The 57,671-nt window shown below is 36.5% G+C and carries 55 protein-coding genes (2 of these 55 cut by a window edge); 1 reads left to right on the plus strand and 54 read right to left on the minus strand.

Features of this window, described 5'->3' with window-relative positions:
* The 17 genes from ROSEINA2194_RS11135 to ROSEINA2194_RS22080 all read right to left on the minus strand — a co-directional run.
* Nucleotides 1-197, minus strand: partial view of a glycosyltransferase 87 family protein gene (locus tag ROSEINA2194_RS11135; protein ID WP_172727103.1) — the 5' end (the start) only. It extends 832 nt beyond the left edge of the window; 197 of the gene's 1,029 nt are visible here — the first part of the coding sequence; it begins with the start codon at nucleotides 195-197; its stop codon lies off the left edge, out of view.
* Between the two features lie 26 nt (nucleotides 198-223).
* Nucleotides 224-1,162, minus strand: a complete 939-nt coding sequence (locus ROSEINA2194_RS11140) for a glycosyltransferase family 2 protein (RefSeq protein ID WP_007886861.1) — start codon at nucleotides 1,160-1,162, stop codon at nucleotides 224-226.
* A gap of 4 nt (nucleotides 1,163-1,166) precedes the next feature.
* On the minus strand, nucleotides 1,167-2,084 hold the full coding sequence (locus tag ROSEINA2194_RS11145) for an NAD-dependent epimerase/dehydratase family protein (protein WP_007886862.1): 918 nt from the start codon (nucleotides 2,082-2,084) through the stop codon (nucleotides 1,167-1,169).
* Between the two features lie 21 nt (nucleotides 2,085-2,105).
* Nucleotides 2,106-3,926, minus strand: a complete 1,821-nt coding sequence (locus tag ROSEINA2194_RS11150; RefSeq protein WP_007886863.1) for a thiamine pyrophosphate-binding protein — start codon at nucleotides 3,924-3,926, stop codon at nucleotides 2,106-2,108.
* Nucleotides 3,927-3,929: 3 nt separating this feature from the next.
* On the minus strand, nucleotides 3,930-4,592 hold the full coding sequence (locus ROSEINA2194_RS11155) for an HAD hydrolase-like protein (RefSeq protein WP_007886864.1): 663 nt from the start codon (nucleotides 4,590-4,592) through the stop codon (nucleotides 3,930-3,932).
* A 36-nt stretch (nucleotides 4,593-4,628) separates the two neighbouring features.
* Nucleotides 4,629-4,826: a hypothetical protein gene (locus ROSEINA2194_RS22065; protein WP_007886869.1), complete on the minus strand. Its 198-nt coding sequence runs from the start codon at nucleotides 4,824-4,826 to the stop codon at nucleotides 4,629-4,631.
* A gap of 86 nt (nucleotides 4,827-4,912) precedes the next feature.
* Nucleotides 4,913-6,208: an aldolase catalytic domain-containing protein gene (locus ROSEINA2194_RS11160; protein WP_007886871.1), complete on the minus strand. Its 1,296-nt coding sequence runs from the start codon at nucleotides 6,206-6,208 to the stop codon at nucleotides 4,913-4,915.
* A gap of 27 nt (nucleotides 6,209-6,235) precedes the next feature.
* Nucleotides 6,236-7,585 (minus strand): lipopolysaccharide biosynthesis protein RfbH, encoded by a 1,350-nt coding sequence (gene rfbH, locus ROSEINA2194_RS11165; protein WP_007886877.1) that lies wholly within the window; start codon nucleotides 7,583-7,585, stop codon nucleotides 6,236-6,238.
* Between the two features lie 23 nt (nucleotides 7,586-7,608).
* On the minus strand, nucleotides 7,609-8,688 hold the full coding sequence (gene rfbG, locus ROSEINA2194_RS11170; RefSeq protein ID WP_217284419.1) for a CDP-glucose 4,6-dehydratase: 1,080 nt from the start codon (nucleotides 8,686-8,688) through the stop codon (nucleotides 7,609-7,611).
* A gap of 2 nt (nucleotides 8,689-8,690) precedes the next feature.
* Complete coding sequence (gene rfbF / locus ROSEINA2194_RS11175; RefSeq protein WP_007886896.1) at nucleotides 8,691-9,473, minus strand: glucose-1-phosphate cytidylyltransferase; 783 nt, start codon at nucleotides 9,471-9,473, stop codon at nucleotides 8,691-8,693.
* A 23-nt stretch (nucleotides 9,474-9,496) separates the two neighbouring features.
* Entirely contained in the window at nucleotides 9,497-11,023 is a 1,527-nt protein-coding gene (locus tag ROSEINA2194_RS11180) for a flippase (protein WP_044927726.1), read from the minus strand.
* Between the two features lie 25 nt (nucleotides 11,024-11,048).
* On the minus strand, nucleotides 11,049-12,035 hold the full coding sequence (locus ROSEINA2194_RS11185; protein ID WP_007886900.1) for a glycosyltransferase family 2 protein: 987 nt from the start codon (nucleotides 12,033-12,035) through the stop codon (nucleotides 11,049-11,051).
* Nucleotides 12,008-12,649 carry a CatB-related O-acetyltransferase gene (locus ROSEINA2194_RS22535; protein ID WP_007886902.1) on the minus strand — a complete coding sequence of 214 codons (642 nt, stop codon included), beginning with the start codon at nucleotides 12,647-12,649 and terminating at the stop codon, nucleotides 12,008-12,010. Before ROSEINA2194_RS22535 ends, ROSEINA2194_RS11185 begins: the two co-directional genes overlap by 28 nt.
* Before the next feature lie 25 nt (nucleotides 12,650-12,674).
* Complete coding sequence (locus ROSEINA2194_RS23005) at nucleotides 12,675-13,208, minus strand: glycosyltransferase family protein (protein WP_330370444.1); 534 nt, start codon at nucleotides 13,206-13,208, stop codon at nucleotides 12,675-12,677.
* Between the two features lie 16 nt (nucleotides 13,209-13,224).
* Complete coding sequence (locus ROSEINA2194_RS23010; RefSeq protein ID WP_007886906.1) at nucleotides 13,225-13,830, minus strand: DUF1972 domain-containing protein; 606 nt, start codon at nucleotides 13,828-13,830, stop codon at nucleotides 13,225-13,227.
* Between the two features lie 3 nt (nucleotides 13,831-13,833).
* Nucleotides 13,834-14,397 carry a sugar transferase gene (locus ROSEINA2194_RS22075; protein ID WP_007886908.1) on the minus strand — a complete coding sequence of 188 codons (564 nt, stop codon included), beginning with the start codon at nucleotides 14,395-14,397 and terminating at the stop codon, nucleotides 13,834-13,836.
* Complete coding sequence (locus tag ROSEINA2194_RS22080) at nucleotides 14,351-15,142, minus strand: hypothetical protein (RefSeq protein WP_252832609.1); 792 nt, start codon at nucleotides 15,140-15,142, stop codon at nucleotides 14,351-14,353. The genes ROSEINA2194_RS22075 and ROSEINA2194_RS22080 overlap by 47 nt, the downstream gene beginning before the upstream one ends.
* 346 nt (nucleotides 15,143-15,488) lie before the next feature.
* On the opposite strand from ROSEINA2194_RS22080, the gene ROSEINA2194_RS22085 reads away from it, so the two are divergent.
* The gene (locus tag ROSEINA2194_RS22085) at nucleotides 15,489-16,835 is read left to right on the plus strand and encodes a DUF3329 domain-containing protein (RefSeq protein WP_007886911.1); all 1,347 of its coding nucleotides are present in this window, start codon (nucleotides 15,489-15,491) and stop codon (nucleotides 16,833-16,835) included.
* Between the two features lie 70 nt (nucleotides 16,836-16,905).
* Here the strand turns inward: ROSEINA2194_RS22085 and ROSEINA2194_RS21160 are convergent, their stop codons facing one another.
* The 37 genes from ROSEINA2194_RS21160 to rfbB all read right to left on the minus strand — a co-directional run.
* Nucleotides 16,906-17,466, minus strand: a complete 561-nt coding sequence (locus ROSEINA2194_RS21160; RefSeq protein WP_172727105.1) for a hypothetical protein — start codon at nucleotides 17,464-17,466, stop codon at nucleotides 16,906-16,908.
* Nucleotides 17,366-17,770: an AAA family ATPase gene (locus ROSEINA2194_RS11215; RefSeq protein ID WP_007886914.1), complete on the minus strand. Its 405-nt coding sequence runs from the start codon at nucleotides 17,768-17,770 to the stop codon at nucleotides 17,366-17,368. Before ROSEINA2194_RS11215 ends, ROSEINA2194_RS21160 begins: the two co-directional genes overlap by 101 nt.
* A gap of 4 nt (nucleotides 17,771-17,774) precedes the next feature.
* The gene (locus ROSEINA2194_RS11220) at nucleotides 17,775-18,749 is read right to left on the minus strand and encodes a hypothetical protein (RefSeq protein WP_044927733.1); all 975 of its coding nucleotides are present in this window, start codon (nucleotides 18,747-18,749) and stop codon (nucleotides 17,775-17,777) included.
* Between the two features lie 59 nt (nucleotides 18,750-18,808).
* Nucleotides 18,809-20,440 (minus strand): glucosyltransferase domain-containing protein, encoded by a 1,632-nt coding sequence (locus tag ROSEINA2194_RS11225; protein ID WP_007886919.1) that lies wholly within the window; start codon nucleotides 20,438-20,440, stop codon nucleotides 18,809-18,811.
* A complete protein-coding gene (locus ROSEINA2194_RS11230; protein ID WP_007886921.1) occupies nucleotides 20,441-21,349 on the minus strand; it encodes an NAD-dependent epimerase/dehydratase family protein in 909 nt (302 codons plus the stop codon).
* Between the two features lie 7 nt (nucleotides 21,350-21,356).
* Nucleotides 21,357-22,808, minus strand: a complete 1,452-nt coding sequence (locus tag ROSEINA2194_RS11235) for a glucosyltransferase domain-containing protein (RefSeq protein ID WP_172727106.1) — start codon at nucleotides 22,806-22,808, stop codon at nucleotides 21,357-21,359.
* Between the two features lie 86 nt (nucleotides 22,809-22,894).
* Nucleotides 22,895-23,332 carry a GtrA family protein gene (locus ROSEINA2194_RS11240; RefSeq protein WP_044927734.1) on the minus strand — a complete coding sequence of 146 codons (438 nt, stop codon included), beginning with the start codon at nucleotides 23,330-23,332 and terminating at the stop codon, nucleotides 22,895-22,897.
* Nucleotides 23,319-24,272 carry a glycosyltransferase family 2 protein gene (locus ROSEINA2194_RS11245; protein ID WP_007886928.1) on the minus strand — a complete coding sequence of 318 codons (954 nt, stop codon included), beginning with the start codon at nucleotides 24,270-24,272 and terminating at the stop codon, nucleotides 23,319-23,321. Before ROSEINA2194_RS11245 ends, ROSEINA2194_RS11240 begins: the two co-directional genes overlap by 14 nt.
* Nucleotides 24,273-24,339: 67 nt before the next feature.
* The gene (locus tag ROSEINA2194_RS11250) at nucleotides 24,340-25,596 is read right to left on the minus strand and encodes a hypothetical protein (RefSeq protein WP_007886929.1); all 1,257 of its coding nucleotides are present in this window, start codon (nucleotides 25,594-25,596) and stop codon (nucleotides 24,340-24,342) included.
* Nucleotides 25,589-26,587, minus strand: coding sequence for a DUF6077 domain-containing protein (locus ROSEINA2194_RS11255; RefSeq protein WP_007886930.1), 999 nt, complete (start codon nucleotides 26,585-26,587; stop codon nucleotides 25,589-25,591). The genes ROSEINA2194_RS11250 and ROSEINA2194_RS11255 overlap by 8 nt, the downstream gene beginning before the upstream one ends.
* Nucleotides 26,588-26,605: 18 nt before the next feature.
* Complete coding sequence (locus ROSEINA2194_RS11260) at nucleotides 26,606-28,108, minus strand: PIG-L family deacetylase (RefSeq protein ID WP_007886931.1); 1,503 nt, start codon at nucleotides 28,106-28,108, stop codon at nucleotides 26,606-26,608.
* 29 nt (nucleotides 28,109-28,137) lie between these two features.
* Entirely contained in the window at nucleotides 28,138-29,076 is a 939-nt protein-coding gene (locus ROSEINA2194_RS11265; RefSeq protein WP_007886933.1) for a WlaTC/HtrL family glycosyltransferase, read from the minus strand.
* 29 nt (nucleotides 29,077-29,105) lie between these two features.
* On the minus strand, nucleotides 29,106-30,542 hold the full coding sequence (locus ROSEINA2194_RS11270) for a hypothetical protein (RefSeq protein WP_007886934.1): 1,437 nt from the start codon (nucleotides 30,540-30,542) through the stop codon (nucleotides 29,106-29,108).
* 88 nt (nucleotides 30,543-30,630) lie between these two features.
* Nucleotides 30,631-31,542: a glycosyltransferase family 2 protein gene (locus ROSEINA2194_RS11275; protein ID WP_007886935.1), complete on the minus strand. Its 912-nt coding sequence runs from the start codon at nucleotides 31,540-31,542 to the stop codon at nucleotides 30,631-30,633.
* Nucleotides 31,539-32,660 (minus strand): polysaccharide pyruvyl transferase family protein, encoded by a 1,122-nt coding sequence (locus ROSEINA2194_RS11280; protein ID WP_007886937.1) that lies wholly within the window; start codon nucleotides 32,658-32,660, stop codon nucleotides 31,539-31,541. The genes ROSEINA2194_RS11275 and ROSEINA2194_RS11280 overlap by 4 nt, the downstream gene beginning before the upstream one ends.
* Nucleotides 32,660-34,195 (minus strand): MATE family efflux transporter, encoded by a 1,536-nt coding sequence (locus tag ROSEINA2194_RS11285; RefSeq protein ID WP_007886939.1) that lies wholly within the window; start codon nucleotides 34,193-34,195, stop codon nucleotides 32,660-32,662. Before ROSEINA2194_RS11285 ends, ROSEINA2194_RS11280 begins: the two co-directional genes overlap by 1 nt.
* Nucleotides 34,173-35,372: a glycosyltransferase family 4 protein gene (locus ROSEINA2194_RS11290; RefSeq protein ID WP_007886941.1), complete on the minus strand. Its 1,200-nt coding sequence runs from the start codon at nucleotides 35,370-35,372 to the stop codon at nucleotides 34,173-34,175. Before ROSEINA2194_RS11290 ends, ROSEINA2194_RS11285 begins: the two co-directional genes overlap by 23 nt.
* Nucleotides 35,373-36,338, minus strand: coding sequence for a glycosyltransferase family 2 protein (locus ROSEINA2194_RS11295; RefSeq protein ID WP_007886943.1), 966 nt, complete (start codon nucleotides 36,336-36,338; stop codon nucleotides 35,373-35,375).
* Nucleotides 36,335-37,729: a DUF6032 family protein gene (locus tag ROSEINA2194_RS11300; RefSeq protein WP_007886946.1), complete on the minus strand. Its 1,395-nt coding sequence runs from the start codon at nucleotides 37,727-37,729 to the stop codon at nucleotides 36,335-36,337. Before ROSEINA2194_RS11300 ends, ROSEINA2194_RS11295 begins: the two co-directional genes overlap by 4 nt.
* Before the next feature lie 132 nt (nucleotides 37,730-37,861).
* Entirely contained in the window at nucleotides 37,862-38,698 is an 837-nt protein-coding gene (locus ROSEINA2194_RS11305) for a glycosyltransferase family 2 protein (RefSeq protein WP_007886952.1), read from the minus strand.
* Entirely contained in the window at nucleotides 38,695-39,822 is a 1,128-nt protein-coding gene (locus ROSEINA2194_RS11310) for a glycosyltransferase family 1 protein (protein WP_007886954.1), read from the minus strand. Before ROSEINA2194_RS11310 ends, ROSEINA2194_RS11305 begins: the two co-directional genes overlap by 4 nt.
* 75 nt (nucleotides 39,823-39,897) lie before the next feature.
* Nucleotides 39,898-40,716: a glycosyltransferase gene (locus ROSEINA2194_RS11315; RefSeq protein WP_007886956.1), complete on the minus strand. Its 819-nt coding sequence runs from the start codon at nucleotides 40,714-40,716 to the stop codon at nucleotides 39,898-39,900.
* Nucleotides 40,709-41,596: an NAD-dependent epimerase/dehydratase family protein gene (locus ROSEINA2194_RS11320; RefSeq protein WP_007886960.1), complete on the minus strand. Its 888-nt coding sequence runs from the start codon at nucleotides 41,594-41,596 to the stop codon at nucleotides 40,709-40,711. Before ROSEINA2194_RS11320 ends, ROSEINA2194_RS11315 begins: the two co-directional genes overlap by 8 nt.
* A gap of 48 nt (nucleotides 41,597-41,644) precedes the next feature.
* Nucleotides 41,645-42,271, minus strand: coding sequence for a sugar transferase (locus ROSEINA2194_RS11325; protein WP_330370438.1), 627 nt, complete (start codon nucleotides 42,269-42,271; stop codon nucleotides 41,645-41,647).
* A gap of 28 nt (nucleotides 42,272-42,299) precedes the next feature.
* A complete protein-coding gene (locus ROSEINA2194_RS11330; RefSeq protein ID WP_007886965.1) occupies nucleotides 42,300-43,625 on the minus strand; it encodes a DUF2142 domain-containing protein in 1,326 nt (441 codons plus the stop codon).
* The gene (locus ROSEINA2194_RS11335) at nucleotides 43,607-44,035 is read right to left on the minus strand and encodes a hypothetical protein (RefSeq protein WP_172727107.1); all 429 of its coding nucleotides are present in this window, start codon (nucleotides 44,033-44,035) and stop codon (nucleotides 43,607-43,609) included. The genes ROSEINA2194_RS11330 and ROSEINA2194_RS11335 overlap by 19 nt, the downstream gene beginning before the upstream one ends.
* Nucleotides 44,036-44,293: 258 nt before the next feature.
* Complete coding sequence (locus ROSEINA2194_RS11340; RefSeq protein WP_007886969.1) at nucleotides 44,294-46,156, minus strand: polysaccharide biosynthesis protein; 1,863 nt, start codon at nucleotides 46,154-46,156, stop codon at nucleotides 44,294-44,296.
* A 24-nt stretch (nucleotides 46,157-46,180) separates the two neighbouring features.
* The gene (locus tag ROSEINA2194_RS11345; RefSeq protein ID WP_172727108.1) at nucleotides 46,181-46,687 is read right to left on the minus strand and encodes a hypothetical protein; all 507 of its coding nucleotides are present in this window, start codon (nucleotides 46,685-46,687) and stop codon (nucleotides 46,181-46,183) included.
* A 169-nt stretch (nucleotides 46,688-46,856) separates the two neighbouring features.
* Complete coding sequence (locus ROSEINA2194_RS11350; protein WP_007886977.1) at nucleotides 46,857-47,882, minus strand: DUF6077 domain-containing protein; 1,026 nt, start codon at nucleotides 47,880-47,882, stop codon at nucleotides 46,857-46,859.
* Nucleotides 47,879-49,159: a hypothetical protein gene (locus ROSEINA2194_RS11355; protein ID WP_007886979.1), complete on the minus strand. Its 1,281-nt coding sequence runs from the start codon at nucleotides 49,157-49,159 to the stop codon at nucleotides 47,879-47,881. The genes ROSEINA2194_RS11350 and ROSEINA2194_RS11355 overlap by 4 nt, the downstream gene beginning before the upstream one ends.
* A 14-nt stretch (nucleotides 49,160-49,173) precedes the next feature.
* Nucleotides 49,174-50,082, minus strand: a complete 909-nt coding sequence (locus tag ROSEINA2194_RS11360) for a class I SAM-dependent methyltransferase (RefSeq protein WP_007886980.1) — start codon at nucleotides 50,080-50,082, stop codon at nucleotides 49,174-49,176.
* Nucleotides 50,083-50,120: 38 nt separating this feature from the next.
* Nucleotides 50,121-53,213, minus strand: a complete 3,093-nt coding sequence (locus ROSEINA2194_RS19775; RefSeq protein ID WP_007886981.1) for a glycosyltransferase family 2 protein — start codon at nucleotides 53,211-53,213, stop codon at nucleotides 50,121-50,123.
* The gene (locus tag ROSEINA2194_RS11370) at nucleotides 53,203-54,468 is read right to left on the minus strand and encodes an ABC transporter ATP-binding protein (RefSeq protein WP_007886982.1); all 1,266 of its coding nucleotides are present in this window, start codon (nucleotides 54,466-54,468) and stop codon (nucleotides 53,203-53,205) included. Before ROSEINA2194_RS11370 ends, ROSEINA2194_RS19775 begins: the two co-directional genes overlap by 11 nt.
* Nucleotides 54,469-54,480: 12 nt before the next feature.
* The gene (locus ROSEINA2194_RS11375; protein ID WP_007886983.1) at nucleotides 54,481-55,311 is read right to left on the minus strand and encodes an ABC transporter permease; all 831 of its coding nucleotides are present in this window, start codon (nucleotides 55,309-55,311) and stop codon (nucleotides 54,481-54,483) included.
* A gap of 40 nt (nucleotides 55,312-55,351) precedes the next feature.
* Nucleotides 55,352-55,924, minus strand: a complete 573-nt coding sequence (gene rfbC / locus ROSEINA2194_RS11380) for a dTDP-4-dehydrorhamnose 3,5-epimerase (protein WP_007886990.1) — start codon at nucleotides 55,922-55,924, stop codon at nucleotides 55,352-55,354.
* 52 nt (nucleotides 55,925-55,976) lie between these two features.
* Nucleotides 55,977-56,855, minus strand: coding sequence for a glucose-1-phosphate thymidylyltransferase RfbA (gene rfbA / locus ROSEINA2194_RS11385; RefSeq protein ID WP_007886992.1), 879 nt, complete (start codon nucleotides 56,853-56,855; stop codon nucleotides 55,977-55,979).
* A gap of 98 nt (nucleotides 56,856-56,953) precedes the next feature.
* Nucleotides 56,954-57,671, minus strand: the 3' portion of a protein-coding gene (gene rfbB, locus ROSEINA2194_RS11390) for a dTDP-glucose 4,6-dehydratase (RefSeq protein WP_007886996.1). Its footprint extends 368 nt past the window's final position; only the last 718 of its 1,086 coding nucleotides appear in the window; its start codon lies beyond the right edge, outside the window — the gene reads right to left on this strand; it ends in the stop codon at nucleotides 56,954-56,956.

The following is a 57,671-nucleotide window of genomic DNA, read 5'->3' on the forward strand; positions in this document are numbered from 1 at the left end:
TCGTATGGGGCTCGTCCTCTTGTATACTCTATGCTATGAAAAAAATCCATACCTGTATCAAGTGTATCATAAAAAAAAATTTCAGCAAAAATATCCCCATGTGATAACTGCATACAAATAGTCGTAATTATAAATCCTATAAATAAAATCACACCAAATACTTTACTGTTTGCTTTTATTTTCATATATTTATTCACATTTCTCCTACATCTAATCTAAATACTCATTTTTTGAAATTAATTCGTTCCTCTTCGATAACTAATGGTCGATTCATAACTCTTTGATTAATACTTAAAACATATTCTCCAATAAAACCAAGGAAAAATAGTTGTACAGAACCCAAGAAAAACATTCCAATTAAGACAGGTGCCATTCCAGCAGCAAACGTATCCCATAGAACAAGTTTCATTATAAGATAAATCAAACCAATTACTGCACTGATTGCTCCACATCCCATTCCAAGAAATGTTGCCATTCTCAAGCCAATCTTTGTATAAGAAGTAAAGCTAAGCATTGCTGCATCATATAACCGCAAGAAATTATTATGTGTCTTTCCTGCTCTTCTTTCCGGCTGTTCATAAGGAATCTCTTTCCTCTTATATCCAAGTTCTGCCACAATCCCACGCAGGAATGGAGTTGGATCTTTTAAATCTCTCAATACCTGTATAAAATCTTTATCATAAAGACCTGAACCTGTAAAATGTTCGATTTGTTCAACATCCGAAAACTTTTTAATCATTTTGTAATATACGCTACGCAAATGATACATAATAGGATTTTCTTTACTGCTTGTCTTTATTCCAATAACAATTTTATATCCTTGCTCCCAGGCTTCAAGATACTGTGGTATCAATTCTACAGGATCCTGAAAATCGCATACCATACTAATTGTGCAATCACCTGTTGTCTGCAACATTCCATAATAAGGTGAGTTGAATTGTCCAAAATTCTTTGCATTAAAAATAGCTTTTATATGTTCGTTATTTTTGCAGATTTCTCTCAAAATAGGTCTTGTCTGATCCGAGGAATCATTATCGATAAATAATAATTCATAATCATACTGTGTTAACTGCTTCTCAAATAAATCAACAATTGCCTCGCTCATCGGCCTTACATTTTCCTGTTCATTATAGCAAGGAATTAATATACTAACTTTTTTCATAATATTATCTACCTTTATACCATTCTATTGTCTCTTTAATTCCTTCTTCAAAAGAATATTGCGGTATAAAACCTGTATCATTTGTCAAATCAGAAATATCTGCACACAAATGCATCACCTGTTTGGGAGCATATGCAATTTCACCAAAACCTAACGGCAGCTCTGTTGAAATTGAATCTCTAAGAACCTTAACATACTCTGCCAAACATCTTGTTTTTCCACTTCCTATGCAATAAACTTTTCCAGATACTCCTTTTTCTCCTAAAAGATACATCGCATAACCTGCATCCTTAGAATATAAATAATCCCATTGTTGCTCGCCTTTTGTAAGTGCAGGTTTTTCACCTCTTAGTAATTTCCCAATAGAAGACATAATCATTGTGTTCTCACCATCATATGGTCCATATATGCTCAATATTCTTGTCCATATATGTTCTATTTGCTTCTGCTCACACAATATTCGACTCATTTGCCCTGCACACAATTTTGCTATACCATATCCATTTTCCGGGAATACTGGTGTTGATGCACTCAATACTCCTTCAACTCTTCCATATTCAGCCTGTGAACCAGCACCTACAAATTTCTTACATCCGATTCTTGACGCAAGTTCTACCGCATCCAATGTATATTGTATATTCTGGAGTTGTCCTTGCATGTTATTTCTTGAATTTCCAAAGGTTCCATCCCATCCAAGATGATAAAAAACATCATAATTCTTACCATCCAAATAATTTGGAACTTTATCTAGTTCATTCAAATTCAATTTCAATTTTGTAACCAATGGATGCGTTGGAATATTATCAGTTCTTTTCGAATCTGGTCTTACAATTGCCAAGACCTCTATTCCATTACTTATTAAATGCTCTATTAAAGCTGTTCCTATTGAACCTGTAGGTCCGGTTATCACAGCACTTTTCATATGTACTTCTCCCTTAAAAGATTATTCTTCTTTTATCATTGTAGCTTCTGATTTAATCTTCTCAAATTCCTCTCTGTCTAAAAAAGGAGCCATATCATCAAGTGATGGTGATGTAATTCTTCCATCCGGAAGCACCTTTGATGATGACTTTGGAGCAAAATTCTGACTTGGATCTACTATCGCTTCACAAATACATGCTCCTTCGCAATTAAGTGCCTCTTCTAACACCTGACTGCAGTTTTCTTCATTATCTAAAACGTAATACTTCATTCCAAATGCCTGTGCTAAAACTTTAAAATCTGGGAATCCTACTCCACTCTTTTCATCTATACCTATAAACGGTGGCTGGAACAAGTTTGTCTGAGTCTGTCTGATTGAATGATATCCATTATTATTTAAAAGTATTATTTTAATATCTAAGTTATTTTGTACAATGGTCGCAAGCTCTTGCACATTCATCATGATGCTTCCATCACCATCAATGCAAATTGTTCTTCTGGAATTATCGGAAACCGCAACACCTAATGCAGCCGGAAGGCCATAACCCATTGCAGCACAGCCTGAATTGGTAAACATTCTCTGTCCCTGTTTAATCTTTCCTGCCTGGAAAGTTATAACACATGCACTGCCATTTCCGCAAATAATCCGATCATTATTATTTAAATGATCAAACAGCTTATCCATAAAGATATATGGATTAATTACACCGCCATCGTTTCTATGGTATTCTTTACAAGCTGCCGGATACTCTTTCATAAGATTCTGACACCATACCAACCATTTCTTATGCTTTGTTTCTGCATTATAATCAGAATCCAGCATCTTAGATATTAAATCCTTTACATCCGCATTTACTGGCATATCCGGACGAATTGTTGGTTTTACAAGTTCTCTTGGGTCGATATCTACAATAATTTTATATGCATTCTTTGCAAAATCATAATGATTATATCCAATCATTCTAATATTCAGTCTGCAACCTAAACTCAAAAGCAAATCACAATTTTGAATTGCAAAATTTCCTGGTCTGGTGCCAACTGTTCCCGGCATTCCTGCAAAGTATGGACTATCTGCTGCCAATACATCATTTGCATTCCAAGCAGTTACCACTGGAATCTGTAATTTGTCTAATAATTTAAGTAACAGTTCTTCTGCTCCACCCAAACGAATTCCTGTACCAACTAAAATTAATGGTGCTTTTGCTTTTTTGATTTTTTCCAAAATAGTATCTACAACTTCAAGTTTAACTTCAGGCACTTGCCATGGTTTTTCCTCTGCAGGGTTAAAGTGAATTAACTCTTCAGTTTCAATCATTGCCCCCTGAACATCAAGTGGTACGTCAATCCATACTGGACCACCTCTTCCATTTAATGCGAGATAAAGTGCCTTCTCCATATGATAAGCAACCTCTTTTGGGTTAGTCAGCATTACTGCATACTTTGTCATATTTGATACAGAATTAATTATGTCAAACTCCTGATCTCCAAGTTGTCTAAGTCCCAATTCCTGGCATGACCATGTTGTTGTTTCTCTTTTTACCTGACCCGAGATTACAAACATTGGGATTGAATCTAACCATCCTCCCATTACGCCCGTAATTGCATTTGTTCCACCTGGTCCGCTAGTAACACATACAGCTGCAAGCTTTCCAGTCATTCTTGTATAGCCTTCCGCTGCTATTGAGCACGCCTGTTCATGATGGTTAAACACACAATGCATTCCCTCCTGATGACCAATTGCATCATCCAAATGCATTGCTCCTCCTCCAGTTACCATGAAACAATCTGTAATTCCATTATCTACCAAAAACTGTGATATGAATTTAGCTACTTTAATCTTCATATTTTACTTATCTCCTACTAAAAGTGAAACTAACTCCTGTGTGCTATCTGCACTTCCAACATTTTTATACTTACAAATATCTTCTTTTTTGCTGAAACCAAAGCCATAAGTTACACCTATAAATTGTGTTCCTATTTCTTGTGCTCCTATTGCATCATTGTCACTATCCCCGATCATAATTGCATTGGAAAAATCTTTCACGCCACAATCTTTCAACGCAAGTTCTATGATATCTCTCTTTTTTAGCTTATTTTCGTGATCTGCTCCATAAATAATATCTGTATATTTATCAAAACCAAAGTGATGCATAATCTTTGTAGCATAATCCTGTCGTTTATATGTTGCAATTGCAACTTTTTTACCTTCTTTTATTAATGCCTCAAAAACACTATATATTCCTTCATATGGCACTGCCTTTAAAAGATCAACATCTTTGTATTGATTTCTAAATGTAGTAGCCAACTCTTGTAATATATCTCCTTTGAGTCCATATACCTTAGAAAAGGAATTCTGAATCGGAGGACCTATAAAAGTTTTTAGTACTTCTTCATCTACCTCTGGAAGATTATGTTCTTTTATTGTATATTTCACTGATGCCAACACACCTTCTGATGTGTCAAGTAATGTGCCATCTACATCAAATACAACCACATCAAAATGCTGCACTGTTTACATCCTCCACTTGATCATATAATGAAAAGGTCAAAAATTAATGTTCATCGTTCTACGATATTCATAAATTGACTCTCTCATATGCTGATTTAAATTCGAAGCTTCCTTTTTAACAAAATAGTATTCCATCTCCGGATTTAAATAATTATCTTCTTTTTCTGAATACCCGTCAAAACCAGCACATGTCACACTGACAATACCAATTTCATCTAACAATTTTATCATCATTAAAAATGAGCTATCTTTAATTTTTTGATTATTTTCAAGAAGCGGTGCCCGATTAATATGATATTCGAACTTTCCATTTCTACATTCTACATTCGTTGTCGCAATAATGGTAACATTTTTGTTTTTTCTTTTTCCATAACGGTTACTAGCTGCCGATATCTCTTAACATTAGTCACAAATACACTATCTACATCAATCGATTCCGGTATATAGTTTATTGAAATCACATATGGATTTTCTTCTTTTATATACTTCTCAATTTTTTCTGACTGTAAACCAATATTTTTTCCAGGTCCAACAAGCAGTATAGAACGATTTTTCAATATTTCCTTTAGTTTTTGTTTATCAGCTTCATCACAACAGTTTGTTGACATATAAGACGTATATAATTCATCTGCACTTTTTTTATCATATAATAACTTTTTCGGAACAGGTTCAATTTCTGATAAAATGTCATTCAGTTTAGAAATGGACAGATTTTCCTTTTTCTCATAATATGACAGATAACTCGGATGACATTTATTCAATGCACACAAATAAAAGAACATCTTGTATCCCCAAGGAGACTGTTCAAAAAAATCCATTATGCTTTCTTCAACAGACTCGAGCATTGCATTAATCTGATAATTTTTATTAAAATCCTCATTTAATGACATTGCTAGAAGCTCGATTGGTGCATTTCCGGCACTTTTTCCCATACCAAATAATGTTCCATCTACAACAATGTCATGCTTTTTATTTGGTTTGCTAACAAATGCAAGTGCATTAGCATACGCTAGCTGAAAATTATTATGTGCATGAAATCCTATTTGCACTTCTGGGTATACATATTCATCGAGTATTTCATAATACTCTAACAAAGTATTTGGTTTCAATAATCCATATGTGTCCACCATTGAGACAGCATATGGCTTAACATCATTTACAAGTTCAATTAATTCTAACATTGACTCTTTTGTGTATGTTGTTACTGAAACAAGCTGTGCAAATACCTTATATCCCAATTTTTTAATCTGCCGGCAATATTCCATTGCTTCTTTCATAAGATGCTCTTTAAAAATAACTCTAATACCATCTAAAAAGCTATCACAACAAGGTTGTATATTCGATATATCACATGTTCCATAATCTATCATACCTACAACCATTACATTTTTGTGTTCAACGTCTTTCCATATTTTCTCAGCACACGCTGTATTAGGCATGATGCTCCTGTCAATATCAAAAGGTCTTCTGTCATCCAAAAATCCAATCTCAATAATATCAACATTTGCATCCACTAATCTTTCAAATATTCCAACTAAATTATCATGACCAAATTTCCAGTCATTTACATATCCGCCATCACGTAATGTACAATCCAAAAGTCTGATGTTGCTCATTTTTGTTTCCTTCCAATCGTTAGCCTTTTACTGATTAACTGCTTCCTTTATTACCTTAGCCATATAATCAATTTTTTCATCTGTCATTCCTGGATATACTCCAACCCAGAATGTATGAGACATAATAAAGTCTGTATTTTTTAACTCACCAATAACTCGATATGCATCTGTTCCACGAATTTGGTCAAAGCATGGATGTTTTATTAAGTTACCACTAAAAAGAAGTCTTGTCTGAACATTATGCTCTTCAATATACTTTGTAACCTTATTTCTATCCAGTCCGCTATCTTCTCTGACACTTATAAGGAAACCAAACCATGATGGTTCAGAATTTTCTGCTGGTTCGGGTAAAATAATCTTATCAGATACTTCTTCAAGATTTTTTCTTAATCTATCCCAATTATATCTACGTCTTTCAATAAAGGAAGGGAATTTCTTTAACTGTTCGCATCCAACAGCGGCCTGCATATCTGTAACCTTGAGGTTGTATCCAAAATGACTATATACATATTTATGATCATATCCTACCGGAAGTTCTCCGTACTGACCATCAAATCTGTGTTTACAGAAATTATCCTGTCCTGAAGGACAAATGCAGTCTCTTCCCCAGTCTCTGAAAGAAAGAATCAATCTGTGAAGTTCTGGATTATTTGTATATACACAACCGCCTTCTCCCATTGTCATATGATGTGGTGGATAGAATGAACTGGTTCCTATATCACCCCATGTACCTGAGAATCTTGTCTCACCATCAATTGTATACTTTGTTCCGAGAGCATCACAGTTATCTTCTACCAGCCATAAGTTATGTTTGTTACAGAACTCTCTGACATGCTTCAGATCAAATGGATTACCAAGTGTATGAGCAATCATTACTGCTTTTGTCTTTGGGCTGAGTGCTGCTTCAAGCTGTGCAACATCGATATTATACTGTGGGACAGTCACATCAACAAACACCGGTACTGCACCATACTGGATAGCTGGTGTCACTGTTGTAGGGAATCCACAAGCCACCGTAATCACTTCATCTCCCTTTTTAATCTGTCTGTCACCGAGTTCTGGTGCAGTAAGAGCCATAAATGCGATAAGGTTTGCTGATGAACCTGAATTAACTAAATGTGCATACTTGGCACCGATCCAATTAGCAAATTCTTTTTCAAACTGATCCGAAAATCTTCCTGTTGTGAGCCAGAAATCAAGTGTAGCATCTGTAAGAGCCATCATCTCTTTTTCATCATACACACGGGAAGCATATGAAATTCTGTCTCCAGGTGTAAACTCTTTATCTTGCTCAGTTTTCTTAAAATCTTTATAATATTCTGCAACAAGTGCTTTAATTTGTTCTCTTGCTTCTGATTCATTATTCCAATTAGACATTTCAATCTCCTAATCTTTATTATTTAGTATTCTTCAAAAAATTCTTTTATCTGTTCATCCATGCATTTAGGAATATCTTCACCTTTAAAATATACCTTAGACCATTCCACAGTCTTTTCAACAGCCTCTTCTACTCCCCATCTCGGTTTCCATCCAAACACCTTCTTAATTTTAGAGCAGTCAAGTTTGAGAAAATTTGCTTCATGCGGTGCGTTAATCTCTGACTTATTTATCCATTTCACGCAATTCTCTCCTTGTTCATCCTGATTCCACTTTTCACAGAACAGATCAACAAGCTGTCCGGTAGTAATACAATCTCTGTCATCTGGTCCGACATTATAAAATCCAGCCAGGGCCTTATCCTCGTACTGTGCTTTCATAATCATCAGATATATTTTCAACGGTTCAAGGACATGCTGATATGGTCTTGTCGAATGCGGATTTCTCACAATAATATCTTCTCTTTTTTCTGCTGCCCTTACACAATCAGGAATAATTCTATCATTGGCGAAATCTCCTCCACCAATAACATTACCTGCTCTTGCTGTGGATACCGCTACTTCCATATCTCCATAAAAAGAATTGATATAACTATGTGTTACCAACTCCGAACATGATTTACTATTAGAATAAGGATCATAACCATCCAATGGTTCATTCTCTCGATATCCCCATTCCCACTCATTATTCTTATATACCTTATCGGTAGTAACATTTAAAAATGATTTTACGCAAGGATTTAATCTGACTGCCTCACAAATGTTAACTGTTCCCATCACATTTGTCTCGTATGTATACACAGGATCCTTATAAGAATCTCGTACTATAGGCTGTGCCGCAAGATGAATGACGATTTCTGGCTGTGTTTCTTTAAACACCTCAAATAAATGTTCTCTGTCTCTTATATCTCCAATTACAGACTTCATCCGATTTTCAACATCTGCTAATCCGAATAAATTGGGATTAGTTGGTGCTTCCAATGAATATCCTGTCACACTAGCTCCGGCTTGTACCAATATTCTACTCAACCAAGCTCCTTTGAATCCCGTGTGTCCTGTTACGAGAACTTTTTTATCTTTATAAAACTCTAATAGTTCACTCATAATTAATCTTCCCATTTCTTCCATGGTGCTTTTCCGTTCTTTAATAACTTTTCAAGCAAATCCATTTCTCTCTTGTTATCCATACACTGCCAAAAACCTTTATGCATATATGACATCAATTCACCCTGTTCTGATAATTTAACCAGTGGTTCTTTTTCAAATACTGTATCATCACCATCAATATAATCGAATATTTCCGGATTCAACACCATATAACCTGCATTAATAGGTGCACCATCGCACATATTCTTTTCTCTAAATGCTCTAACTGTATTATCGGGATCTATATCCAGGACTCCCTTTTCCTGTTCCTGAAGAACAGCTGTTAAAGTAGCAATCTTTCCATGCTCCTTATGGAATTCCAAAAGTTTGCTGATATCTACATCACATACACCATCACCATATGTCATCATAAACGGTTCATTCCCAACATATTTCTGTATGCGTTTTATTCTTCCGCCTGTCATAGTATTAAGTCCTGTATCAACCACAGTAACTTTCCATTTGTCTAAATGCTGATCATGTACGATTACATTTCTGTCCCCATTCGTATAATCAAACGTAATATCACTGTTGTGAAGGAAATAGTCTGCAAACCATTCTTTTATAACGTGCTGCTTATATCCTGCACACACTATAAACTCATTAAATCCGTAATGTGAATATTCCTTCATAATATGCCACAAGATAGGCTTTCCGCCAATTTCAATCATAGGCTTTGGCTTGTATTGTGATTCTTCACTTATACGTGTTCCTAATCCTCCTGCTAATAATACTACTTTCATTTGTAATCTCCTTATTTTTCGTACTAGTAAACATATAGATTAACTATATCATGGCTCAAATCATAACGCAATCCCCCCCCCAAAAAAAATCCATGTATTGCTATTTTTTTATGTCTGCATTTTCCCAATAACATCTCCGACATGTTTTTTGTAAATTCATTCCGAGTTAAAATCAATACAATAAAATATCCTAACATACTGAGTAAAATTGTCAGAACTGTTTTTGTCCAAAGATGCTCTGTCACAATTGCAACGCATTTTCCGATCAAAATGATCAATACCGCTCCAATTACTGGTCCTATCAAATCTTTCCTGCATGCTATCAGCTTTATTTTCTTATCCACCCTGCTGATTGCAATACAGAGTGATATTAATTCTGAAACAGCAGTCGTAGCTGCTGCAGCAGTAATACCATACTTTGGAATAAATAAAAGATTCAGTATAATATTTGCCATCGCCGAAATCACACATGCGATAAGGCATGTTTTTTCCTCCATTGCCGGAAGCAGCAACACATTTCCAATCAGTCCTCCAATAAGTGAAATTGCTAATGCAATGGAAAGTATATGTAGGGAACCTGTCGCTCCCAGATATTCTTTTCCTGCAATAATCTCTATCATCTCCGGACACAATATATTGATTCCGACCACACATGGCAGTCCAAGAATCACAACAAAATTGAATGTATACCGAAACAATTTATTAATTTCATTGTAATTTCCTTCATTAAAATTCTTTGTCATCTGCGGCATAACCACCCATGCAATGGATGCGATCGTAGAATTTACAAGACTATATATTTTTACGGATGTGCTATATAGTCCAACCTCATAGTTACCTTTTATGATTCCCAGTATCGTGATGTCTGAATTACAATAAATAGTCTGTGCAAGAACCATTACAAATAGTAAAAGAACTGGTGGCAGATGTCTCTTCCAGTCAATGTTCAATGTCAGTTTCGTTTTACAAAATTTTCTTCTGTATACCATATTGGTAATACTGGCTCCACTTGAAGCAATTACTGTAATGACAGCATAACGCATATAATCTTCCGGTTTCCGTACAAAAAGGAGCATTGCCGTAATGGAAACTAACTGAAAAAGGAATGTACGGACTGTAATATACTTAAAATCCTCCATAGCTGTATTCAGCCAGTCCGCACCCAATGTTGTAAACAATACGGTTGTGCTTAGAATAATGATCATTTCCCGATAATTTTCCAATGGTTTTGCAGCTAACAGTGCCAGTGCCAGACCTATATATGCAATAAATGTAGTAACCATATTAAGGGAAATAATCTGACCCACCATATTCTCTAGTTTATTATTGTCATCTTTTATTTTCGAACACTCTCTCACTGCATAAGTTGTAATTCCCAATGATGCAGCCAAAGAAACATAACTGATAATCGAATTACCAAAATTCACTTTTCCTACATTCTCTGCATGTAACACTCTGCTGATATAAGGGAAAGTTATTAATGGAAAGACGACTTGCGAAAACGCTTTCAGCAAACTGTATATCGAATTTTTTCTTACTTTATTATCCATGAATAAACTCCCTGTATTATGTTTATTAATGCAAAACATTCTTTATTTTTCTAAGCTGCACCCATACTATATGCAGTAATCTGAGTATTCCCACCGGACAATTTACAAGTATCCAAAATGTTCTTTTTAAATCGTGATATTTTTCTAAACACGGCCATATATATGCTTTTCTCCAGTTTGCCTGATTTTTGCATGTACAACGGAATTGGATCACAAATTGTCTTACTGTATTTTTAGTGGTTTTATAATAAATATCTGATAATATTTTTTCAGAAAAGCCCCCATTCTTTCCACCCTGCAATATCAATTTGTGATAATTATAAAACCATACTTCATACAGATCATATCCAACCGTTTCATTACCGGAGGCTGCAAGATAATTATAGGTATCAATAATATATATCCCCTGCTCCCGCATGGTTGCCAGTGCAATATAGCTCTGTATAAAATATGTTCCAATATATTGTTCTTTATTTTCTACTTTTCTTACCAATTCCGTTCTAAATACAAGAGAGGACATAAACGTAATAAAAATTCCTGTTTCTTCAAGGAATTGTTCTCTGGAAGAATAAATCTTTAACCCTGTTTCCTTCCAGCGCGGTTCATTATACAAAAAAGGCGACTCACTTACTAACCCAGAAGTATTCAAATGCAAAAATACCGGTTTTTTTTCCAATGTATCCAAAAGATGTTCCACCGCCATCGGAAGCAAAAAATCATCATCTCCCAATAAAAGAACATACTCACCCACAGCCTTATCAAAACAATTTAGGAAATTTTTATCTGGTCCTACATTCTCTGTATTTCTGTAATAGCGGATATTCTCTGCCTTCTTCACAAGTTCAGTCATGTACTCGCCAGTTCCATCCGTAGAAGCATTGTCTGAAACAATAATCTCTATTTGTTCTATTTTTTTCTGTTCCATCAATCGTTTCAAACATATTTTTAATTTTTCCAGACGATTATAAGTAGGTATTGCTATTGTTAATGCATAATTTTTCTGCTCTGCCATCTGTCTAATTCCTTTAACAAATCATGTACACTTTCTGTGTCCATCACTTTTCTATACCATATATCTTCATGCCGCTCTATAAATTTCCGGTCGACTTTAGCATAATCAATTTTTACCAGTTCCTTTATCACGTCATCTCTAAACCGATATTTTATAACCTTGGCGGGTACACCTCCAACAACTGCGTATGGCGGAACATCTTCCGTCACAACTGCACCGGCCGCTATCACTGCTCCCTGTCCAATCTCTACTCCCGAAAGAATAAGGGCTGAATCACCGATCCAGACATCATCATTTACAATAATATTTCCCTTCGCCTGAGTCTCCCATTCTTTTTTTAGCACTTTCGCCTGAAATGGATATGTAGAAATACAATCCAGCCTATGCTCTCCCCCCAAAACAAAACGGACGTTTTGAGCAACAGAACAAAATTGACCAATTATCAGCTTCGTATTCTCACATCCAAATGTTTCAACACATATTGGTCCATATGTATATCTTCCAACGCGTATTTGTTCTATATCACATAAATTAGTCAAGTATGTCATATTATGTTGATTTCTTTTTTTCCACTTTATTTTAAGTTTAAGTAACGCTATTACTCTTTTTATCAAAAATTTTTTCCTTTCATTTATCCACTCACTTTAGAAACAATTTTTCATATTGTCCGGAAATATACTCCCAACTATACCTGTCACGCACTCTTTTTCTTGCTCTTTCTGTATATTTATTTATCTCAGACTGATCTAAATGATCCGCTTTTTCTATCAAGCCGGCAAGATTCCCCTCTTCTTTTGACCAATACATTGCGCCGTCCTCTGCTACCTCCCGGTTAAATCCTACATTCAATAGCAAATTAAGTTGTGTGCTCGCCAGAGCTTCCAGAAGACTTGGATTAGTTCCTCCCACTTCATGACCATGAAAATATCCATATGCATTTTCCCGAATTTTCATTAACATTTCTGAGTCATATACTGTACCCGCAAATTTGATTCTGGAATCCTTGGAATAACCGGTTTTCAATTCAAGTTCTTTTAAAAATTTATCATTCACATTCGTGATAAGAACAAAATCTCTTTCGGATTTGCATTTTATAAATTCTTTTATCATTACTTCATAATTATTTTCCGGAACGAACCTTCCAACTACCAGATAATACTGCTTAGGGTGAATTTTTCTCTCTGCATACCTATTTTTTTAATTTTTCATCTGAATCTGCCATCTGACTCTTTCTTATTTCCGTTCCATATGCAATAAACGTGGTTTTAGGATAATATTTCTCATATTCCTTTTTTATATATTGCTCTATATTTTTACTGTCGCAAATTAATAAATCTGCATTTTTTACCATCATTTGTTCTGATATTTTCCAATATTTTCGTACACAAGCATTCCACTTCTGCCGCATCCATTCATGCCCATCCGGATTGACATATACCTTTCCTCCAAGCTTATGTATTTTTCTTACATAGTGCCTTATAAATGGTCCAATACGACACGCTAATATATAAATAACAGGCTGTTTTACCTGCTTTTTCTCTATATATCTGCAACACTCTTTTAACGCAGCTACATCATAATAAATAGCTTGTGCTGGTCCAATATCAGGTACTTTTATCATAAAACATCTTGCATTATGATATATATACTCTTTATTCTCCTCTCCCTTACATGCTACATGATACTTTATCTTATCATTATTACGATGATATTCTGTTAATTTATCTACAAAAGTTTCGTACCCACCATATGCCGCTGGTATCCCTTTTGACCCTATTATAAATACATTCTGCATCTTTTACATACTTCCCTTTCCAGATACCACAACCTGAACTGTCCGCAATAATATTTTAATATCATTCGCCATACTCCAATGACAAATGTACTCTGTATCGAGTTTGACTACTTCTTCGAAATCTGTAATTTCACTTCTTCCTGAGACCTGCCAAAGTCCTGTAATACCAGGCTTTACCGACAATCTTGCTTTATGATGCAATTTATACTTCTCATATTCATCTACTGTAGGTGGTCTTGTCCCCACTAATGACATATCTCCCCTTAAAACATTAAAAAACTGTGGGAACTCGTCTAAGCTTAGTTTGCGAATCCAGTTTCCAATTCCCGGTATATATTCTCCTGTTTTCCGATCAATTTTACTGCCAATGATCCTTGGGTCGTTTTCCATTTTGAACATCATACCATCTGCTATCTGATTTTGCTCCAAAAGATTTTTTTTTCGTTCTTCAGCATCCAGATACATCGTCCGGAATTTATACATATTAAATTTTCTGCCATTTTGTCCCACTCTCTCCTGTTTAAAAAAAATCGGTCCTGGAGATTTTATAAAAATAATAGGTCCCAAAAAAAAGTATAAGTATAAGCGTAATGGCGGTTCCCACCAGCCCCCCAGCTATATCGAGCGTCCTTTTCATAAAATATTCTTTGTTGCTCACAATTCGAATACTGGATGTAAGTACTAAATATCCACATACCATTTCAGCAGTCTGATTTTCACTTTGTGTCAAGCCATCCTGCATAATCGTGTAATGAACCACAATCCCCATCTCAGAAAACTCACGTGTATACTTTGCAGGAAATGACATATCATTTGGCAAAACAATAAGCACTTCATCTACCCAGTTCTTGCATACCCATTCTGTCATATTTTCTTCCAAAACGATCTGGATATTTTGGTATTGCTTCTCTTGTTTTATACAATCCATAAAAACAATACCTGATAACTTATAAGTTTGATAGTTATTCTCTCTGATTCTCTTTAATGCTTCTTCTGCCATTTTTGATGTTGTAATCAATAACAGAGAGCAATTTCCTTCCTCTGTCTGATATTTTTTTACATGAAGTTTCCATAATGTTCTGGTCATCCACCCTATGCCTAATTGATAAATTCCCAAAAGAAACAATACTGTTCTTGAAAAATCATCTCCATCTTTTACAACAATCAGGTAAAAGCTTATAAATAATTCAAGTATGCATACCTGCTTTACGACAGACACAAACTCAACATAATACCCCCGCTTTAGGATATCCTTATACCCTTCCAAGAAGAATGCATATATGAATTCAAAAAGCACAAGAACAAGCATCATATTCTGATAAATAACTTTATGTGGATTTCCCCCAAAACCATGTCTGCTAAAATATGCTAATGCAAAGCAGACCTGCAGGCAAAGCAGATCCAGAATAATAAAATCCAAATGCTTTAACCAGCCTTTATTCTTTCGCCGATACATATTATCTCCCTATGTTTTACATATTTTCAATATTCAACCAGATTATTCTAACATAATACTCTGTGAAAAACAATTTTAACGCCTGCTCTCACTCACCTAGGAATTTGCAAGCTTTTATTTATTATGCTACAATAACCCGTGTCTGCCTTCAAGGCTTCGTAACAAATTTTAAATTATAATTAATAAATAGGGTAAAACATTTATGAATAAAAATTTTTTTAGACAATACAATAAATTAATACTTGGTTCAATAATTTTATTTTTTACTGCATTACTTTTTAATCATTGGACTCCCTACGCAGCCGATGATTACAGCTATATGTTCAACTTATCCGATGGCTCACGTATGACTTCCATTGGGCAGATTTTTTCGTCCCTGGCTGTACACTATACAAAGTATGGCAACGGACGCCTTGTTTCCCACTTTTTTGTTATGCTTTTTCTGATTGGTTCCAAGTGGATTTTCAATCTCGTGAATGCATTTCTTTTTGTGTTGCTTATATTAAGCATTTATCATTTGACCTCTCATAAAAAAGCTTGCAGCCTTTTACTTTTTTTTGCAATTCCAACTTTATTATGGCTTTATATGCCTGCCTATGGTCAGATTTTTTTATGGTTGGATGGTTCCATTAATTATATGTGGAGTTATCTGTTTGCTCTGTTGTTTCTGTCAGTCTATATTACTTTATTACGAGGAAAATCTCTGTTAAACCAAACCTGGAAGTTGATCCTGTTCTGTGTATTTACATTCCTTTTTGGAAATTACTCAGAGAATGTATCTTTTTCCGTTATCTTTACCGGTTTTCTTCTTCTGTGCATTACAATGTACAGACAGAAAAGTATCAGGAAATTTTTTATTTATATTTTTCCGATTGCATGTGGGGCTCTTGGATATCTGATCTTACTGTTAAGTCCTTCCGGAAGTGCCAAGTTCTCCGAAAATCTATCGCTTTCGCTGCTTTTTAAAAATGCGATTGCGATATTTACAGAATATTATAATGCCTGTCGGATCCCTTTGATTCTGTTTTTTGTACTTCTTGGCATTGCGATTTATCACAAATTGAATAAGACAGAGATTCTCATTGCGCTCTCCTTCTTTTTCATCAGTGTCATATCTTCCGGCATGCTTATGATTGCAAGCTATCTGCCAGAGCGAAGCCTTGCCAATGGAATTGTGTTTCTTCTGATTGGAATTGTCCAATTGCTGCAATTATTGCGCGAACATGTACGCTTAGAATGTATCTCCCTGTGTGTGTGCATTTATCTTCTGGTCAGCAGTCTGATGTCGTACTGGGAAGGTTCCTACGATATTTACCGGGTGCATAAGGAACAGGCAGTTCGTGATGCTGCAATAGAGAACTCTGTAAATTCCGGCAACATGACAATTGGTGTACCAATTATTACTTCCACAACCAAGTATAGCTGTAAATATGGCTTGTTAGATTTGAACGGAAAGGATGCTAAGGATCCATTTCCAAATGTGTATGTTGCAAAATACTACGGTTTAGATCAAATTTATGTAATTTATCCTGATTTGGATAATGAATAAGTATTTTCTGTAAAACAAAAAAGAAGAAGATCACTGACAATTTACTCAATGATTTTCTTCTTTTTTCATATTATCCATTATTACTTATTTTATGATCTCTCTCTATCAGAATCACGCGGAATCTGTCTCCTTTTCGATATCCAAATACACGCTGTTTTTCACTATATCGAAATTTCATTATCGTCTGAGAATATCCTGCAAAATAATTTTTCTTACCTGCGCCATGATACCTCTTGTATTCCAATCCATCATCCCGGTCTATCGTATCCCATGATTCATGCTGAACAAATTTATCCAGTGTTCCTAGCAACTGCTTATATTCGCTTTCTTCAAGCTGATCCGGACCTGACTTTTTCTCCAACAAACTACAATCTATTCTTGTCCCCTCATATCTGATTTTCAGATAATCACATCTGTCTATATTTAGGTCTATGTAATGATTTTGTGCAAGATATCGTGGTGAATATATAGATAACACCTCATATTTTTGGCTGCCTTTTTGTATATCTAACACACAATCCGTATATTTTTCAGACTTGAATGATAATAGTGAAAATCCATTCTCTGCGGCCTCTGCCAGTGCAGTTGCAGTGACACTTTCTTGCTGCCAGACATTTAAAGGACATTTCATCCGAAAGTTTTCCTTCACTTATCACATCATTCTTATCATCTGTCATATGTCTGATAATTTTTTGGTTTACCGTAATCTCGATTTCTTTACTGCCTACATATTTATTTTTTAACTCACTGATTTTTCCGATATCTATATATTCTCCGCGAAAAGGATTCTTTCCCTTCTGTATCATTGCAAGCAATGCCTGAATAACGGTCGACTTTCCCATGGAATTTTTTCCTGCAAGCAGTGTCAGATTTTTAAAGTGAAACTCTGCCTCTTCAAAACATTTTAACCCTTTAATTGTCAGCTCATTTATCATTTATTTATCTCCTCAGATAATTAATCCATCGACTTATATTAGCATAGGTTACCGATGTGTCATGCAGCATGCTGTACAAATATGATCTCTCGTCATATAATTCCCTCAAATTTCCACGTATGTCATTCATACAAATTGCAATTGCCATAAATATAGACTTATATTTCTCATCAAATCTTCTATTTACAATCCTCACTGTTTTTTCATAATCAATCTCTTCACACCTACTGCATGTATGCAAAACGCATTCTACAAAGTCGTCAATATATCCATCTCTCAGATTATCCATTTCATAGATTGCATTTTCCAACAGATATTGTTCATTCGTAATATATCTGTCTTCATCCACATTTACTTTATTTGTATATGCCATCCAAATAACAAGCATATAAAAAATATTTATTTCATTTAATGATCTAACCAATCCCGTTCTTTGAAATTTACAAAGTACTTCTCTGATTCTTTCGATCAACTCTATCCTTGAGTCTTTATAGATAATCTTGCGTATTGCATATTCCCTGTTTTCCGTCCAGTTTTCGATAAATTTTCCTGTCAGCATATGCATGTATTTCGGCGATCGGTATTCAATAATCTGAACAGGAACCACTGTGCGCATGATCATACTGGCTAATCTTGGATTTTCATGATCAATCTCATAGAAACTCATTCGGCGATCTGCATCATCCTGGTCAATTTCGATTCCCATATTATTTTTCAAAAACTGTAACAGACTATATATGGTATCTTTGGATTCCAGAACAAGATAGTCTCCATTTTGCTGTTCCGAAACATAGATTGGCGGCATTGGTATTCCAAGTTCAATTGCTTCTACTGCATTCCTCACAATGTTTCTGATCCTATTTCTGTTACGCCTGACTGGAGCAAATAAAAGCCTGTCATCTTCATCCATCCACCAAATTTCCTGTATTGAATATTTTCTTTCATAAATATCAATTGCATCTCGCTCACTATAAAACATTTTTCCCTCTTTCATTCAGAAAAATATCACATATCATTTACTTCATAAATTCCAAGTCACTAAAATCTTACCACAATATAATCATCATATTCCCTGATATACCCTTCTAACGGATATTCATTCAATTGTTCTTCCTGTTCCAACGCTTTCTCATAGAGTTCGGTTCCACCCCAGATCAATTGATATCCGCGCTCTTCGAACAGTCTTATCATTTCTCGGTTATATCCTTCATAGATATAGAATCCCGGAATCGCCCAGTCGATCAGTGACCAGGAAAGTGTCTGCACATAGACATACCGTTCTCCAGTTTCCTCCTCCATCCAGTCGTTCAGGTCTTTGATCACCGAATATCCCGGTGTGTCGGAACCCATGGAACACTTTTCCAGAATTGCAGGATTCAGTTCATAACTACCGATAAATACAACCGGTTTTTCTGCAATATTATACCCACCTTTCTGAAGATCATATGCTACCTGATCTACCACTGCCAGCTCACTCTGATTCTTCTCATATTCAAAAGCAAACCAATGATTCAGATCAAACGCCGAATTATATACAACAGAGATTACCAGAACCATTCCAATTACATTGATCAGCTGGTATCTGCATTTCAGAATCACATAAGTCAGATAGAATAGTACCATTGCAACTAACAATGCTATCATCAGATTGGACCGATATGGAAGTGCATCCCCCTGCGGCAGTGACAACACGAAAATAGATCCATAGCAAATAATGCCAAGAAACAAAATATATAAATTCTTTTTGTAAATGGAACCCGCAATAATAATAACTATAAACAAAATACTTGTGGCCACGAATAAACCAATCGGATAATAAGCTAACCCGACAAATACATAATCCCTCAAAATCTGCCGGATAATCGTAAGGATTCTGCCTGGATATTTTAAGATTCGCAACATACTTCCAGCACTACGATAGCTGTATGACTCAATTCCAAATATTGCCATACAGACTTTTGTAATCAACGACCTCTCCACGATCGCATATACAAGAACTCTTCCAACAAGAAAAAGGCTCATGAAAAATTGTTTAAATTTTCGGATCTGCATATGATTTGCACCAAAGCAGTCTACAATCATAATCAAAAGTACCCCGGTAAGAAAAACATTTGCCGCTGCCTCATAAAATCCGACCGATACCGATACCAAAAGGCTCATTCCCAGTTTATGCAGAATCCGCTGTTTTTGCTCCAGATCATGTGTATACAAATAGTAGAAATCAAAAACCGCCATTCCAACAAGTGTATAAATAATTGGTACTCCATTCTGCAAATAATAAATAAATACCTCTGCAATCAGAGAATAATCTAAAAACATAGCTGAAAATACCGCATAGCAGGCAATCGGCAGCTTATCTCCGAGAATATACCTTAATACTGCTGACCAGACAATTGCTGCAAACATCAGAATCAATACTGCAGCAAACTCCATAATAAACGGTTCAAACCCTGTCACATGAAACAGTTTATTAATCACATAGAAAGACCATCGCCCAATGGAAACACCCAGTCCGTCATCAAAGTATAGACCAATGCACACATCATCGATTCCCAGTGAAGAGTGTGTGATTTCATAACCGTATCCTGCAACTGCTGCAATTATAAGCGATACCATGTATATTTTATTTCTAAGAAAATATTCTATCTGTTTCCTTAATTCGTAAATCACTTAAATCTCCTTCTTAAGCCACTGGTAATAGTTTTCAATTCCCTGCACAATAGGTACTAACGGTACCTCATGGATACTCATAATCCGTTCATTATTGAGAATAATTTTCTTGGCATCCACGCTTCTCGCCGGAAGATACACTACCTCCGGTGCAAGATGCATTTCTTCCAACATTCGAATAATATCTCTCTGAGAAGTTCCTGTATTCGAGCTGATATTAAAAGTATCATAATTTCCCTGATAGTTGAATAATGAAATCAACATCCTGCATACATCGTCAATATAAATATAGTCCCTGACGTTATTGCCATCTCCCCAAATTTCAATTTTCTCTCCTCGGATGGTTTTCTTAATAGCGGCATCAATAAATCCGACACCTTTATTAAAATCCTGTCCCGGTCCATATGGATTTGATATCCGGGCAATCAGAATCTTTGTATGTGCCTGATAATTAAATGTTCGAATTGTATTTTCAATACAAAGCTTTACATTACCATAATGATTAATCGGTCTTGGAAGTGCATCTTCCACTATAGGCTGTATCTCCTGATTTCCATACACTGTTCCACCGGAAGACAGAAAAATCATCCGTATCTTCTGGTCAGTGATCATCTTACAAAGCTTTGTTGTCTGGATAAAGTCCCTCTCATATCCCTGAAGATACTTTTCATTGGAATTTCCAGGATTTACAGTGCTGAGAGCATGTACTACATAATCCATACCTTCTAATGCATGTTCCAGTGTGTAATCATCAAAGAAATCCCCACATATATAATTTACGCCTGCTATTTCATGCACAGGTTTTGACATATCGAAGCAGTATACTTCCATATCATTTTTTATCAGATGCCTTGAAAGATTCGATCCGATAAATCCTGCTCCACCTATGACTAATACTTTTTTCTTCATTTTTCTTTCATCTCACTTCAAAATTTGACCACTTAACAACAACCACTCCATCAATAATTTTTATGGAACCATCGCATGGATAACAAGGCATCTTCTGAAAATTTTCACTTGCAATAATCGTCTCCCGATTCTCAGGTTCCTGATAAGTATAGCCACAATGTAATTCCAAAAATTCTTTACCTGCATAATATGAAATAAAATCATGCATATTATTACTATATCCCTGCAGCTGAATATCATCAAACCTCCACAAAATTGGAATCGAGTCATCCATGCTTCCTGCCGCTCCATAAAACAATACTGGCAAGTTACTATTATATTTCTCTGTGCTTTTAATCTGTGAAATCACTTCTGTATAATACGCTGTTGCTGTCTCTTGTTGATAATTTGCTTTCAAATACGCTATATTATCTAACCGGATATAATAGATTGATAACAATATTGCAACTGTACAATAGAAAACCGAAATACCTTTCCAGAATTTTCCTTTCAGATTTTCTTTTTCCAGAAGCACGATTGGATAAATCAATCCAAATACATATGGATAAATCATCAAAGTATGGATTACCGTCTTATCAGAAACTGCCATAACATAGATGATACTAATAGACAATGGTATCAAGCAACACAATACAAAGAAATATATTCTATTCCACAGTTCCATCCCCCTCTTGCATAAACGTCTAAGCACTAACACTCCAACCATAAGGTAAACTGCCAGATAAAGAATGCGAACCGCTTTTTGATTTGAAATGCCACAAAACTCCCCTAATATAGGTTGTAAAAAACCAATATATGCGTTCTTCACAGAACCAATCAATGATTTGACCGTAACATCCGCCATATCATTAATTCCCTGATAATCTAATAATGTAACATGAAAATTGCGAATACAGATTGTATTACCTAAAAAATAACAAAGTATTCCTCCTAAAAGGGTTAACAAATATTTAAAAGCCTCTTTGATATTCTCTATAAAATTCCTTGTTTCTGCATCACTTACTAGTATCAAAACAAAAAGTGTCGTTGCCACCCCAAAATAAGTCTGATAGATTCCCATTGAGAATCCCATCATTATTATTGCCGGCAAAAATCCGTAAGAATATTTCACAGTCATATAAACAGCACTTATCATTAATAATACAGCAAACATATAGTAAGGAGCTGTAAACATATAAGCAAATAATGAAGTCATCGCCGGAAATGAAATGAGTAGTACCCCCACTAAAACAGCATATCCCGTATGTTTTATCTGAAATAATTCTGACAAAATCATTGCACATACTGCAACAAGTAAAATACTGAGTAATCCATTCCACCAGGAACTACTATAGTTAAAAAAGTCAATTTTTGTAAGAAACTTCTGAATTAATCCAAGCGCCCATCTGCCGGATTCAAATGTCGTACCTACTCCAAAATAATTGACACTGTCATCATGATAACTGATTTTATTTGTCAATATATATCCATGTGTCACCAAACCACATATAAGGACTGCTGCTCCCGCGAGCCATTTTTCCCTTGATTTTCCTGTACAAGACATGCTTATTTATCCTTTTTATTGAATACAAATATTTTGCTAAACACATAATTCAGTATTACCACAATTACGCTTACCAATATCTTAGCAACGAAGCCTTCCACTCCAAATAAGCTCTGCTTCACTCCAATATAATATAATAGTGGAAGTCCGCCAATCTCAACCACTCCTGTAGCTATACGTGCTCCAAAAAACTTTACAACTTCTTTCCACACTTCTGCCACATTCCATGACTTACTCTCAAACACAAATAGTTTATTGGTTATATAAGCAAACACAACAGCTGTAAAACATGCGATTGCGTTACTTATCGTCATGTTGACAGCAGATGTCTTCATTAGCAGGCTATATACCACCCAGTTTACCAATGTTGTAGCCACTCCAAAAATAAGGTACATAATAACTTCTTTATACTTTAATAGTAATCTTTTAATTTTCTTCATGATCATCCTTCTTATAGTCTAATAATTTCTTCTCAATATAGATAGGTCTATGCTTGCCCTGAATATACATTCTTGCTAAGTATTCTCCAATAATTCCAAGAATTGTAAGCTGGATTCCACCAAGTAGAAGAATCAATACAACAATAGTCGGATATCCAGGCACAGGATTTCCAAAACACAGTTTTTGAATTACTACTACAAACAAATAAATAATCGCACATAAAGAAGTAAATAATCCTATTCCGGTTGCGATTTTAAGAGGAAAAGTTGTATAAGAAATAAACCCTTCAATCGCATATTTGAAAAGCTTGCTGACTGACCATTTTGTCTCCCCTGCATTACGTTCCTCCGCTATGTATGGAATGTAACATGTATTGAATCCGACCCATGAAAAAATACCTTTTGAAAATCTATGGTATTCCGGCAAACTTAAAATTGCATCCACAACAGTTCTGCGAAAAGTACGAAAATCAGATGCCCCCGGATAAAATTCAATCTCACTTGTCTTATTAATGATTTTGTAGAACATATTCTTGAGACCGCCAACCATTTTCCCTTCGTGTCGCTCTTCCTGATATGCCGCTACACAATCGTATTCTTCATTCTCAAGTAATATTTTTACCATTTTTACAACAATTTCCGGTCTTTGCTGTAAGTCGGCGTCAATAACGGTCACCAAATCACCAGATGCTTTCTGGAATCCTGCATAGATAGCAGCTTCTTTCCCAAAGTTTCTTGAAAACATTTCTATCACAATATTGGTCTCGTGAAGGTTATATACTTTCTCTAGTTCCTCCTGTGTTTTGTCTCTGCTTCCATCATTGACAAAAATAATTTCATACTCGTAATCTTCTGCATCGAATACCCGCTTTGCTTCTGTATAAAAAGCACGAATATTCCCCTCTTCGTTATAACATGGTACTACTAATGATAATTTCATTTTTTATCCCTCATTTACTCTCGTACGTATCTTATTAGATTATCACATTCCCTGTGGAATTGCCACACTATTCTCCCCTCACCTGCACCAACAATGCATTTTCTGCTACATTATTTGTAATATAACACTGAAATACCTTCTCTGTCAGCATATCTTTTCTACTCTCGTCTGCATTCTCCGCATATACTGCCTGTATATAACTGTTGCCTTCTTCTATCCAGTCAAGAAGCCTGTCACTTTTTTCTCCCCGGATCAACGGACGATTTAAAAAGAGTAAGATTGGCTTTTTCTTCCGCTCCTCACTCTCAATCTTCTTCATAATCTGTTCTGTAATGCCCTGACTTTGATTGTCTATCTTACAAACAATGTAATCTCCATATTCTTTACTATAGAATTCTTCTGATCCATCGCATAGAATCCGGTTCTCTCCAATGTCATTATTAAATTCATCTAATCTTCCATCCCCATAAAAGAGAAACTGCTGTTCCTGTGTAAGTCCTTTGATCATAACATCTTCCACATTGCAAATTCCAGCATCTGTCTTCCAGTCCGAATCATATGTGTGATACAAATCTTCTTTTAATTGTCCCTGATTCACATAATATAATATATAATTATCTGTCTGTCCAACTTCTACACATCCGCCACCATTTAAAGCTGCTTTAGCTCCGGTATACTCTTTTCTCACAACGATATAGTCAATCTTTGCATTTACTAAGATTCCAAGCATCAGATTCCCGCTGGCATTCGAATCATTTTCTGTAATGATATGATAAAGATATTCTCGCTCTCCTTCTGCTGCCAGACAAATATTCGCATCATATTCCCTGATTCCATACATCAATTCATCTTCTGCATATACAATGACCCGCTCCCCTCCTGTCACCTCTTCAATCAGATCTGCCACCTGAATTTTATCTTCAGAAATCTGATAGATGTTCTCTGGCAGAGTCACCCAGTCAGATATTTTTCCTCCAGAATACAGGAATATCAGACAAACCATAACTGCAACACAGATAACTTTCTCCATTTTTGATTTCATTTTTTCGATGAGCCTCAATCCCCCCCATGCGGCGATCAATGAGACCGGGAATATCCATAAAAAGCGATAATACGTATCTCCCTCTCCCAATCGTTCGATAATGCGGTAGGTTAACTGATTTAAAATCAAAAACATAAGAACTGCACAACTGAATGTATAATATCGATATTCTTTTTTTCGTTCCAACAAATAGACAGTCATCAATACCAGCATCAGACCGATTGCTGTGCTATTCCCATAATACCAGGAGATGACATTCCATATTGTTTCTGCATTAGTCATAATTTTTATCCCGTTTTATTCTTCTTATCAGTTTCTCAAATACAACTGGTATTAATAATACTCCACATGCTGCTCCTGTTACCATAATAGCAGATGACGAAATTGCAATACATGCCCACAATGTCAAGATCAGATAGATACAATTCCATTTATCTCTCTGCCTGATATATAGTATACACAGATAGATTGTAAAAAGCAGCAGCATATTTCCCGCATATGCTTTTCCCTCATAAGCTCTGTGTAGCAAAAAAGCCGCACTCGTATAAATCGTATTATCAAAAAGGAAATTGCATGCCAGGGCAATACAGGTAAATGTTCCTGCCTTCCAGAATGCATCCTTCTCTTCCTGAAAAAGATTTCGTCCGATCAGATATACTGCCCCTGCTGTAAGGATCATATTCAAGCTTGCACGTGTTATTCTTGTGATCACAAGTGGATGAATATGATATATTTTACAGGCAACTGCTGTATTAATATCAAAAGTAACCAATGCTCTTCTCAGATACAGAGAATGCACCTGTTCACCTGTATAAGCATTAAATTTATATAAACGTCCTGATGTCAGTGTTGTATTGATCAGCCCAATATAATAGGTAGAATCATCATTCATCTCCCCATTAATGGACACATAATAACACATTGCAAAAAGAAAACATCCCATGAGAAGGAACCATACTTTATGTCTAAAAAACGCTTTGATGATCATTTCAATATCTTCTGCGATCCGTTCCCTGCAAAAAATTGCAGTACCAATACAACATGTGATTACAATCACACCCCATAAAACTGCAAGTCTGGCAAGTGTCTGATCTGCCTTGATCATCGGAAGCGCACAGATTTGAAACAAAACCTGATATACCAGAAATCCACTGATTTCCTTAAAAACAACGCCATGTTTTTTTCTGCAAAACAATTCAAACATTGTCCCAAATAAATAATATATGATTATCTGCAGCAATAGGATTCCAATTGCTTTTATCACTGCTGTCATTTCATTCCATCTCCAAATTTAATATTGCTTTTTCTTTTCACTCAACTTTTCACTAACAAAACGAAAATAAGCTTTCCAAAATACCAGAAAAGATTCTTTTTCCTTTAACTCTGGATATCGCTTCATTAAGAAATACTTATCCGGCCACAACCGGACTCTTCCAAAACTTACAAACTTGAACCATTTCTGTTCCATTCTGCATCCGTAAAAATTTCCAATTTTCCGGTAATTCTCCGGTGTTTCATTCCACAACGGCAATGGCAATCTATAATCCTCTATCTCCCGGATTGTCTCATATATCTCAATCTCTGTCAGTCCAGCCGCCGATCCCTCCACCTCTTCCAGCACGAGTTCCACTCTTTCCGTCAGCTCCATTTCCGGTACTTTTATGACAGTACGGCTGCCGTCATGATTCAACTCCCCTGTATGTATTACACACCCATTTCCAAAGGTTATTTTTATTCTATGAATTATGCAGTCCTCATCTGGATTTTCAAATAAATGAATCTCTCTGATTCTTGCCTTTTTTTCTAATGTTACTACAATCTTCTTTTCAGCATCAGTTTTCTCAGGTATCCAAATGCCTGCATCATAAACCCACATTCCATGGATAATATCGGAACAGTCAACACACTTGAAATCATTCAGATAAGCCGCATTACCAGAGCTTGTTTCAATCTTTGCACGATAACTGAGACTCTCTGTTGGCCTTCTCCAATACACCATATCCAGATTGATGAACTGTATTGCCTTTAAATCTACACTCTGGGAACGGTACTTTTTTGCAGCCTTATATAAAATATTTTTCTTAAGTAAAGCTGTTTTACATTGATCCGGTACAGAAAAACGAATCCTCTCTTCCCATTTATCCAATGAATGGATATAATCCGTTCCATCTGCCTCATTCACAAGTTCCGTCACATTATTTTCACTGTAATAATCTGGATGTCCTTCCCATTTTCCATTATAAGCCTGTGCTTTTAACACAAGCGGATGATAAGATGTATCTTCTCTTAGCAGTTCTCCCAGAACTTCATCCACCATGAGCGACAATGCCAGATGATCCATATGATTATCCCAATCTGTTGTCACTAGAATAGACGGATAGAATTTCTGAATGACTGCCTTTATATCATTTTTATAATTTGCACGAGTATATGCATGGTGTACACCATATTCAGTCATTGCGAATTCTGGATGTTTATCTGTTCCGTAGGTACGGATGTTTCCATTATAAGAAGCAACGATTTCTTCCGGTACACTATTATACAAGTGTCTGGTCTGTGTTTGATCCCCATATCCTAAAAAGATAATATTTTCCGGCGCAACACCAAGTTCCCCCAATGCCTCCTCAGCCTCGCGGATTCTTATAATCCCTTCATGTCTGTAATAATCTCCGTTCGTGACAAACACAACTTTTATATTCATTTTCTGCTGTACCGCTCCATAAATCATTGCTCCCGCAATAGCAAGCTCATCATCCTCATGTGGCACAATTACCAGTAAATCTGTTTCTGTCATATCATCTCTCCACAGAATCTGTCTTTCTTTTACTTTCCATAAACACGTATCGCTGCATCATAACTTCTCTTTGCATAGTTCCGTTTCAGATCGTTTTTATTTGGAATAATTTTTCTGAATGTCTGTCTTAAAATCTTTTTATATTTATTCTCCTGTTTTGGTGCTTCTTTCTGTTTTATTTTCATATGATCTGCACCCATTTCCTTCATAATCATCTGCCACCCGGTCACATGCACGGTAAAAAGTTCCGGTCTTGCCTTATACGCCATAAGTACCAGTTGCTGGTCATCATCCACACAATCCAACATTAACAGTGCTTCCATTGCATTTCTTACCAATTTCCAGAAGGTCGGTACTAATTCCCTGGATAACCCATACATACATCCCATCACACAGTCATTTTGAAACTGAAGCGTCTCCATGCCAATCCTTGCATCCGGGTCATACAGACATGAAATATGGATTTTTCCATTAAAATCATAATTCCACAGAAAATCATAGTCCTTCTCATCACTGTAAGTAATTCCACCATGATCAAATCCAAAATCCATCCAGACCACATCTTCTGTCAGAAGTCCCTTTTCATAGGCATCATTCATAAAATAGTATTTCATCATCCACAGGTAATCATATTTTGGATTATTCGATGATGCTTCCGGCAGATATCGAAAATCCAGAAAGTCCTGATTTCTGGATGCTTTCTCCATTCTTGCAAGCAAATCCCCTTCTAATTCAAAGAGATTGTCCGTTGCCACGATAACTGTCTTATCTAATAAACCATACTCTGCACGAATTGCCTTGATTGTCTCTGCACTCTTTGAATCCGTATACACAATTAATTTATTCTGTATTCTTGCCCAACGTCTGAACTCATCAAAATACTTTGACGCTGTCCTTCTCAACTCTTCATTCTTATCCTGCCCTCTGCCAATATCAAAGAAGTCTGTTACCAGTGTTATTTCGCCCATTTCTGTTCCTTCCAAATTTAATTTATTCCTTAAGCCCCTATAACAATCATACCAAGAATTGGTATCTGATGCTCCCTGCATCGGATCACTTCCTGATACATATTATTGTATCTGGACTTTCTCATTTCTTCAATAAATACAACCTGTCCTATCTTCGCCAGTTCTTCAAGTGCCTCTGCATAATAACAGATTTCTCTGCCTGAAACTACCGTCAACCCTCTCTTTTCACACTCTGCCTTAATTTTTTCCAGTATTTCTGTCGAAGTTCCGGACAAATCACTTCCTGTAAGGTATACTTTCTGATTTTCTTTACAAGCAATTTTCATATTGGCACAGATTAATTCAACTTCCTGCTCCAGAGACATTTTACCGGATTTTCCATATCTCGCTCCAACGTACCACTTGTCAATTTTACCGCGTTTTCCATCTACACTGCTTCGGATTGTTCCAAGCACATCATTATGATAGAGTGCCTTAATTTCCGCTTCAGAACGCAAATTTCCGGAAAGCAGATATTTTAACAATATAAAAATAATTGCCAGTGCTATTCCAATTATTCCACCAATTATAAACTTTGATACACTAATGTGTACACTAATCTGCTCCGGCACATCTGATCCATTTGTTTCTTCTTCATTGCCTGTCTGTTCTGCACTATCCTCATTTTGCTCTGGCTGATTCTCTGTAAGTTCCACATAAAGCTCCAACTGATTACCATTCATCTTACTTTTAATTGTATCCAAGTGTTCGCCAAGATTCTTGATTGCCAATGCCGTATCATCCTGCAGCTGTGCAAGTTCCTGATCTACAATAATATTTGAACTTTCATTCACAAGTTCTAATTCATGTGCAGTAAAGTTTTCATCCATCCTCTGTGCATATGCACTAAGTCCCTTCTTCACATTCTCTGCAAGTTCTTTACAATCCGCTTCCCTGCTTCCACGAATACGTACTGTAAAGCCAGTCTCATAAGTTTCCTTCGCATATATTGTTTCATCTTTCCGGCTGTCACAGTCAATCATTTCCGATGCCAGTTCACCATACATAAGATAATCCTGATAAATTGCTGCAAGTTCTGCAGCATTTCCTTCATCACTCTGCACACGATACTGTAACAAAATTAAATTCTCTGCATACGGATTAACAGCCATTAATGGGGAGTTATCTGCATAATCGCTTTTCTCATCCAGCTGCTTTTTAATTGCGACTGCACCATAGACTTGATCCAAATCCTGTGCCCCAAGAGCTTCTTTCATTTCATGCACTGTTTTGGAGTATTCTTCTACAACTTCATCCGCTGTTGTATCTGCATTCCTGCTGTCTTTTATATACTGATAACCGCATAATAAAACGGCTCCTATTATCAGACAGATTGCAATAACTCTCCAATTTCTTACAATTTCCCATAAAAAATCTGTAATTTCCAGATCAACCTCTTTTCGCCTTGTCATATTTTGTTCATTCATTAATATTCCTCACCTTCTGCTCATATACCATGTGCCAAACCAACCCACAATACACGCATATTATAGCATATTTTGCCGGCAATACAAATTAGTGCCGGTACATACTGGAGATTATTTTCACTCCCAGATTATTGGAAAGGATTTTCGCAAGAATCCGTTCTTTACTATTGAAACCTGTCTTTACAGCTTCCTGTGGCAGTTTTCCTTCATATTCTTCCCCTTTTATATGAATATCTACTTTTTTTGCAATATCTGCGATATAATCATCCGACTGTTTCCTAAGATTTTCATTTTTTCTTACAGTCTGCTGCATTCCTGTATTACTCCGGCGATACCAGAATCCAATTATCGGCACATGAACCGGATGTTTTCCCGCTCTTAACAATTTCAGATAGAGTGCCCAGTCCTCATCGTAATGCTTCCATTTTTCCGGGAAGCATCCAACCTCCTCTAAATCACTCTTGCGAAACAGTGCTGCATTCACCAGTGTATTATTAAACGTCATTCGACCTGCCGAAAAGGGCTTACACCAGATATATCTCTGACTGCCAAATCCAACAAGATCTGTATAACTCCAAGCTGCATCTGGATACTCGTTCAATGCTTTATATAAAATTTCCAGATAAAACGGTTCTATTAAATCATCAGCATCCAAAAATGCTATGATGTCTGCCCTGCTGTTTTTTATCCCGTTGTTTTTTGCCACGGACTGTCCTTGATTTTTCTGATGAATTACACGGATACGGGCATCCTTTTTCCCATATTCCTCTAACAGCTCAACTGCAGATGGTCTTGAACTTCCATCGTCTACAATTATCCATTCAAACGCCTCCATACTCTGATTGACCACACAATAATATGTCTGTATGAAATTCTGCTCTGCATTGTAAAATGGTGTCACAATAGAAATATTTGGTTTTTCCACAGATTCTGTAATATTTGATTTCACCTGTGTTTTTCCCGGTTCTTCATCAAAAGAAAATTCTTCTATGACTCTCATTGTTCAATCCCTTTCTTAAGATATTCAACAGACTGCCTTCTGTAATTACAAAGTTTATCCCCCACATGAGTATAATCAATCCCATCTGCGTAGTTCATTGCATCTTCAGCCGTTATATGCCTTTCTTCCAAATTCAGAAATGCAAGCAGATTGCTGATACGTCCATTCTCTTTGTATACACTATAAAACTTTTTTTGAAAGAGAATGGAGAAAACCGTTCCGTGAAAAGAATTGGTAAATATCATTTCTGCATCACGAATATACGTCAGAAACTCTCTCGGTCCCGCATCAAAAATCATATTCTCACTTTTCAGTTTCGGTGTTTTTTTATAATGTAACTCAATCAGTCGATATCCGAGCACTGCTGCCGCTTTTTCTGCGCATTTGCCCAACAACTCATCCTCTACCACAAAATAGGCAAATATGTATTTTTCCTTTACCAACGGCTCTTCATATAATAAATCCTCATAATCTGCCCTCTCTAAAAGAAGTGTCGGATCCACAACTGTAGTAACTTCTTTTCCTGTCAATTTCTCAACTACCCGTGCAAGTTTCTCTTCCCTTACGGATATATGTGCAAGACTCTTTAATGCCTGTTCAAAATAAGCCTGCTCCGCCTCAGGTATACTTCCGTTTGGCACACTCGCTGCATAGGAGATTTTCTTACATCCCGGTGCAAATTGTCCAAAATATGCCGGGTCAAAACCATGTGTCAGTTCCCTTGCCCATATCTGATCACTTCCCAGAATATAAACATCGCACCGCTCCTTTGCAAGGTCATTCAATGTCAATTTCTTTTCCTGTCCGTCTAGCAGTTTCTCTCCTATAAATTTTTCAAATGAAGTCCACTGATTCTTCCATTCCTTCAATCCATAGAGGTTCTCACCCACTTCGTGAAATACCTTGCCCCATCTTGATGGCAGAATGTCTCTCTTCCAAAAATCAATATGAATGCCTTTTCGGTATAATCTCGCAATATAGGGATTCTGATAATTTAAAATCTTTGCCTTATATCCCATTCGGTTCAATTTTGTTTTCAATGCATACGCCTGTAATACTGCCCCATAATTATGTGCGTTATGAAACGTCAGAATTCCAATTTTTTTCTTTTCATCCATTATTTTCTTACCCTCGCCATAATTTTATTTTTCATAATACTTCTTTCCGTATGATTCAATAATACAAAAAAGTTAACAATACATCCAGCAAATCCTGCGATCACACATACTACAAAAAATGTTATCCAGTTAATTGGCAATACATATAGTCTTTTAATTCCAAAAAATACGATCATCATAATAAATGTCGTTCCAATATACCTGAAAATAATTGGATAAAAAGTATTCCATTTTATCTTAAGGCATTTGCACGCATACAGAGGTACAAAGATAAGGTTTCCAAGAATTCCCGTTACCTTGCTTACCCCTGCTACCGCATAAATTCCAAGTGATGTAGTGTTTAAGAAGATGAACACCAAAAGTACATTAGTAAAACTGATGATCAACCAGAAAATAGAATTCACCTTCAACCTGTTTGTCACAAGGAATACGTTGTTTAAGGATGTTGTTACACCGGAAACCAGAAGACTCATCATGATCACCACAAGAAGAGAATAAATCAGATTCACATCCTGATTCGGCACCCATAGCTGCATGAAATATTTCCCGAAAATAACAAGAATACAAAAAATAATATTCACAAAAAAGGAAGAAAACTTCATGGAAAGCTTCAATTCCTTTACCACTGCTTCTGTATCGTCCTTCGCATAGTACATAGTAAGATTCGGGCTAAACAGATTAATAAGTGTATTGGTCAGTGTTGAAATATAGGTTGGTATCTGTTGTGCGATAGATAGTTCCCCCATCAGATAGGCACTGATCCAGATATTTGTAATTACCAGATCCAGTCCATCCGAAAGAACCTGCGACAGTCTGGAAATAGAGTTCCACATTCCAGCACTGATAAGTTCTTTTACCTTGATCCAATGAACATAACACTTTTTCAATCGTATATCAGGTACAAGCAGTCTTGTATAGTACATATTCATTACCAGCCCAACAAACGTACAAATACAGGTTACGATTCCAATATAGGCTACATTTGGAGGCAGCATACCAAACAGCAGACACATTAAAAACACACGGAGTAATGCCGTCACAATATTGGCAATACTGCTTAAATATAATCTATTGGTAATAAAAGTTGCTACATTATATACCGTACTAATCAAAGTAATAATAAAATTAAACAGAATGAAGAAAAATAAAAGCTTTACCGATTCTTCCAGTTCAACCGGAATATCTAACAGTTTCTCCGCATTTAAGATCACCGGTACTGCAACTGCAAGAATTACTGGTATGATTGCTATATTAGCCATTAATACAGACGAGAAATACTCATTCGCTTCTTTCTTTTTCCCCTGATGATATTCGATTGTGATAAATCTTCCCGCTACTGAGTTCAGCGCTACCGTGAGAATTGTAATATAGTTAATTACATTATTTCCAAGACTTACAAACCCATATGCTTCTTCCCCTACCGTATCGGTCAGAAATGGTGTAAAGAAAAATGCGATGCCAAGTCCTACAACAAATGTCACAAAGCTTGCGATTGTATTTATGATAAGTGCCTTATCTTTTCCTAGTTCCTTCATGTTCAAAAACCTCTATATAATCTTCGTAAAATTTCTTTTTCGGAAATTCTTTCGCCTGCTCCAAAGATAACTCACTCATCTCTTTCCGCTTTTCTTTATCATCTGCCAACTGTATGATTGCAGCTTCCAGATTCGGAATAATATTATCTCTATCTATCCATACAGCCACATTTGAGGGGGCATACTCTATCATTCCACCGGATTTCGTAATAATAAGGGGCAGTCCGGAAAGCATTCCCTCAATAGCAATCAGACCCGCTGCCTCTTCCCACAGAGATGGAATAACCTGGATATCTGCCGACTGATAGTACCGATATAATTTCTGATTCTCAATATATCCGGTAAACTTCACACGCTCTCCGGCTTTCTCCACCAGTTTCTGTACTTCCTGCACATAAGGTGTCACCACATTACCGCCAAACCCAGCACTTCCTATCATGAGAAGTTTTATATCCGGCCGCTTTAAATTAATAACTGCCTGAAGTAACTCTCTCACACCTTTTACCTCTATAATTCTTCCACAGAAAAGCAGGATAGTATCGTCCCTCTTAAATCCAAATTCTCCCCGGATTCTTTCCCGCTCTTCTGGCGTGATCCTTTTCTTAAATTTATCCTCATTCACACAATTATATACTGTGTAAGCTTTTACATCTTTATCCTCAGTTGTCCGCATCCACTCTCTTGTTGCAAACTGACTGATTCCAATCACACTTCCGTAAATATGATCAATATATGGCTCGCACAAAAGGTGATGGTGAATATGAAGATATACATTCTCTTTTCCGAATTCCTGTGCAAAACGTTTGAATTCATGATATAATCCACCTTCTGCAACAATTGCATCCGGTCTGTATTCTTTCAGATAACGAAATACTCTGCGATAATAAGCAATATCAATCCATGTCTTGTTCTTAATAATCCGATTACTGTAACGTATCACACGATTGATCAGACGATCTGCCAATGTTGTCTTTGGAAGATATATAATTTTCGAATACTTATACTTCTCTGCAATCGCCCTCGCCTGCTCATTGTCCGCACAAAATACCATAAACTGTACCCGGTGTTCTATTTCGTTTTGTTCTACAAGTATGGTCAACAGTTCTTCAATTGCCCCACCCCTGATAGCTGGTACCGGACCTGCTTCCGGCAATACTAATGCTATTTTTTCACTCATTTATCCTCTCATACGTCGTGATAATGTCCACAAATAGAAATCTGGTATATATACTTTCAGCCATCCTGAAATCTTCCGATGCCTGTCTTTTGTCTGCAAAAGTGCATTCTTATGTTCTCTTGCAAATTTTTTGCAATATTTGAATTCAGCTTTGTACTGTTTTTTCTTCTCTGGAGACAATGCAGCATATTTTTCAAATACCCTGCTTACACTGCACCCTATCAGATTAATATCTGCAAATTCCGGTGAGATTTTCGTTAATTTCTCATAACACAATTCTTCCACTCTCATAGCTTCCAGATATTTATCCTGAAATTCCTGCTTCATCGCACTTCCAGCATAAATCATATAATGATAAAATGGATATTGAATCAATGAAGCTCTCTCAAATTTTTCGGAACAAACCACATTCGTGTTAAACAATAAGTCCTCTGCCACTTTATATTCTTCAAACTGAATATTTTCAATTAAATCTTTGCGATATAACTTACACACCGGTCCCCACACAGTAAGCAGTGCAAGACCACTCTCTGTTTTGTTTTTTCCATGAATAATTGTACGTTCAGTTATAGTGCAGTTATCCTTTTCTTCCAGTTGATTTTCTTCCCGAAGCAAGCAGCATGCTACATCTGCATGATCTACCTCAGCCAACCGATACAGACTTTCCAGCATATCTGCTTCAACCCAATCATCTGCATCCAGAAACATCACATATTTTCCTATTGCCAATTGTATTCCTTTATTTCTTGTTCTTGAAACACCTTGATTTTCCTGCTCATAAACCTGAATTCTGTTATCCTGTCGTGCCCATTTATGACAAACTGCAAGACTGTCATCTGTAGAACCGTCATCTATCAACAAAATTTGAAGATTTGTATAAGTTTGTCCACAAATACTCTCCAGTGTATGGGGCAGATATTTTTCAACATTGTATACAGGCACAACAATTGTTATTAAATCATTCATATATTTTCCTCATCTGTCCGATCTTCTACACTCTTTCTCTTTGTAAAATGAATATCACCACTGCCATATCCATGAAGTACTACTCCAATCCAGTGTAAGAAAATGGAAAAAGCAAAAGCCAGAATACAAGTTGTAATTCCAAAAATCATATTATTAATCGTACCACCATCAAATAACAATTTGGTATATGGAACAGATAAAATACAAAGTGCCAATACATTTCTTTTCTTTAAGAAATATGTAAGACTTCCTTCTGCAATTGCAAATGGAATCAACATATTTATCACCGCACCAACTACTCCGAAATTTGCATAGCCTTCTGCAATAAGTCCAGGCTGTGCATAAGATGCTGAAATATATTTTGCCGAAAGAAGCGGCAGACTCACATATTCGAATCCGAAATATCCCGCAAAACTCTTCACGTAAGTAATTCCATGGAAAAAACCGTGTACCTTCACATGTTGGATAATATTACCTCCAAGCTCCGTCCAGACACCAAATAGCCTATAAACCTGTCTTACACATGAATCATAAATACTTTTGAAATTTGTAATCTCACTTAATATATTATAGCTCCTGTCATAATAGAGATTTAACTTCACCAATTCAGATACCATTCCATATGCCATAACAATAAAAATCCCGAAAATCAATAACGGAACTATCTTTTTTCCTTTTTTATAATTATCATTCACTGCCGCAAAGAGAAAGAAGATTAATAACAGCGGCATGATATATTGAATAAAAAGGAATCGATTGGTTCTTACCTGATAAAGGCAATATAAACCTCCTAAAAGACCACCCACTGTATACAAATTAAGATTTCCGTGTGTACATAAGAATCTGGCTGCAAAGTAACAGAAAACCGGAACATATAGCACAAGTCCAGCTGTCCCCAATCTAAAATTCAAAAACAAAATAACAATTCCCATTAAGAAAACAGTGATATCATCCGCCCTCTTATACCTTATAAAATCACTCTGTTTCACTTCATCTGTCGTCTGTTTCACACATAACAGATATAGGAATATTACTGCCATAATAATAAAATATACTCCCAAATAAAGTAGAAAGAAATCCTGTGGTTCCTGCACTCCCTCTCTTTCCATCTCCCTTAATCTGCTATCTGTAAAATACCCCGGACATAAAACTCCGTCAATAAACACGTTAATCAGTAGAAACAAATACCCTACACTGAATATTTTTCGCTTTTTCTCATAAAGAACAGACACTGCTAAAAACGCCACTAACGATATCAAAAGCCATGCACACCGCTCCCAGATATGTCCATCTCCAACCATAACTTTTTTATCCAACAGAAGATTCAGACAGATAAATATCGTGACTGCGACCATCCCGGCTCGTGTCACCTGAAACATTTTTTTTGTCATACATACCGCTTTCCTAAACTCTTATCATTCATTAATACCATCACACATTTCACTGCAAGTTTCATGTTCTCTTTCAAATTATAGAGATATGGCTTTGCAAAAATTTTCCAGAAATACTTTCGAATATCTTTTTCAATAATCTTTTTCCGGTTCTTCCATAACTTGCCCATTCATTGCAAGATAAAGCACATTCCATGCCAGACAGCTCTGTATCACAGGTGCCAGAAGTTCTCTGTCTTCTTTTGTCTGAAAATAATCTATCCGCTCATGCCACATTTCAAAATAATCCATGCAATCCTGTTTTTTATAAGTAACTCCCATAATGGAATCTGCACGTTGTAGATAGTAGTATATATTCTCCGGAATACACACCACACATTCCTGATTCTCAAAAACAGATACAAACACATACTCATCTTCATAATGTCTTCCACATGGGAAACGCAGTTCTTTAAAAATTTTAGCATCATACAAAGCCCCCCATGCTGTAACTAGTACCCATTCACCCTGAAGCTCTTTTTTTATAATCTCTCTTCCCGTATAAAGCTCCTGCTTCTTATCCTGTGTCACACATATTTGCTCTGTAACTTTATTACTCTCATCTATTATCTGAATTCCGCAAACTGCAATTGATGCCCGATTCTGCTGTAATGCATCATACAGTTTACAGATATAATCCTCATCAATAAAATCATCTGAATCAACGAACGCCACATACTCTCCCTGCGCAATATCCAATCCGGCATTTCTTGCATCAGACAATCCACCATTTTTCTTATGTATCACTTTGATTCGATTGTCTTTGTTCTGATATTGGTCACAGATTGCCGGACACTCATCCGGAGACCCGTCATCTACCAAAATAATTTCCAAATTTCCATAACTCTGACGGAGTAACGAATCAACACAGATTGTAAGGTATTTTTCTACTTTATAGATTGGCACAATCACACTGATTAATGGTTTCATTTCATCTCCTCATACATTTCTTCTAATCGCCCCGCCTCCACACGGATATCAAATCCATGTTCTGCAAGCTCTTTTCCAAAACTTCGTCTTGCCTTTCCGTTGTCTTTATAGCGTCCTGCCGCTCTTACCGCTGTCTTCGCCCATTCTGCCTTACTTTCCTCCAGAGACAGGAATGGACTGCCCATCACATCCACTTCTCTGGTGATCGTATCAGAAAACACACATGGCAGACCGCATGCCTGTGCTTCTACGCCAGTCATTGGCAGCCCTTCGAATAAAGATGGCATGACCATGACATCCATTGCCTGATATAACTCTCCGGTGTTATCCACCATTCCGAATATTTTTACTGAATTTATCAACCCAAGTTGTTTTATTTTCTCCTCAATCTGTGGGCGTAACTCACCATCTCCCACCAGCCATAATACACTGTCTTTGTGGATTTTTCGTATCTCCGAAAAAATATCTACCAGATACATCTGGTTTTTCTGTTGGCAGAACCGGCCTACATTTCCAATAACAAGCTTATCTTTTGCCTGATACTGTGTTCTGATTTCATTTCTTGCTGTTTCGTTATAAGCATATTCATCACAGCAGATCGCATTTTTCAACACAGTATAATCTTTTTTGCCAAAAAGGAACGCTCCTGCTGCCTGCGAGCATCCGATCCGATCGGTAATGTACTTTTGAGATATGCTCCAAAGCATTCTATTCCGCACCGCTTTTCCTTTACTCTCCGCATATACAGTTGCATGGCTATGTACAATTCGATGACTGATTCCATACTTTGCAGCAACCGGCAGGCATAAAAATGCAATGTAGGGTGCATGCAGATGAACAATATCATATTCACTGTGATGTTCTGAAAAAAACTGTTCAAAATATTTCTTTGTCTGTCTCATCTGTCTGCCGGACAATACCGGATAAGTATAGACTCTTGAGCCAAGTTTTTTCACTTCTTTATCAAATGTCTCTTCCTGCTCTCCGAAGATCAGATAATCCATCTGGACACGTTCCATATTCATATGTCTCTGATAATTGAGCATCACTGTCCCGACACCGCCCACCGGGCGTTTTCCAATGATCTCCAGCACACGGGCTACACGCATGATTTTTTCCTCCATTTATGCCTTACCCTTTAAGCATTTATAGCATAATTTTCTTTACACAAAAGAATTTTTCTATGAATTTTTTCTTAGTTATTCAGATTTGCGCAAAAATCTCTTATAAGAGTACTCCTTCATCCACCCCGGCATCATGAGTACAACAAAAGTTCCAACCTGCGCCTTTATATATTCAAACGTATTTGTAATTCCTAACTCGTGCTGCTGTTTTCTAAGTTTTTGAAAATCCTTGTAATAAGCCCATCCACTTCTTCGCTTTACTAATCCCATGCTTGTTCTCGCCCGGACAAGTATATCTTCCATGTTCCGGAACTGATATCCCTGTGACAACATCCTACTCCATAGAGAATAGTCCTCCAGAAATGGAAAATGTTTATAATTTCCCGCTTTTAAAATAGAATCTTTCCTATACATAACTGTCATGTGATTTAATGGATTACGCACTTTCACATACTCTAAAATCGCTTCCTGAGTCTTTGGCATGTTCTTAACGCGGTCTATGGTTCCTTCATCATTAAATTCCCGGATAGCACCACCTACCACATCCACTTCAGGATGTGCTTCCATATATGCCCCCTCTTTCTCTAATCGATCCGGCATCGCAATATCATCCGTGTCCATTCTTGCAATCAGATCATATTGGCATAATTCCACTCCTTTTGCCAGTGCACGACCAAGCTGAACATTCTGTTCCATAGCATGCACGTGGAGATAATCACATTTTTTCTGATACTCCGCCACTACCTGATATAATTCCTGTGTCAGAGGTCCATCTTCGATCAGAAGAATTTCATCTGCAGTCCTCGTCTGAACTAATATACTTTCTAATGACGCTCTTAAATATTCTGGATTTTCTTTTTTATAAACAGACATCAATACGGATATTTTACTCATATTCTATCTCCTTAGATTTTTTTATACTCTCCAGAAAATCCACCACTTCATACTCTCCCATTTCTTCCTGAAATGATAGTTTCCGGTCATAGGTCAGGCTGCCAAAAACCTTTGAGAATATGTTAACTCTTCCGGTAAGCTTACCGATGATCCACTCGAATCCCGGAACGAGCCATATACTTCTTCCATAGCTTTCGGCGATCCGTGCTACCATATCTGATGTATTCACATATTGGCTGTTTTGTGGGCAATAGATACCATCTGCATCTCCTCTGATAATCCGATATAAGAACTCGCACAAATTCTCGATGTATATCATGCTTCTCTCATTGCTCACTCTCGGAAAAACAGGTATCTTGCCCGCCAGCTTCTCCAATGAAGCATAATTTCCGGTACAAGCTTTCCCATAAATCATTGGAGGTCTGATAACTGCTACTTTGAATGTATCACTTCTTTGCTCACATAAGTACCGTTCTGCGGCAAGCTTGCTTTTTCCATAAAAAGTAATCGGTGTACATTCTGTTTCTTCTGTAATCTGTCCCATTGTCATTCCATAAACACTCATCGTACTTAAAAAAACGAACTGACGAACCCGCTCAGCCTTTGCCTTATCCGCAAGTTCTTCTGTCAATTTTGTATTAACTGCATAATAGAGTGCCTCCATTTCCGGCTGCTCTTTCTGATGTACAATTGCAGCCACATGGAGGATCGTATCATATTTTGAAAAATCCATTTTCTTCCATTCTGAATTTCTCACAGAAACAAATGTAACATGCCATCGGTCTTCCAACGGCATGTTTCCATTTTTTTTCTCTATATACTGTTTGAATGAAGTGCCAACATAACTGTTGGTTCCGGTTATCAAAATCTGTTTTCCCATTATTTTCCCTCGAATAACCCAGCATGTCTTTTTATCCGCTGCTACTAGCTATTTATGCATTTCTCCGGTTCCACCTTCCACAACACCTTTGTGTGACAAGACTGCTGTGATCGTTCCAAAAAAGCACTTCAGATCCATTATGAATCCAAATTTTTTCACATACTCACCATCCAGTTTTGCCTTTACATCTATCTCCAACTCATCACGTCCGTTGATCTGCGCCCATCCGGTCAGTCCCGGCATTACATCATTTGCACCATACTTATCACGTTCCTCGATCAAATCATACTGATTCCACAAAGCTGGTCTTGGTCCGACAATACTCATCTTTCCCATAAGGATATTGATGATCTGCGGCAATTCATCCAGACTGCTTTTTCTTAAAAATTTCCCTACTCTTGTAATATACTGTTCCGGATCAGCCAGCATATGGGTTGGCATATCCTTTGGCGTATCAATTCTCATAGTTCTGAATTTGTAGATCATAAAGTGTGTCTTATGGATTCCAACCCTTTTCTGTTTAAAAAGGATTGGTCCTCTACTATCAATTTTAATCGCAATGCATAAAATCAAAAACAACCAGGATAACAGAATTAATGCCATCGCCGATAAAAGAATGTCAATTATTCTTTTCACTCCCATATAAAGTTTCTGTGACATTGTAAATTGTCTCATCTTTTTGATTCCTTTCATGTATCTGCAATTATGCAAGCATCAGACAATAAATAGATATACCTGTGCCTATCAGCATTAAAAACGCTATAAGACTCTGATAATTCTCTAATTTCATGCTGCATCTCACTTTTTGGTTTATAAAAATGAGACTCAGTGGAAAGATCAGCGGCAAATAATATCTTGGTGATACTCCGTTAATTACCATCGACCCTACCGGTGTAAAATCCAGGTATAATGCCGTCCAGACCAGACATGCTGTTCCAAATATTAATACTGCATTCCATATTTTCATCATCAATATTTTTCTTTTCATCTGTGCATCATATGTTTTTTCTGTCATTCCAAAATCGGTCACAAATGTAAACAACATCGTAAGCAGTACTACAAAATATCCTATTCCATCATAGATTCCACGGTATGCAAAATTTGCAAGCACTTTGGAACCAATAAAATAAGATGCAAACGTTGTTCCAAGTGATTTCAACAAAACTCCTGTATACGTCAACGGATATCCCAAAATCATAGATAACTGACTTGTCTGGCTCGTATCTCCTCCACGGTAATCTCCTACCTCTGCTCCGCTTGTAACATTACCTATTAACGGCAGTATAAAGGACGCAAACATTAATATTAATAAGACAAAGATTCCTGCTTTAAACAGATTCTTTTGTCTCCTGCTATAAAACTTGTCCTTCGGCATAAGCCAATATAATGCCAAAAATGGAATATAGACCGCCTTTGAAAAGCATCCCACAACCATAGCAAGAATAGATACCATCGTCCGTTTTGTTTGAATTTTTTCTTCACTCAGGTACTCTGTTACAAACAATGCTATGCCCAACATTAAAAGTGCTATCACAAATGCATCATATGTAAATGACGAAAAAAGAAATACCGTTGTCGGCAGCAACCCAACACACATCAATGTACGTTTTCCATACTTGCTGAAACGAATCGCACACGTAACGACAGCTGTACAAAACAGTAAATTAAAAAACTTTCCTAAAAATACTGTTGCTACATAAGACAATCCCAGTGTTCTTCCTAATCCAAGTCCTAATATCTGTGGAAGATAAGCCCTTTGTCCATATCTGAGAAATCTACCTTTTTGTGATGACAATACAACGGTATCATTTGCCTGATTAAGCCATTCTCCTATCCATTGTTCTTCCTCTAACGTGTCCCCTGTTGGTACGCGCATTTCTACATTTGACATCACAGCATCACTGTACTCCATATAATTCCATACCCAGGAGTCTGTATATGCTATATTATAATGAATCTGTTCATCCCATGAATCAAATGAATGATGTGCTGATAAGATAATCACCGTTCCTAATGCAACTGATACCATTGCGTACATCCATTCGGGTCTTTTTCCAAAAAAGTACAATGAGAAACAAATATGTAACTTAGCAACAATACTGAAAATACAAGCAGAAACTTTGCCCAGGAAAATACCGTGTGATTTACAAATATTATTGAATTTAACTTATCCGCATCTTTGTTTTCCACTGTCAATTTCAGGCTGTCAACTTTCTGATCTACCCAAACTGCAGATTTTCCAAGCAAAAATGATGCAGTATCTTCCAGTTCCATCACTTCTTTTTGTCCATATCCATCATAGAATGTCACTTTCATTCTGGAGCTGATATCCGTCTTGCTTTGATAAATCAAATAGATAGAACTCACATATCTTCCATCAAATAAAAAATCATACGTTGTCTCTCCATCTTTATTCTCTGCCTTTTGTACTTCGCTCACCTGAAAAGTCTGCTCATATTTTTCGTTTTTAAACGAATTCCACTGTAATAATACCTGTTCTACAAATAACGATAGGAAAAATATTACAATAATTGCAATAAAATCTCTAAGATATATTTTTTTATTTTTTAGAATTTGTTTTATCTGTTCCATTTTCCTTTTTCCTATCAAGTTGCAAAATAAATCCCATTCCTGCAAGTACAAGAATTAAGATGACTTCCCAAATTTTTTCCATATTATATACCCTGTTTTCTGGTTCTACCGATTCTGAATAGAGTATGTCGGAACCATACGCTGCACCCATTCCCGTATATCATCCGGTTCTTCTACCACATGCTCTTTGATCTCTTCTAACTGTTTTAAAAACTTCTCTTCATCCATCTGAATCGGTTTACCAATATGAATTAATTTGTTGGCTGTTTCCTGCATGCCTTCTTCTTTCATGAGCATCTCTTCATACAGTTTTTCGCCTGGTCTTAATCCTGTAAATACGATCTGGATATCCTCGTCGGGTTTATGTCCCGAAAGAAGTATCAGGTTTCTCGCAAGGTCTACGATCTTGACCGGTTCTCCCATATCCAGGACAAAGATTTCTCCCCCCTTTGCATAGGCTCCTGCCTGTAACACAAGAGATACTGCTTCCGGTATTGTCATAAAATAACGGATAATATCCGGGTGCGTAACGGTAACCGGTCCGCCTGCCTCAATCTGCTTCTTAAATAAAGGAATCACACTTCCGTTGCTTCCAAGTACATTACCAAATCGGACTGCTACATATTCTGTCTTAGAACGATTATTGTATGTCTGAATAATCATCTCACAGATTCTCTTGGTAGCTCCCATAATATTCGTCGGGTTTACTGCCTTATCTGTAGAGATCATGACAAAACGTTTAACATTGTATTTATCTGCGGCCTGAACCACTTTCCATGTTCCTAAAACATTATTTTTTACTGCTTCATTCGGGCTGTCTTCCATCAACGGTACATGTTTATGCGCTGCCGCATGATATACGATCTCCGGACGATATTTATCAAAAATCAGATCCATGCGCTTTGTATTTCTTACGGAAGCGATCAATACGACCAGATCGAGTTCCGGGTAATTTCTCCTTAGCTCCTGCTGGATATCGTATGTAGTATTTTCATAAATATCAACGATCACTAACTGTTTTGGATTGTGTGATGCGATCTGGCGGCATAACTCGCTGCCGATCGACCCCCCTCCACCAGTAACCATAACTACCTTATCAGAAACATATCCCATAATGGAATCAAGATCAACCGTGATCGGATCACGTCCTAAAAGATCATTTACATCAACATCTTTTAATTTACTGATACTGACATCGCCATTTACCAACTGATATATACCCGGTAAACGTTTTAATTCACAGCCGGTCTGTTTACAAATATCTAGAATCGCTTTTGTCTCTTTTGCACTCGCTGTCGGAATTGCAATAATAATCTCATCTACAAGATACTCATTTGCAATTTCTATGATATCATTTCTATCTCCAAGGACTTTGACACCATGCATATATTTTCCAATTTTGCTTTTATCATCATCCACAAAACCTACAATATGCATATTCACAAAACGACTGCCGGAAATTTCCTTGATAATAGAATTTCCTGCTTCTCCGGCACCTACTACAAGCACTCTCTTAAGATTCTTCTCATCCACTTTTTTTCCAAAAAAAGTTCTGACTGCCCGATAAGAATAGCGGCTGATAAACATAAACGCCAATAATAATGTTCCGTAAATAAAATACCAGCTTCTAGGCAGCGGATACTCCTGATCTCTGTAATTCAGAAGAATCGTCACTGTATTGAGCAGCGTATCTACAATACATGCTGCTGCAAGATACAATAATTCGGTTACCCCTGCATATACCCAAAGGCTGCTATACAAACGAAATACATAAAATACAATAATCGCGATCACTAACGTTGCCGGCAATGAACTCCATACAACACCAATATAATACTTTGGTACAGCCGAAAGACTAAATTCAAATCTTACAATCAATGCCGTGATGCTTGTCAATATTACAATGCAAATATCCATCAGCACCATAAATATTCTCTTGATCCATAATGTTTTATCTAAGTTTTTCATAAGTCCGCCACTTTTCTCTATAAATTATTTTGCATATACTTCATAATGTTCTGTATTATAAATTTTACTAAATCCAATGCTATTAAAAAATTCAATATTGTCATACTCAGAATTAATAACCAGACAATTGCAGCCATAGGATTCTGTTTCTATCTGCAGCTGTTCCAGATTCTCCTGGGTAAAAGATAAACCTTCACCATAAATAACAGCAAACCTGGTATCATATTCCCGAAGCTCACCTGCCACCTCTTCCGGTGCAAGAACTCTTGGTTTTTCTACAAATTCCAACTGTTCAGCGATCTCCATGACTTCATTTGATATTTTATAACTGTTTGTGATAAATTCCAAATGCTGCGACGTATAATTTAATCCCATCCCTGCCTGAATCAGTAAAATATATATCACTATGACAATTATTTTTTCTTTCTTAGATGGTATGTTTATCAAATAGTCTGTCATTGCAACTCCAACAACCGATACTATGTTTAGTATTCCATAGACCATCCAATGATCTGTCTTCTGACCGCTCATATTTAGTATGCCATTTGCAATCCCCGGCGTCACCAGAAAAAGTATACCAAAAATCTCATATATTAACAAATTTCTTTGTCTTTTTTTATTTATAATCAAGAAATAAAATATTGCAACAAAAAGGAAAAAAACATTTGTTCCCATCCCATTGTAAGAAAAATATGCATTTTTAATGTCTTCCCACAACCCGGACATATTTATACCCCTTCCTTACAAACCAGACAAGAATCATCAGCAACATCATCAGGAACACATAAAACCAGCCTTTGTGATGTAACAATTGTGCCGCCGGATATAAAATAATAAATAATACTGCCTGCATCATAACCGGATGTTTTACACAATCGGATACTTTATTTTTTTCTCCTCCATACATGAAATTTAACATACGCATCACTTGTAAAAACGCATATGGAAGAATGCAGCATTCCAACATTACACTACCATTCCAACAGCTTCGGAATATGCCTGTCACCGGAGTTTCTACCGCTGTATATATTGGTACATAATAGATAATTTCTACAATTATTAAAAATACTGCCTGCATTTTTTCCTGCTTAAAAAAGAACTTTCCAATTTCCCAATAACAGCACATAAAAAATGGTAAAATGAATAATGGAAGTATTACCTTTATCAGCAATGCCGGATGTAATCCGGAAACCCATGCATTGACCGCATATAGCATCTCATAAGGTGAAAATATCTTTTCCATCTGCGTGGCAGGATACTGCTCGCCAGTATATGGTTGATATATATATGCAGAATTGGTATCAATTGATGTCATTACTGTTTGTACTGTCTGCTCCATCTGTGGTTTTACACAAACTACAGAAAACAATATTGCTATTATGGATACTATCATTGCAATTTTTACAGCCTTGTGTCCATTTTCTGATTTTCTTTTATGTTTGAAACATCCAAGTATTGCTTTTTTATTTGCTAAAATGGATACCACACATATCGTAATCGTCGCAAGCAGCCAAACCATACTAAGTTTTTCTAATGTGCAGCCACGATATAAAAAAAGTACCGCAACACCCCAAAATATTCCAAGCATAATAACAAATCCATTTGCATATGTGCTTGATATATTTCTCTTTTTTACACCTGCTGCTGCATCTATCAATGCACCTGCTAACCATGGCACTAAAAAAAACAAATAAATTACCAGCAATATTCCTGCTGCATTTTTCATTCATTTTCTCCTAACACTTTATCGACTTTGCGTTCTAATAAAATTTTATATACTTTCGTTCCCTTAATATACTCCAGTTCGTTTTCTACTTTGTTCATATGACATTTTAACTCACTAAGTGCACTGAGTATCGGATTATCCTGCAACCCTGCTTCCCTGATTCTAAATGCAATTTTTACCTCTCTTACATTATTTTCCCATTGATTTTCAAATATGATCTGTGGATCTTCCGATGCAAATATAAAATCATGATCTTTTGTTATGATGGCATTGTGCCGATAATGTTCAATTTCATATTCATTGTTATCTTTTGTCACAATTTGCACCTTGAGATTTTGCAAAACACATGAAACATTTAATGGATCCAATCGTATTTCTGATACATACTGTGTGAATTCAATCGGAATATTCAATTTTACATTCTGTCCTATAATATGATTTGTAATTGCCTTGTCTTCAAGATAGTTTGTTCCATCATTTAAGAACACCTGTAAGAATAAGTTTTCCTCCGGAAGCAGTTTTTTCACATCGTATACTTCTTTTTTGTAAGCAATAAGGCTTGCGTTATAGCCATTTTTCTCACCATATACATATTGATTAAATGCTTCATTCATATTTTCAAATATAACAATTTCTTCTTCCGTCATATCAAAGCAATCATAAATTTCATTGATCGTCATGATATCTTTCATAGCACTGCCATTTCTGGTATAAAAAGCAGACACCGCACGATATATTACAAATTTCACTGGAATTGGAAATGAAAATACCCATTCATAATCAATAATTTTATATTTGCTGTCAGTTTGATCTTTTATGATATTATCAAAGCTCATATCGATATTCATTTCTTTTCCACATTCCATCTCATCTGGAAAAGAAACTTCGCCAAATACCTGTACAAATTGTGCATCCGGCATAAATGTTCTTTTTTCTATATTAACATTATTTCTTATGATTCCATCATACATTCTAAGCAAAGAAAGAAATCTTACTTCGTCTTTATCCTCAAGAGCCTCCAACATTGTATTGCAAAGACTCTCCCCGGTTAAAAATTCAAAAGCGATCTCGTTTTCTGAAATCAGTTTCGATGGACACAGGATACCTTCATCCTTATTTTTTTCATAATAATCAGACATCTTCCTGATATGTGCTGCTCCGTCTTTTGCCAATGCTCTTTTTACAACCAGTCTCTGTTCCCCGTCCTTCATTATGTAGGTTTCTATCTGAAACTGTTTTCTTCTCTCTTTTGTAATTTTTGAGTAAATTTTCTTCAAGATATCACCTCACACTATTTTGCAACTTCTATAAAGAAGGAATTTGCAAAAAAATCAAATTTTTTTTCTTTTAAAAGATTTGCATAGACTCTATTTTCGTTAAAAAGCATCATTCTTGTATTATCGAAAGTATCTAAACCTATATTAAGATCATCTTCTCGTGGAAGGTACTCATCAGAAAAAATCTGTACAGGGAATTTATAATCCGGAAACGGATAATAGAATTCTGCTTTCCCATATCCAGCATCTGTAATTATTTTCTTTAACGCCTCTTTACTAAAAGTTCTCACTTTACTATCTGTATCAATATAACCTTCCAAACCATCAAAAAATTTTCCAGTATGGTCTTCTCTGGAGCCCGCCCAATATTTCAATCCAAATTTATTTTCAATAGCAATCAGCAGTTTTCCATCTTCTTTCAAATATCCACTGATTTTTTTTAAAAAGGCTTCAAATGGATATTCATCATCCGTGTAATAACCGGCATATTCCAATACTCCGATCAATGTAATATAATCATACTTTTCTTTCAAAACAACATCATTGAAATTTCCAACCATAATTGTAAGATTATCGTATTCTTTATTACGGTTTGCATTAATTAATGATCTGCGTTTAGAAAGATCTACACTCGTCACATGCTTTGCATTTCTGCAAAGTACTCCACTGATAGCTCCACATCCTGCCCCAATTTCAAGTACAGATGCATCTTTTTTTAAAGGATACCACTCCAGTATATTTTGTCTGACAGGTGAAAAATGATATAACACTGGCCACCGGTCATCTTCTGCAAGTATCTTCTCTACGTCTGGTTCTTCCATAATAAGCTGTAACAGATCATTCTCGATGTCCCCGTCACTATATTGATCCTGTCCATTATAAAATGTATAATCTAACGTTACTTTTCCAATCTGCTCTGTCATAGAACCTCTTTTCTATAGTTATCTACAACTATTATTTTTTACCCAAGAATCTCCTTGATATCCTTTATAAAATCAAATACATGCTCATTTTTTACATATAATGGATTCGCTGTCACATGTTCTACCTGCGGTCTGTAAGCTTTACAGATTTCAGTCAGATGTGTTGCAATGTTCATTGGACTGATATTATCCAGTGATACCATGTTATCATTGAAATCCTTAAGATCTTTATTCGCATAAGTATTCGTGATCGTCTTTACATCAAATACCGACATCTCAAGTGGCGGATAACTTGGATGTGGTGAACACATCAGTGAAATTCCTGCGTAAGTTTCCTGCAAAGTCCGCGCATATTCTTCAATTGTAAGCTTTCCAACGGAGACAAGCTCTTTGCCGTTTCCAAGCGGAATTGAACGGTGCATCTCCCCTGCCGAAAGAATCTCCCATTCCTCAATATCCGGCTGCATCATCACCCATTTTTTCAGAGCCGCTACTACAAGGTTAAATGCATTACGCTCCGTACCTGGACGTCCATAAACAAGAATCTGTTTTTTCTTATCAACCTGTGCAGGCATTTGCTCTAACGCTTTTCTTAATCCATCATTTAAGACAGGGTCAAATGCAAAGCTATGCGTAAAATGGTAATGATTTTCATCGAAGAATTCTTTCAACAACATACTGTTAAAAATTGCAATTGTTGGATAATCACTTTTGTAGGTAGAATCTGCAAGCAGGTACTTCGTAGACCAGGAGTAAAATCCTGGCTCATAATCCTGAATAAAATAGAGAAAAATATTTGGTTTGATTCCAAATGTATTTTCAAATCCAACATAAGCATCCTGACAACAATACGCTGTCCACCAGCCAGTAAATAAGAAATAGTCATTCTCTGACACTGGAATACTGCGGTTAAAACGATTGCTGTATGGAATAATCTGTTTTGCAACGAGAGAATCATCTTCTGCTTTTACAAATGTATACTCATCGGAATATTTTTTAATGGCTGCTTTGTCTGGCTCTGCGTCTACTAAAATAATACGTGCATCATAGCCTAATGCTTTCACTAAAGTATCGAAAAACTTCAGTGCAGTTGAGATTCCACCAAAGACATGCTCTGCATTGATAGACGGAACCAGAAGGTTCATTCTGCGGTTCGGATATTCTATCTTACGGAAAGTGTATGGTGTAATTTCATATACATTCGTATCCAATTGTGGAAGTCCGGTTTCTCTTTTTCTCTTCAGAAGCATTTTTTCCTCCTGCTCTTTGACAGTCTGCTGCACCGCGGCACAAATTTTGGGCTGACAACAATAATAATCAAGATTTCTATTATAATATGGATCTCCGTTTTTCCGGTAGGTCTTATACATCTGATCAGACAGATCAAAGTCAATCTGTGGGATTTTACTTGCATCCCTGCTCTTAGATTCATAATGATACAGACGAACATTTGGATCGTAGATATTCACGAGTCCATGCTGGTTTGCACGAAGTGCAAGTTCAATATCGCTTCCACATACAATGAATTTCTCATCAAATCCACCGATTTTCTCAATTGTCGCCTTCGAAACTGCAAGACAGGCTCCCGTTACCGCCGAAACATTTCTTGTTACCATCGGTGACACAAATGGCGATCCATAGTGCTGCGGTTTCATTCCCTTGAATACATGATCAGCCCAGCCACCCATTCCAATAACTACTCCTGCATGCTGGATCGTATTATCTTCATATAAAAGCAATCCACCGACAACACCAACATCTTTTCGTATAGCTTTCTCTACCAGTCTTGTAAGCCATTCCGGTTCAATAACTTCTACATCATTATTCAAACATACATAGACATCTCCGGTTGCGAACTTCATTCCATAATTATTAAGCCTTGACCAGTTAAACTCAAACGCCGCATCTTTCACGATGACATTGTCATGTTCTTCTTTCACCTTCTTCAGATAAGTGAAAGTCTCTTCCCTCTCAGAATTGTTATTTAAAATAATAATCTCAAAATTTTTATAAGTTGTCTTCGCATAAATACTGTCAATTGCAGCCTTTAACAAATCTGCATGATCTTTAATCGGAATAATAATGGAAACCTTCGGTTCCTCATTCATGTGATATCTCACATCATAGACAAACAAATTCTCTGTCTCATTTGCAGTCGCTGCTCCTTTGCCATAAACACGATCTAAATGTTCCTGAATCGCATTAAGTCCTGCTGTCTGTGCATATGGCTTTGACTCCGGGTTGGCTGCTGTGGAGCTCGGAAGATCTCTCCAATGATAAAGTATCTCAGGGACATGTCCAATCTTGTCCGTCATCTCTGTCATTCGAAGTAACAGATCATAATCCTGGCTTCCGTTGAACTCACCGCGAAATCCACCCACTTTTTCAAATAAGGACTTCTTGAATCCAATCAAATGTCCTAAATACATCTGGCTCAGGAAAAGATCCGGAGACCAGTCAGGTTTACATAATGGATCTCTCGTTTTTCCTTTCGCATCAATAATATCCATATCGCTGTATATGATCTCAGAACCTTCTTTTTTTATCTTCTGATAAAATTCATGTAATGCAGACGGTGCAAGCTCATCATCATTATCCATAAGAAGGATATACTCTCCGGATGCAAGCGCTGCTGCCGCATTGGTTGCTCCTGAAATCCCCTGATTTTTTTCTAATAATTTAATTTTAATCCGGCTATTTTTCATTGCAGATAAGTGCTCTCTTACCTCCTGCTTTGTAGAACAGTCATCTGCAATGCAAATCTCCCAGTTTTTGTAATTCTGCTTTTCTATAGATTCAATCGCCTTATCAAGCCACTTAATTTCTACATTATATACAGGCATTACAATGGAAAAAAGAATCTCTCCACTATAATTTTTTAATTTTTCTTTCTTCACTCTGCCGTATCCAGGTTCATAATTTACACTGGCAGATAAACGCTGTTTAAAGATTTCCGGTCCCTGATTTTTTAAAACTTTTAATCCTTTTTTATTTTCTGAGGATTTCTTACTCCCTCTTTTATAATTGCTGCAAGCTTCTGTGTTCTTCCCATAATGCTCCTTTTTATATACAGCGATTCCTATCATCGCTGATTTTACTCGCTGTTCGCCTTCCCATAGCCTACTCTTCATTACAACTTACTATCGAGTTCAAATCAAAATACCCAACAGTAACTTTTTTAGATAAAACCTGTATACAACAAATATCATATAATCTGTGATGAACTTCTAATTCGTCACCATTATATCCTGTACATCCTAACTGTAGCAGATACTGTCCTTTTTGAAATGGCAATTTTTGTCTGAATGATACTGTAAGTGTCGTCCCTGCCTCTATCAGTCCAGGCTCTAACCCTTCAATAAGTGAATTGGTTCCGGTAAGATCTGTTCCCTTTAAATCCCGGATTGTAAATGCAAAAATTGGATTTAGCACATCCTCATGAAACTGTACCTTTAATTTCAAAACACACTCTTCGAATTTAGAAACAGTATTCGTAATCTTTCCTGTTGCATCGAAAATTCCAAAGTCAATAATCTCTGCCTTTTTATCGCCATACTCCTGCTTATCCGGATTTAAAATCATGGATTCTTTCCATGCAACTCCTTCTATTGCTGCATGACCGTCTTCTTTTTTTGGGCTGTCTTCCATCTTTGATTCTGCCATTACCCTTTTGTAAAGATCGATCATGTCCTTTGGTTTACCCTCTGCAAGCTTTACCCCTTTATTCAAAAGGACAACTCTGTCACAGTATTTTCCAATGCTCCCAAGATCATGGCTAACAAAAAGAATGGTCTTTCCCATTTTCTTAAATTCTTCAAATTTGTGATAACATTTCGTCTGAAAAAATACATCCCCAACCGAAAGTGCTTCATCGACAATAAGGATTTCCGGCTCAATATTGATTGCAACTGCAAATGCAAGACGTACAAACATACCGCTGGAATATGTTTTGACCGGCTGATTTACAAAATCACCAATATCCGCAAAATCTAAAATATCCTGCAGCTTTTCATCTATCTCTTCTTTGGTAAAACCAATCATGGTTCCATTCAGATAAATATTTTCAATTCCGGTATATTCCATATTAAATCCGGCGCCAAGTTCCAGCAACGCAGAAATACGCCCATTTACTTTGACTTCCCCATCGGTTGGATTCAAAACTCCAGTGATGATCTTTAAAATTGTAGATTTTCCTGAACCATTTGTTCCAATAATGCCAACTGTCTCTCCCTGACCAACCTGAAAAGATACGTCATTCAATGCGTAATGCTCTTTTCCAAGTGGTTTTTTTGAAAATCCTAATGCATCTTTCAAGCGATCCCGGTTTCTGTCATATAATTTATATATTTTTTTTACATGTTCTACTGAAATTGCGATGTTATCCATGCAGTTACCTTTCTATAACACATCTGCAAAATGTGGCTTTAATTTTTTGAATATTTTTGTCCCGATTATGAATAATACAATTGTAAGAATCCAATAATAAATTGTCATGCCTGGTTGTTCCCAAAATCCAGCCTTATTGATCAAAGAATCCCTATATCCTGCCACAATATAATACATTGGATTTAACTTTAAAATTGTAATCAGAATCGGATTCAATTCCATCCCATCAATATTCCACATAATTGGTGTCATCCAGACACCTATCTGCAAAATAATGTTAATGATCTGTCCAAGATCTTTGAAAAATACTACTATTGCAGATGTTGCATATATCAGTCCTAATAAAAGGATCATCATCGCAAAGGTATAATATAACATTTGCAATGTATGCAAATCCGGATAATACCCATAACACGCATATAAAATAATTGTAAATGCAATAAAAAACAAATGCACAAACAAAGCCGATATCAATTTAATAATTGGTAAGATATCAATCTGGAATACTACCTTTTTTACCAGATAGCTATACTCCATCAGCGCATTTGTTCCGCCGCTCAGTACCTCCTGAAAGAAAAACCATGGTACAAGTCCTGCTATCAGCCACAAAACAAAAGGTGCTGTAATTCCCGATCTGAGATTAATGCCACTTGCATGCATTCCCTTTTCAAATACAAACCAATATACCAATACTGTTACAATCGGCTGGACAAAAGCCCAGATAATTCCCAGATAGGATCCTGCAAATCTGGTTTTAAAATCATTCTTTGACAAGTCCCATATTAATTTTCGATTACTTATTATTTCTTTCAGCATATTGGCTTGTTTTATTTCCGTTGGCATGCTTTTCCTCTAACTTTCATTCTCTTAAGCTATAACTTATTTACGGTTTTTGTACATATTCTGAGATTCCACTCCATACTTTATCCTTATCAGATAATGTAAGATCCGCCTCAGTCATTCCTTCCGGCATCGGCCATTCCACACCGATCTCCGGGTCTTTCCACAACAGCCCGCCCTCATCATTTGGATGATAAAAATCTGTTACCTTATAACAGAATTCTGCATAATCGGACAATACGATAAATCCATGCGCAAATCCCTTTGGAATAAAGAACTGTTTCTTATTCTCTGCGGATAAAGTCACACCAAACCATTTACCAAATGTCTCTGATCCCTCGCGCAGATCGACCGCAACGTCAAACACCTCTCCATTTACCACACGCACCAGCTTGTCCTGTGGATAATTAATCTGAAAATGTAATCCTCTTAATACGCCTTTTTTGGATGCAGACTGATTATCCTGTACAAATTCACAGTCAATTCCTGCCTCTTTGAAATCATTGTAATTATAAGTCTCCATGAAATATCCACGGGCATCCCCAAATACGGTCGGCTCAATCACTTTTAATCCTGCAATTCCATTGCAATTGTCTGTTACTTTTATTTTTCCCATTTTTTATACTTCCTTTTCGAATCTTTTTTATCCATAGATGAAAATAAAGACTTTATAATCCCTCTGCAATTTCCATCAGATATTTTCCATAATCTGTCTTCAATAATGGCTGTGCAAGTTTCACAAGCTGCTCTTTGTCAATGAACCCCCGCTTGTAAGCAATTTCCTCGATACAGGAGATATATAATCCCTGACGTTTCTGGAATGCTGACACGAAATCTGCCGCTGCAAGAAGCATGTCATGATTTCCGGTATCTAACCAGGCAAATCCTCTTCCCAATGTTTCAACATTTAAAGTTCCACGGTTCAGATATTCATTATTTACGCTTGTGATCTCTATCTCACCCCTTGCGGATGGTTTTACATTCTTTGCAATCTCAACTACATCATTGTCATAGAAATAGAGTCCCGGTACTGCATAGTTTGACTTCGGATTTTCCGGTTTTTCCTCGATGGACAATGCTTTTCCATTCTCATCAAATTCTACAACCCCATATTCTCTCGGGTCTCTTACATAATAGCCAAAAATGGTTGCGCCGGCTTCATTTTCTGTACGCTCAGCTGCGCTCCGAAGAACTTTTGAGAAACTCTGTCCGTAAAAAATATTGTCTCCTAATACCAATGCCACTGCATCTTTTCCAATAAATTTTTCGCCGATAATAAATGCATCAGCAAGTCCCCTTGGCTGTTCCTGTACCGCATACTCAAATCTCATCCCAAGCTGTGATCCATCCCCTAATAACTCCTCAAACACCGGCAGATCCCTTGGTGTAGAAATAATCAGTACTTCTCTGATTCCAGCAAGCATTAAAGTTGATAAAGGATAGTAAATCATTGGTTTATCATAAACCGGCATGATCTGCTTTGAAATTGCTTTTGTCAATGGGTATAAACGTGTTCCGGATCCTCCGGCTAAAATAATTCCTTTCATTTTTCATCCTCCTAAAAAATTCATTTTATCACTTTTTGGTAAAACGCAAACAAGCAGTATCATCCGACCTACGGACGGTACTGCTATTTGTGCTATTATTATTTTCCCTGATACATATCTTCATAATATTTCTGATAATCACCACTGGTAACATTGTTCATCCAGTCTTCATGTTCTAAATACCAGGCGATGGTCTTCTTAATTCCATCCTTGAACATCGTCTCCGGTTCCCAGCCTATCTCAGCTTTTATCTTGTCAGGTGCGATCGCATATCTGCGATCGTGTCCCTTGCGATCCTCTACATATGTGATCAAATCTTTGCTTACATTTGCTTTTCTTGGATCAGTATCAGGAAGAATTTCCTGTAGAGTCTCAATGATAATATTGATAATCTCAATATTACGCTTTTCATTATGTCCGCCAATATTGTAAGACTCACCAAGCTTTCCATGTTCCTGAACCATGTCAATTCCCTTTGCATGATCATCTACATATAACCAGTCACGAATATTCAATCCATCTCCGTACACCGGTAATTTCTTTCCGTGCAAAGCATTGTTAATAATTAATGGAATCAACTTCTCCGGGAACTGATATGGTCCATAATTATTAGATGTATTCGTCACATTAGCCGGAAAATGATACGTATCAATATAAGCCTTCACTAACATATCAGAAGACGCTTTACTAGCGGAATATGGACTGTGTGGCTGATATGGAGTTGTCTCATAAAAATAGCTTTTTCCATCATCAGGAAGTGAACCATATACTTCATCTGTCGATACATGAAGGAACTTTTTACCAGTTTTAAAACTG

Source organism: Roseburia inulinivorans DSM 16841, assembly GCF_000174195.1.
Lineage (GTDB): Bacteria > Bacillota > Clostridia > Lachnospirales > Lachnospiraceae > Roseburia > Roseburia inulinivorans.

Excerpts from the sequence above, each read along its gene's own strand:
- ROSEINA2194_RS11140 (WP_007886861.1), bottom strand. The coding sequence starts at position 1,162 with ATGAAAAAAGTTAGTATATTAATTCCTTGCTATAATGAACAGGAAAAT.
- ROSEINA2194_RS11145 (WP_007886862.1), bottom strand. The coding sequence starts at position 2,084 with ATGAAAAGTGCTGTGATAACCGGACCTACAGGTTCAATAGGAACAGCT.
- ROSEINA2194_RS11150 (WP_007886863.1), bottom strand. The coding sequence starts at position 3,926 with ATGAAGATTAAAGTAGCTAAATTCATATCACAGTTTTTGGTAGATAAT.
- ROSEINA2194_RS22065 (WP_007886869.1), bottom strand. The coding sequence starts at position 4,826 with ATGATGATAAAATTGTTAGATGAAATTGGTATTGTCAGTGTGACATGT.
- ROSEINA2194_RS11160 (WP_007886871.1), bottom strand. The coding sequence starts at position 6,208 with ATGAGCAACATCAGACTTTTGGATTGTACATTACGTGATGGCGGATAT.
- rfbH (WP_007886877.1), bottom strand. The coding sequence starts at position 7,585 with ATGTCTAATTGGAATAATGAATCAGAAGCAAGAGAACAAATTAAAGCA.
- rfbG (WP_217284419.1), bottom strand. The coding sequence starts at position 8,688 with ATGAGTGAACTATTAGAGTTTTATAAAGATAAAAAAGTTCTCGTAACA.
- rfbF (WP_007886896.1), bottom strand. The coding sequence starts at position 9,473 with ATGAAAGTAGTATTATTAGCAGGAGGATTAGGAACACGTATAAGTGAA.
- ROSEINA2194_RS11180 (WP_044927726.1), bottom strand. The coding sequence starts at position 11,023 with ATGGATAATAAAGTAAGAAAAAATTCGATATACAGTTTGCTGAAAGCG.
- ROSEINA2194_RS11185 (WP_007886900.1), bottom strand. The coding sequence starts at position 12,035 with ATGGCAGAGCAGAAAAATTATGCATTAACAATAGCAATACCTACTTAT.
- ROSEINA2194_RS23010 (WP_007886906.1), bottom strand. The coding sequence starts at position 13,830 with ATGCAGAATGTATTTATAATAGGGTCAAAAGGGATACCAGCGGCATAT.
- ROSEINA2194_RS22080 (WP_252832609.1), bottom strand. The coding sequence starts at position 15,142 with ATGATGCTTGTTCTTGTGCTTTTTGAATTCATATATGCATTCTTCTTG.
- ROSEINA2194_RS22085 (WP_007886911.1), top strand. The coding sequence starts at position 15,489 with ATGAATAAAAATTTTTTTAGACAATACAATAAATTAATACTTGGTTCA.
- ROSEINA2194_RS21160 (WP_172727105.1), bottom strand. The coding sequence starts at position 17,466 with ATGAAATGTCCTTTAAATGTCTGGCAGCAAGAAAGTGTCACTGCAACT.
- ROSEINA2194_RS11215 (WP_007886914.1), bottom strand. The coding sequence starts at position 17,770 with ATGATAAATGAGCTGACAATTAAAGGGTTAAAATGTTTTGAAGAGGCA.
- ROSEINA2194_RS11220 (WP_044927733.1), bottom strand. The coding sequence starts at position 18,749 with ATGTTTTATAGTGAGCGAGATGCAATTGATATTTATGAAAGAAAATAT.
- ROSEINA2194_RS11230 (WP_007886921.1), bottom strand. The coding sequence starts at position 21,349 with ATGAAGAAAAAAGTATTAGTCATAGGTGGAGCAGGATTTATCGGATCG.
- ROSEINA2194_RS11240 (WP_044927734.1), bottom strand. The coding sequence starts at position 23,332 with ATGAAGAAAATTAAAAGATTACTATTAAAGTATAAAGAAGTTATTATG.
- ROSEINA2194_RS11245 (WP_007886928.1), bottom strand. The coding sequence starts at position 24,272 with ATGAAATTATCATTAGTAGTACCATGTTATAACGAAGAGGGGAATATT.
- ROSEINA2194_RS11250 (WP_007886929.1), bottom strand. The coding sequence starts at position 25,596 with ATGACTAATGCAGAAACAATATGGAATGTCATCTCCTGGTATTATGGG.
- ROSEINA2194_RS11255 (WP_007886930.1), bottom strand. The coding sequence starts at position 26,587 with ATGACAGCAGTGATAAAAGCAATTGGAATCCTATTGCTGCAGATAATC.
- ROSEINA2194_RS11260 (WP_007886931.1), bottom strand. The coding sequence starts at position 28,108 with ATGACAGAAACAGATTTACTGGTAATTGTGCCACATGAGGATGATGAG.
- ROSEINA2194_RS11265 (WP_007886933.1), bottom strand. The coding sequence starts at position 29,076 with ATGGGCGAAATAACACTGGTAACAGACTTCTTTGATATTGGCAGAGGG.
- ROSEINA2194_RS11270 (WP_007886934.1), bottom strand. The coding sequence starts at position 30,542 with ATGAATGAACAAAATATGACAAGGCGAAAAGAGGTTGATCTGGAAATT.
- ROSEINA2194_RS11275 (WP_007886935.1), bottom strand. The coding sequence starts at position 31,542 with ATGAGAGTCATAGAAGAATTTTCTTTTGATGAAGAACCGGGAAAAACA.
- ROSEINA2194_RS11280 (WP_007886937.1), bottom strand. The coding sequence starts at position 32,660 with ATGGATGAAAAGAAAAAAATTGGAATTCTGACGTTTCATAACGCACAT.
- ROSEINA2194_RS11285 (WP_007886939.1), bottom strand. The coding sequence starts at position 34,195 with ATGAAGGAACTAGGAAAAGATAAGGCACTTATCATAAATACAATCGCA.
- ROSEINA2194_RS11290 (WP_007886941.1), bottom strand. The coding sequence starts at position 35,372 with ATGAGTGAAAAAATAGCATTAGTATTGCCGGAAGCAGGTCCGGTACCA.
- ROSEINA2194_RS11295 (WP_007886943.1), bottom strand. The coding sequence starts at position 36,338 with ATGAATGATTTAATAACAATTGTTGTGCCTGTATACAATGTTGAAAAA.
- ROSEINA2194_RS11300 (WP_007886946.1), bottom strand. The coding sequence starts at position 37,729 with ATGACAAAAAAAATGTTTCAGGTGACACGAGCCGGGATGGTCGCAGTC.
- ROSEINA2194_RS11305 (WP_007886952.1), bottom strand. The coding sequence starts at position 38,698 with ATGAAACCATTAATCAGTGTGATTGTGCCAATCTATAAAGTAGAAAAA.
- ROSEINA2194_RS11310 (WP_007886954.1), bottom strand. The coding sequence starts at position 39,822 with ATGGAGGAAAAAATCATGCGTGTAGCCCGTGTGCTGGAGATCATTGGA.
- ROSEINA2194_RS11315 (WP_007886956.1), bottom strand. The coding sequence starts at position 40,716 with ATGAGTAAAATATCCGTATTGATGTCTGTTTATAAAAAAGAAAATCCA.
- ROSEINA2194_RS11320 (WP_007886960.1), bottom strand. The coding sequence starts at position 41,596 with ATGGGAAAACAGATTTTGATAACCGGAACCAACAGTTATGTTGGCACT.
- ROSEINA2194_RS11325 (WP_330370438.1), bottom strand. The coding sequence starts at position 42,271 with ATGAGACAATTTACAATGTCACAGAAACTTTATATGGGAGTGAAAAGA.
- ROSEINA2194_RS11330 (WP_007886965.1), bottom strand. The coding sequence starts at position 43,625 with ATGGTATCAGTTGCATTAGGAACGGTGATTATCTTATCAGCACATCAT.
- ROSEINA2194_RS11340 (WP_007886969.1), bottom strand. The coding sequence starts at position 46,156 with ATGAAAAACTTAGATAAAACATTATGGATCAAGAGAATATTTATGGTG.
- ROSEINA2194_RS11345 (WP_172727108.1), bottom strand. The coding sequence starts at position 46,687 with ATGAGCGGTCAGAAGACAGATCATTGGATGGTCTATGGAATACTAAAC.
- ROSEINA2194_RS11350 (WP_007886977.1), bottom strand. The coding sequence starts at position 47,882 with ATGAAAAATGCAGCAGGAATATTGCTGGTAATTTATTTGTTTTTTTTA.
- ROSEINA2194_RS11360 (WP_007886980.1), bottom strand. The coding sequence starts at position 50,082 with ATGACAGAGCAGATTGGAAAAGTAACGTTAGATTATACATTTTATAAT.
- ROSEINA2194_RS19775 (WP_007886981.1), bottom strand. The coding sequence starts at position 53,213 with ATGAAGAGTAGGCTATGGGAAGGCGAACAGCGAGTAAAATCAGCGATG.
- ROSEINA2194_RS11370 (WP_007886982.1), bottom strand. The coding sequence starts at position 54,468 with ATGGATAACATCGCAATTTCAGTAGAACATGTAAAAAAAATATATAAA.
- ROSEINA2194_RS11375 (WP_007886983.1), bottom strand. The coding sequence starts at position 55,311 with ATGCCAACGGAAATAAAACAAGCCAATATGCTGAAAGAAATAATAAGT.
- rfbC (WP_007886990.1), bottom strand. The coding sequence starts at position 55,924 with ATGGGAAAAATAAAAGTAACAGACAATTGCAATGGAATTGCAGGATTA.
- rfbA (WP_007886992.1), bottom strand. The coding sequence starts at position 56,855 with ATGAAAGGAATTATTTTAGCCGGAGGATCCGGAACACGTTTATACCCA.